Origin of the sequence: Metabacillus bambusae (assembly GCF_017497975.1) — a bacterium.
GTDB lineage: Bacteria > Bacillota > Bacilli > Bacillales > Bacillaceae > Metabacillus > Metabacillus bambusae.
In genome coordinates this window covers 57,672-115,342 of sequence record NZ_JAGDEL010000018.1, presented here as the reverse complement: position 1 = coordinate 115,342, position 57,671 = coordinate 57,672, and the positions used below count along the sequence as shown (strand labels likewise).

The following is a 57,671-nucleotide window of genomic DNA, read 5'->3' as shown; positions in this document are numbered from 1 at the left end:
CTGAGAAGTGACTTTTTGTCACTTCTCTTTTTAGTTTGCGCAGTTCGAGCAAACTTTTGGAAAGTTGCAAAATAATAAGCCAGGTTTGCAAAATCAATATAAAAAGTTGCAAAAAAAAGGACAAATTTGCAAAAATATCGTGAGAAGTTGCAAAAATATCAGCAAAATCCACTATTTATGATGAATAACTTAGTAAAAATCAGTATAAAATACCTACTTCTTTCCAAAATTAATCTTGTCAACATCCAATTCGACAAAATCGTATTTACTTTAAATTGTAGAAAGGCTGTAATCGCTTTATTATTAAGTCAAGAAATAAAAGGGGTGACTTACATGGAAACAAACCAAAATAAAGGTGACTTTCGCGTTAAGATTCAACGTTTTGGAAGTTATTTAAGCGGCATGATTATGCCAAATATAGGAGCATTTATCGCATGGGGAATTATTACTGCATTATTCATTCCTACAGGATGGACGCCAAATGAACAACTCGCAACATTAGTAGGTCCAATGATTACGTATCTGTTGCCACTCTTAATTGGGTACACAGGTGGTAAGATGATCTATGATGTTCGTGGTGGTGTCGTTGGTGCGACTGCAACAATGGGAGTAATCGTTGGCGCGGAAATCCCAATGTTCTTAGGTGCAATGATTATGGGTCCACTTGGTGGATACTTAATCAAAAAGCTTGATGGCTTATTGAAGGATAAAGTTAGATCAGGTTTTGAAATGCTAGTGAATAACTTTTCAGCTGGTATTTTAGGTGCTTTGTTAACATTAGCAGCACTAATGGGAATAGGCCCTGTTGTTGAAGGAATAAATAAAGTACTAGCTGGTGCGGTTCAAGCAATTTTTGATGCAGGATTATTACCACTGGCAAGTATTTTCATAGAACCAGCAAAGGTTCTATTCCTAAACAATGCTATTAACCACGGTATTTTAAGCCCGATTGGTATTGAGCAAGCTTCAAAAGCTGGCAAATCAATTCTTTTCTTACTAGAATCAAACCCTGGTCCTGGTTTAGGGATTTTATTAGCTTACATGTTCTTTGGAAGAGGTTCTGCAAAACAAACAGCTCCTGGAGCAGTTATTATCCACTTCTTGGGTGGAATTCATGAGATCTACTTCCCGTATATTCTTATGAAGCCGTTGTTAATCCTTGCAGCAATCGCTGGTGGAATTAGCGGGGTCTTCACATTCTCAATCTTTAATGCAGGCTTAGTTGCAAGTCCTTCACCAGGAAGTATTATTGCTTTACTTGCTATGACACCAAGAGGTAACTATACTGGTGTAATACTAGGTGTAATTGTGGCTACTGCTGTATCATTTGCAGTTGCTTCATTAATCTTAAAATCAAGCAAGCAAAAAGAAGAAGATTTAACAGATGCTACTGAAAAAATGGAAGCATTAAAAGGTAAAAAGAGCTCCGTAAGTGAAACTTTAACAAAAGCAGAAACTGTAAAAGCTACTGAAGAATTTGACTTTAACAATGTTAATAAAATTATTTTCGCTTGTGATGCCGGTATGGGTTCTAGTGCAATGGGAGCTTCGATCCTACGCAATAAAGTCCAAAAAGCAGACATAAAAGATGTAGAAGTGACAAATACTTCTATTAATAACATCCCGAATGATGCTGATATCGTTATCACACATAAGGACTTAACAGACCGTGCAAAAGCAAAGCTGCCTAATGCACATCATGTTTCAGTTGATAACTTCCTTAACAGTCCTAGATATGAAGAGATCATAAACGAATTAAAATAAACAACTGAAAAAGGGGGATGCTACTACTTTGTGTAGATGCGTCTCCCTTTTTTCGTTTCATTCGACAGAATTCGGGTGGTGACAGGCACCACAATCGGCACCACAATCAATTAAAAAATGTCAACAAACAAACTGAAAAAATCATCTTTTCATTCCTTTGAAACAACCGATCATCCACATTTATAATTAAACCATGTCAATAACTCACTTTGAAACGAGTTGATAGCAATGATTGTTTCGGCGAGAGAACGTCTCATTCTGCAATTTTTAATGGATGAGGCAAACCAGGAAGTGACAATTAAAGAACTCGCTGAGCAAATCGATGTCAGCGAAAGAACGGTCCATCGTGATTTGAAAAATATTGAGTCGATTCTAAAAGAGTTTGATTTAGAACTTATAAAGCGTGCAGGTATTGGAATTAAGATCGTTGGAAATAAAGCAAATTTGCACGAATTAAGGCTAGCGATTCAAAAGCAGGATTATAAGGAATATACCCCAGATGAGAGATTGATGGTTGCACTTTGTACACTGTTAGATCATCAGGAGCCAATTAAGTTGTTAACATTAGCAAATGAATTAGGTGTGACAACAGCAACGATTAGTCATGATCTCGACAAAATGGAACCCTTTGTACAGGAATATGGCTTAACACTCATAAGAAGAAGAGGGTACGGGATTGAACTTATTGGTTCTGAGGAAGCGAAAAGAAGGGCAATAAGAAGTCTCATTTCTGATCAATTTGATGTGCCTGATTTTTTAAAAATGGTAAAAGACAGTATTGAAAAAAAATCGACGAATAAAATTGATTCCATTTCAGAACGATTACTCGGTCTCGTTCAAAAGGAAAAGCTGATTATCATTGAGAACTTAATTAATCAAATTAATTCTCGGTTACCTTATCCTTTGGCTGATAGCTCTTATGTTGGATTAGTTGTCCATCTAGCGTTAGCCATTGAGCGAATTCAGCGTGGTGAAAACATCACAATAAAACATGAATATCTTACACAGCTCAAAAGCTCCAGGGAATTTCATTTTGCACATGAAATAGCCAAAAGGCTTGAAGAAACCTTTCAAATAGCTATTCCTGAAGATGAAGTTGGCTATATCACCATGCATTTAAGGGGAGCAAAACTCCGCTTCGAAGGGAAAATTGATATCCAAGATGAGAATGTTGAGATTGCATATCTTGTGCAACGTTTAATCGAACAGGTTGAAAACATTACTGGAAAAAGCCTAAAGCAAGACTCATCGTTATTTCAAGGGTTATTAGCACATCTACAACCTGCGATTTATCGTATAAAGCAAGGGATGAAAATTACAAACCCACTCCTTGTTGAAATCAAAAGAGATTATCGTGAGCTTTTTGATATTGTCACAAAAGCAGTAGCAAATGCTTTTCCATTTGCTGATGTACCTGATGAAGAGATCGGCTATCTCGTTCTCCACTTTGGGGCTGCGATCAATGAGCGGATAATGAAGACAAAATTAAAGGTATTAATTATTTGCTCAAGTGGTATTGGTACTTCAAAGATGCTAGCAACGCAAATAAAAAATCAAATCCCTGACATTGCAGAACTGAAAAATATTTCTGCATTTGAGCTAAAGGATATGGATGTAAAAAAATATGATATCATCCTTTCTACGATCCCGATTGAGGAAATTTCAGTCGACTATTTGCTTGTTAGTCCGATATTAACACCTGATCAATTAGACATGATAAAAGACTACATTCATCAAAAGGGAGTTACAATCACAAATAATCAAGTGAATGATAACAATGATGATAAAGCAGACATGTATGTAAGCTATGAGGCTTACAAATCTTTTACAAGTCAATCTCAATTACTTCTCGATTTATTAGAGGTAATGGAGGTATTTCAGATTGATCAATCGTTAAACATAGAAGGTATCTTATCCCATGTAAGTGAAATGCTAGTACGTGACGGACTTGTTCATGACAGGAAAGAGCTTGTGAAGGCCTTGCTGCATCGTGAGCGTATAGGCGGATTAGCGATACCTGGTACAAAGCTTGCATTGTTTCATACTAGAAGTGATGCTATTGCTCGACCTAGCTTTCATACAATTGATTTGAAGGTACCAATGACGTTAAAAGCGATGGACAACGAGATGATCAACGTGAACCGAATCCTTTTATTATTAGCTCCAGAACAAGCAGATCCTAACCAATTAGAGATTATGAGCTTTATAAGTGCAAGCATTATAGAATCACAAGAGAGTATTCATAACTTTGAAACAGCTGCTAAAAGTAGCTTAATTCAATATATAAGCCAAAAATATTTTACAAACTTTGTCCAAAATTTAAGGAGTGAATAAAACATGAGTATTTTAAATGAAGCGAACATTGTATTAAATAAAAAACTTGAAAACAAGACAGAAGCGATTAAAGCAACTGGTCAAATCTTAGTTGATAATGGGTATGTAAAGCATGAATATATTGAACAAATGCTAAAGAGAGAAGAGTTATCTTCGACATATATGGGGAACTTCATTGCAATCCCACACGGTACAGAAGAAGCGAAGGAAGCTGTTATTGAATCAGGACTTTCTGTTATCCAAGTTCCAGAAGGTGTTGATTTTGGCGGTGGGAATATTGTTAAAATCTTAATCGGTATTGCTGGTAAGGGTAATGAGCATTTAGATATTCTTTCAAAAATTGCGATTGTCTGCTCAGAGGAAGAAAATGTTGAGAAATTAGTACAAGCAAAGTCGAAAGAGGAAATTCTTCAGCTGCTAAGCGAGGTGAACTAATTTGAAGGCGACTCATTTTGGAGCTGGAAATATCGGAAGAGGCTTTATCGGCCTTTTATTACATCAATCTGGCTATGAAGTGGAATTTGTCGATGTGAATGAAACAGTAATCGATGAAATAAACAAAGAAAAGGCCTATCGTGTCATCCTTGCGAATGAACAAAAACAAGAGTTTCAAGTTGAAGGTGTATCAGGAATAAACAGTGGGCAAGCTCCAGAAGCTGTGATTCAAGCAATTTCAACAGCCGATCTAGTGACAACTGCTGTAGGCCCGCATATTCTAAAATTTGTTGCACCACTTATCGCTGAAGGACTCAAAAAACGCATGCAAGCAAACGGTCAGCCTGTAAATATTATTGCTTGTGAGAACATGGTTGGTGGAAGCAGTGAGCTTAAAAAACATGTTCTCGAAAAATTAACTGCAGATGAAACAGCATGGGTGCAGGAGCATGTAGGCTTCCCGAATTCAGCTGTTGATCGGATTGTGCCAAATCAGCATAATGAAAGACTTCTAGACGTTTTAGTTGAGCCATTCCACGAGTGGGTCATAGATTCTACTGAATTAAAAGGGACAAAGCCAGATATTAAGGAAGCTCTTTTTGTAGAAAATCTGCAAGCGTATATTGAGCGGAAGTTATTTACCGTAAATACAGGCCATGCTGCAACAGCCTATCTTGGAAATTTGGCAGGACATACAACAATTGCCGAAACAATTAGTGATGAAAAGATAAAGAAGGCAGTATTAGGCACCCTTGAAGAAACGGGCAAAGTGCTTATCGCAAAATATGGTTTTCAAGCTGATGAACACCAGAAATATATCGAAAAAATAATCGGTAGATTCTCAAATCCAAATATCATCGATGATGTCCAACGAGTAGGAAGAGCACCACTTCGTAAATTGGGTGCAAAGGATCGCTTAGTTGCACCTGCGCTTGAATACATGAACGAATTTAATCAAGTACCAGAACACTTAGTCAATGTTATTGTTGCTGCGCTTAAATTTGTTTCTGAAGAAAATCAGGAATCCTTAACACTTAAGGAGAAAGTTCAAGAAAAAGGTGTTGGACCTGCGTTTAGTGAGATTGCAGGACTTGCGCTGGATCATCCGTTAGTTGTAAAAGTAACAGAGCAGTATTAAAACGAAAAAGCTCCCCTTTTATAGTATGAAGGGGAGCTTTTTCATCGCTTAGGAAACTATATAATTCTTGTACTGTGGATAAGTGCTTGGCATCCAGCTCCAGCACCCAGCGACTAGTGACTTCCCTCACCTCTGTACGATAAGTCAACATCGACGCTTGCGCTCTTCGTGTTTCCATTATCTCCTACGGCTCAGTCCAGTCCATACGTCGCTAAACGGGCGCTTGCGCTTTTGTTCAGATGGATCTTCATGGTTTATAAAATCGTTCGAAGAAAAGGTTAAACTCGTCCTCAGGCAATGGTTTTGAGAATAAATATCCTTGCACTTCATTGCAATTTAACGTTTTTAACATGTCTAATTGTTCTTTCGTTTCAACACCTTCGGCCACGATTCTAAAACCAATTGCTTTTGCTAATTGGAAAAAGACATTTACAATGTTTTTACTTTGATCGTCAATTGTAATATCTTTTATAAATGATTTATCAATTTTTATATAATCAATTGGGAAATGCTTTAGATAATTAAAAGAACTGTATCCTGTTCCAAAATCATCGATTGAAATCTTAACCCCGAGTTTTTTTAAATCTTTTAATATTTCAGTTGCCATTTCGACGTTCATGGTCATGCTTTCAGTAATTTCGATATCTAATAAAAAAGGATCAATTCCTGTTTCATTGATCGTTTCTTCAATTAATGAAACTAGATTTGGATTGAAAAACTGACGAATCGAAATATTGACAGCGATGGTAAGTTCAGATAAAATGCCTTCTGCTTTCCATAGCTTTAATTGTTCACAAGCCTTTTTTATGACCCATTCTCCGATTGGAATAATTAAGCCCGTCTCCTCTGCTATGGGAATGAATTTATCTGGAGGTACCATCCCTAGTGTTGGATTTTCCCAGCGAATTAACGCCTCTACTCCAATGATTTTTTGAGTTGATAGTTCAATTTTGGGTTGGTAGTGTAAAGAAAATTCATTTTTTTCGAGCGCTTTGTGTAAATGGTTTTCTATATATAATCTTGCGTTGTTTTGTTTCTCCAAAGCTTCATCGTGAAATTTATAATTATTCCCACCATCTTTTTTAGCGTGATACATGGCAGCATCCGCTTTTTTCAAAAGTTCGGTTGAGCTTTTTCCGTGGTCTGGATATACGCTAATCCCCACACTTGGGCTTACAAAGGTTTCAATCCCCTGTATTTTAAAGGAATGTTCTAATGTATGAATGATTCGATCTCCAACCTCTTTTGCCGTCTCAATGGGTGAATGTTCAAGAAGGATTGTAAATTCATCTCCGCCTTGTCTTGCTATAACATCGTTATTCCTTAAACAATTTTTCAAGCGTTTAGAAACCTCTATTAATAAAAGATCGCCGATATCGTGACCATATGTGTCATTGATGTTCTTAAAACGATCCAAATCAATAAATAAAACGCTAGATTTCGTCATTGTTTGTTTGGAACGTTCTAAAACTAGTTCTACCTTTTCGTCGAATAATCGTCTATTCGGTAATCCCGTTAGCGGGTCGTGGAATGCTAAATGATTTATTCTTTCTTTTGTTTTGTAATGCTGGATGGCAATACCTGATAAATAGCTTGCTTCTTGAAGTAATTGTAGATCCCTTTCATCAGGGGAACGACATTCATCATAATAAATAGCAAACGTTCCAAGCACATTGTCGTTATCGTCTAAAAGTGGGACAGACCAACAAGCAAGCAAATTGAATTGTAATGCAGTATCCTTAAATTTATCCCAAAGTATGTTGCTTTGGGTGTCTTCAACTATGACTGTTTGTTTTGAAAAGGCAGCTGTCCCACAAGGACCAGTATTTTCGCCGATTGATAAATTATTTAAGATTTCAGCGTATTTTTCTGGTAGGCTCGGTGCAGAACCACATACTAATTTAGTGCCACTTTCATCCACTAACATGATTGCACATTTTCCGTTTTGATTCGATATTTTTTCAAAAAGCAATGTTATGCCATCTAAGACAGTTTGATACGGTTTATTTTTCGTTATCATTTGTAAAATTTTATTTTGACCATGCCGTAATGTTTCTAGCATGATTTGTTCGGTTATGTCTTTAGTTACACCAATGATCCCTTTAATCTCATGATCAATAAATATAGGAACGATTAATATTGATACTGTTTTTCTTTCCCCATTTTTAGTCCTAAGTACGGATTGGAATCTTGTATTCTTTCCACTCAATGCTTCATTAAATTGGCAACGCGTCATATCTAAAAAGTCAGGATCAATCACTTTTGAATATGATTCCCCAATTACTTCTTCACTTGTGTAACCAGTTAATTCACAAGCTGCTTCGTTAAAAAGAATAAAATTACCATCTGGTAGCATGGCATACGTGGCATCAGGGTTATATTCAAAAAAAGATTTGTAATCCTCAAACGAGGAATTCGGATAATTTAATTTGTTTCGATTGGGTAACATCTTATGTCTCTCCAATGCTTTTTGTAATTTTCATGTGATACGAGCAGTTTAAGGCTATTTAGAGATACCGATAGTGCATTTAAAAAACCGATATTCACATTGCATCGATGAAATAAAAAATAAAATGCATTCATTTTATTTTTAAGTATAAAATTCATAATAAAACATAACGATTCTTATCTCATTATGCTCGAATATAAGTAAAATGAGTATCACATAGTTTTCCCTAATTCACATGTTTCACTAGGAGGGTATTCCTATTTTTATTATAAAATGGTAAGACTAGTCCTATTCTACAAATAATAGTAATAGGTTCTCCTAAGTAAAGTAAGAAGATGTTGTTTCCAATTTAGCAATGATATTTAGTATTGAAGTAAGGCAATATTGCCTGTTCTACGATTAAGTAAGGGGGGAATTTCGGATAGTTTACTAAATACATCCCTAATAGGGTCTAAGTAATAGGGAATAACAGGAGTTTTTTAATCCTTTAGTTGTGAAAATAGCTGAAAGGTTTTGATTTGAATGGTTAGATTCCCTTTTGTTTGTAAAAAGGGAATCTATTTTGATTTTTGGAAGTAAAAGTGAATGTAGTGTATAAAGATATTTATTTTATCTTCGAAAAGCTGAGATTTATCTTCTATTCTTTAGATTTATCTTCGATTTTAAATATTTATCTTCGATTTCTCAGATTTATCGACTATTCGACAAAATTCGTCACGCGCGTACTTGATCTCCTAATAAAGACCAAACAAAAATGCCCACCAATTGAAGTCAATCGGCAGGCATTTCATTTTTAATCAAATTATTGTAAATCTGCTGCACCTTTAGCAATCAGATCAAATAATTCCTCAATGTCTGAATCCTCAACACAAGAGAACGCAATACGAAGATCTGTGGAATTGATTGAAATTGTTCCGACTCCGTATTTATCTAAAAGGTGTAAACGAAGCTCTTCTGCGTCAATGTTGTTAAGTTTAAGGCACATAAAGTATCCAGAATTAAATGGATAGTATGTCCAGTACTTTTGGTATTCTTCTTTTGCAAGTACTTCTTTTGTTTTATCTGCTCTGCGTTTCATTAGCTCAAACTTTTGGTCTTTTTCTACATTAAATTCATTTGACTGTAAGGATTGTAGAATAATCGATTGAGAAGGGTGTGAGCTACTTGAAATAGTTCCCCTAATGATTCCTTTTGTTTTTTGCTCTAAAGCATTTAGAACGGCAACACTTTTGCTAGCATATGTGATAAATCCAACACGGAATCCCCATACGTAGTTTTCCTTTGTTGCTCCATCTACTTTAATCGCAAGGATGCGTTCGTGAGCGTCAGCTAATAAGCTAAAGATTGATTCCTTAATTGAATCCTCGTAAAATAATCCAAAATACGCATCATCAATAAGTGCTACTACATTTATGCCTTCTTCAGCTGCTTCTTTAAGAACAGCAACAATTTCTTTTGCCTCAGATTCAAGAGGTGTGTAGCCAGTTGGATTGTTCGGGAAGTTTAATAAAACGACAACTTTTCCAGCTGATTTTTGCGATTGGATCGCTTCTCTTAAGCCTTCAACATTAAAACCGTCTGCTTCGTTGAATAATGGATACGTTGTAACCGTTGCTCCACGACGTACCTTAAAGGTTAAGTTGTAATTACCCCAATATTTATCTGGAAGGATGATTGGGTTGCCTTCGTCGACAAATAAGTCAGCCACAATGCTTAATCCATGTGTAAGGGCATTTGTTACGACTGGTGAACCGACTAATTCTTCGTTTAAGCTAGGGTTATCATTAAGAATTTTTTTCTTCCAAACATTTCGTAAATCTTCTTTTCCTTGTGGTGGTGCGTAAGGGAAAAGGTCCTTAGGTGCGATTTTATCACCGAAAAGATCTTGAATGTGTTGAAAGTGCATCGGTTGATTGTTTTCAGTAGCGATTCCAATTGTTGCATTGAAACGATGGGCTTTTTTCCCTGCTTCTGCAGATTGGCTTAAAATCCCCTTCGGATAAAACAATTCTTTCCCTAATTGAGACAACATATTATAGACGTGTTCGTTGTCTTCTTTCATTGAATTATTTAAAGCTTGTGCTAATTCATTCATTATCTCGTTTCACCTCTATGGAAGATAAAAATTTTGAAAATTCATTAAGAAATATTTTAACATACTAAAGAGTGTTCTCACAGTGTATTCGACAAATTATTATAAACTTCAATCTAACATTTACTGGTAGTTTATTTCTGAAATAGCGGTTTCCGCGATATACTATGTATATAACTAAAGTAAGTGAGGACCATACATGCATATTGTATCAATTTTACTTGGAATTATTATATTATTAAATATTGTTTTTGCTGTTGTTGTAATCTTTCGTGAACGAAGAGATGCTACTTCGTCATGGGCGTGGTTACTTGTGTTATTTTTTATCCCCTTACTTGGGTTTCTGCTTTACCTGCTTTTTGGGCAAAACTTAAGTCGGTATCATATGTTTCAGTGGGAGGATCGAAAAAAGCTAGGGATTGAAACATTATTAAGCAAGCAATTAGAACAAATACGGAACGATACGTTTGAATTTCGTAGTGAAACTGAGCGCGATAATAAACAGCTTATTTACATGCATTTGATCAATAATGATGCAGTGTTAACAAAAGACAATCATGTTGACCTGTTTATCGATGGGAATAAGAAATTTGATAAGCTGCTAGAGGATATCGAAAATGCGAAGGATCATATTCATTTACAATATTACATTCTAAAAAATGATCAGCTTGGAAATCGACTTATAAAGGCTTTAACCAAAAAGGCCCAGCAAGGAATAAAGGTAAGAGTGTTATACGATGATTTAGGTTCTAGAGGATTACGGAGCTCCTTTTTTGCCGAGTTACGAGCAGCAGAGGGTGAGGTGGAAGAGTTTTTTCCATCAAAGCTAAGATGGATTAATTTGCGTCTTAATTATCGCAACCATCGCAAGCTTGTGATCATTGACGGTCAGATCGGTTATGTGGGAGGATTTAACGTTGGTGACGAGTACTTAGGCCTCGATCCTAAGTTTGGTTATTGGCGCGATACCCATTTAAGGATTCAAGGTCCAGCCGTTTATGCGATTCAAACCCGCTTTATCCTTGACTGGAACCAGGCAACACATAAGAGAAATATTTCGTACCTGCAAGAGCATTTTCCAAAGCCAGTGATAAAAGGGGACAGTAGCCTACAAATTGTCACAAGTGGTCCTGATTCAGAATGGGAGCAGATTAAAAACGGTTATATAAAAATGATTTCAACTGCGAAAAAGACGATTCGTATTCAAACACCTTACTTTATTCCCGATGCAAGTGTACTTGATGCATTGAAAATTGCCTGCTTATCTGGAGTAGATGTGAATATCATGATTCCAAATAAACCAGATCATCCATTTGTTTATTGGGCAACCATGTCATATATCGGTGAAATGTTAAGCTCAGGGGCACGTGTTTACATTTATGAAAATGGCTTTATCCATGCGAAAACGATTATCGTTGATCATGAAATCTCATCTGTAGGTACAGCAAATATAGACGTGAGAAGCTTTAAATTAAATTTTGAGGTAAATGCATTTATTTATGACACTAAGATTGCCCAAAAACTTGATGAGTTCTTTCAAAACGATATCGCATTATCTCGGGAGCTATCATTAGAGGCTTATCATCAGCGCCCAAGGTTGATCCGATTTAAAGAGTCGATCTCCCGATTGCTCTCACCTATTTTGTAATCGAGTTTTATTGATTCAAGCATTGACAATTTGAGAGATTAAACGATATAGTTTATTTGAAGTTATCGATAAAGTAAATAAATTTCAGAGAAGGGGGTTTTCCTTTCTATCTCCCCAAACCCCCTTCCTACTAGACTCTGTAAAAATTGATTGTTGATTTTCGCTGCAATCAACAGTTAGTTTTAACAGGGCATTCTACTGAATTATTTTATGCTATAATGAAAGCGTTTATATGATTGCTGGATACATAGAATAATAGATGAATACAACCCATGATAGTACCGAGAAAAGATTGTTGGAACAGTCCGATGAAGTGTTACTAGTTACAAATAAGATAGATTGTAAGGAGGAGAAATATGTGATCGAGCTACTCAAATTAAAACCGGTTTTTAAAGAACGAATTTGGGGTGGGACAACGTTAAAGGATTCGTTTGGTTATGAAATTCCTAGTGAACAAACTGGGGAGTGCTGGGCGATTAGTGCTCATCCAAACGGAAATAGCACAGTTGAAAATGGACCATTTGAAGGGAAAGAATTAAGCTGGCTTTGGGAACATCATCGTGAACTCTTTGGTAATGTTAGTGGAAATTGTTTCCCACTTCTAACAAAAATATTGGATGCTAAGACAGATTTAAGTGTACAAGTTCATCCAAATGACCAATATGCGAAAGTAAACGAAAACGGTGAATTAGGTAAGACGGAATGCTGGTATATTATCGATTGCAAGCAAGATGCTGAGATGATTTTCGGTCACCATGCTCATTCTAAGGAACAGCTTGTGCAAATGATTCATTCAGGCAGGTGGGAAGATCTTTTAAGAAGAGTGAAGATCAAACCAGGTGATTTCTTTTACGTACCAAGCGGAACAATCCATGCATTATGTGAAGAGACATTAGTTCTTGAAACACAACAAAGCTCTGATACGACCTACCGAGTATATGATTATGACCGTGTCGATCAAAACGGAGAAAAAAGAGAGCTCCATTTACAAAAAGCAATCGATGTGACAACAGTCCCTGATACTGAGAATAAAGCAAATTTACAAACCGAAGTTCAAGATGGAACAAAAATAACGACATTTGTAGAAGGAGAGTACTTCTCTGTTTATAAATGGGAGGTTACTGGTGACTATCAAACTGAACGTAAAGCACCGTTTTTACTATGCAGTGTGATCAAAGGACAAGGTGAGGTAACAACTGGTCAAGAAACTCTTCCAGTTAAAAAGGGTGATCATTTTATCCTAACAGCACACACAACACAGCTAACTGTTTCAGGGACACTTGAGCTAATTGTTTCCCATCCTTGATCACCGCACTTGACATGATATGTGAACTTGTGTCATGAAAGTTTAAGCTCCTTTAGGGGGCTATTTTTTTTAATAAAGGCAAAAATAGAATAATAACGAACCCGTTTTACTAGTAATCAAGTCCTTATAGTAAGTATTTCTTTTTAAGATAATAGAGCATTTAGTAGCAAGTTACATTATAATAAATGTATATACAGGGAGCATTCCGTTCAAATTCAATTTATTTATATTAAATTAGGCTCTTTCCTAAGAGATTGTTGTTTTTCAAACGAAAACTATTTAAGGTTGATTGGAGTGGAAGTGCGAGACTCCTGCGGGTGTAGCGGGACAGGTGAGACTCATGCAGGCGTTTACGCCCAGGAGGCTCACCGCCCGCCCCGCGGAAAGCGAGCATCTGGAACGGAAATCAACCACACAGCACAACTTAGTAAATAGCAACTAAGTTTGCAAAAACAGCTTTAAATTAAATGTTTATTTCAGTGAGTGTCGGAGGTGGATATTTTGGGAAATAATGTGACAATGAGAGACATTGCTGCTCGACTTGGTGTTAGTAGTGTCACCATTTCAAAAGCATTGAATGATAAAGAAGGTGTAAGTGATGAGCTAAAGCAAAAAATCAAAGAGGTAGCTGAAGAGATGGGCTATCGCTTTAATACTTTAGCGAAATCAATGAAGGAAGGCCAAGCATATAATATTGGTGTAATCATTCCTGAGCGCTTCACGGGTGAAATACAATCATTTTATTTAAAATTCTACCAGCATATTGCAAGAGTGTTGGACCAGCATCAGTATAGTGGTATTCTTCACATTCTTAGTTCTGAAGATGAGGACCAGAATGTATTACCTAGAATCTACTATGATAAAAAAGTCGATGGACTTCTTATTTTAGGACAAATTAGTAATGACTATATAAATCTGTTAAATCGAATTGAAATCCCTATCGTTTATATTGATTTTTATAATGAGGATGCCGAGGCAGATACGGTTATTACTGACAATTTCTATGGTGTTTACGAAATGACGAATCACCTAATAAAAAATGGTCACAAAGAGATCGGGTTTGTTGGAAACATCTATTCGACAAGTAGTATTCAAGATCGTTATTTAGGATTTTATAAATCGTTACTAGAGCATAAATTACCATTAAATCAAGCTTATATTATCAATGATCGAGATGATCGTGGCAAGTATATTGACTTGGAGCTGCCCGAAAAGCTTCCTACAGCCTTTGTTTGTAACTGTGATCAAATCGCCTATAATTTAATTAATAAACTGAATTCATTAGGTTATCGTGTACCAGAGGATTGCTCAGTTGTAGGCTTTGATAATGACATTTATGCGCAAATTGCTGAACCGAAGCTTACAACGGTTGAAGTAGATATCGAGGAAATGTCGAGAACCGCTGTAAAATTAATCATTTCTAAGCTGAAAAGTAAGCAAAAGAAATGGGAGCAAGTTTCTGTAAAAGGAAAAATTGTCTACAGAAACTCGGTTATGCAATTAACTGAGTCACAAGGAAAATAAGATTATGTTTTATATAAATAAAGGGAAAGGCGGATTAATTGCCTTTCCCTTTATTATTTTAGATCCCTCATTAATGAAGTCACTCAATCACATGCTTTTTGTAGCTACTTCAATTTGAAAAACTTTTCGATTAGTGTTTTCAGGTCATGTAAAACAGGCTCATCCCTTAAATTCCCTAACATGCCTTGTATGACAGGAGTTCTTGGCGAATCCATCTCGATTTCTGCCTCTAAAACATCTAGAGTGACAATAATATCCTCGTTATCTATCTTGTCCTTAGAAAGTTTTATTTGTCTTACTATATCCTCCTTACTAGACTCTGGATACAATTTAGACAATTTTTCTATACAATCAGCTGTTAAAATAGGTTCTTCATTTGAACTGGTAAATCCAGCTGCAAGATCATCCATTCTATTAAGAATAAAACTCGCTAATTTGTGTAAATCAATGGTAGCTTTATCAAAAATAATTAGCTTTAAATAGGAATGAACAATACCTTGGAGAATCATGTTTAAGTCATAAATAAAACGGTTGATGCTCGTACCGTAAATATTTAGTAGTGATGTATGATAAAAACTTCCGATCTCTGAACTAATTTTTCTAACAAATTCTTCGACCTCTGAATTGATCGGAATCGTTTGTTCACGAGTTTGCATAATGATAAATTCTTTATTTTTTTGAATTTCTTCTAGCTGTGTCACTAGCTGGGCAATAAATGTTTCGCGTGGTGTTAAATCTTTTATTGGCAATGCGTCTAGCTTTGATTGAATGGATTGAAATTGATATTTAAAAGCTGCAAGTAAGAGTGCCTCTTTCGACTTGAAATAGAGATAAAATGCTCCCTTTGAAATACCGCAAGCATCGACGATTTCTTGGATTGAAGTTGAAGAATAACCTTTTCTAGCAAAAAGACTAATCCCTGCTTCAATAATCTTCTTTTCCTTTTCCTTCATCTTTTTCTCCTTAAGAGTTTCTAGCAATAGTAATGGATATGCTAAAAGTATTATGACCTTTTGTTCACATTTACAAAAAATTAATGTCTGATAATTTCCAGAAGCGTTGACTATGACCAGTTGGTCATTTATATTATTAGATATTGTGACCCGTTGGTCAATTGATAATCAATATATTGGGGGATAACATGAATAGCATAATTAATTTTGTCTTAAGAAACAAGTTTGCTGTATGGCTATTAACGATTATTATCACTGTAGCCGGACTGTATTCGGGGTTAAATATGAAGCTGGAAACGATACCTAATATTAACACTCCTATAATATCAGTTACAACAGTGTATCCGGGAGCAACACCTAAAGAGGTTGCGGATAACGTATCAGTACCAATTGAGCAAGTCGTTCAAAATCTTAATGGAGTTAATGTGGTAAGCTCAAACTCCTTGCAAAATGCATCATCCATTCAAGTAGAATATGGATTTGAAAAGAATATGGATGAAGCAGAAGATGAATTAAATGAAGCTTTAGCGGATATTGAATTACCAGAAGGTGCTAATGAGCCTGAAGTTTCACGACTTAGCTTAAATGCCTTTCCTATCCTAGCATTAAGTATTGCAAATGATGAGCAATCACTAGCTGAGCTTACGACGATCGTTGAAGACCGCATCCTTCCTGCATTAAAAGGAGTTGACGGGGTATCTTCTGTTCAAATATCAGGTCAGCAAGTAGAGGAAGTAGAATTTATCTTCAATGATGAAAAAATGCAGGAGTATGGCCTTAATGAGGAAACTGTTCAAAACCTTATTAAAGGAGCTGACGTTAATTTTCCGCTGGGCCTATACACATTAGATGATACAGAGAAATCAGTTGTAGTAGATGGTAATATTACGAGCTTAGAAGATCTGAAAAATCTAGAAATACCTGTTTCACCAGCAACTCAAGGAGCTGGGCAAGCTACAATGGGGGAACAAGTTCCAAGTATGACTGGTCAGTCAAATGTAGGGAATGATGCTGCTGGTCAGGAGCAAGCTTCTCCAGCAGCACAAGCAATTGAGCTACCAACAGTAAAGCTTTCTGAGATTGCTGAAATTAATTTAGTTGGTAAAGCAGAATCCATTTCGAGAACAAATGGGAAAGAAGCAATTGGTATCCAAATTGTAAAAGCAACAGATGCGAATACAGTAGATGTAGCAAAAGAAGTGGGAGCAGAATTATCTGAGTTTGAGGATGAAATAAAAGGCTTAGATATTGTGTATACACTTGATCAAGCTACTCCAATTGAAGAGTCTGTTAGCACAATGTTAAGTAAAGCATTGTTTGGTGCACTCTTCGCCGTAGTGATTATTCTCATCTTTTTAAGAGATATTAAATCAACATTGATTTCAATCATCTCAATTCCGTTATCATTGTTAATAGCGGTTATCCTGTTAAATCAAATGGATATTACACTAAACATGATGACATTAGGAGCAATGACTGTAGCTATTGGCCGTGTCGTTGATGACTCCATTGTTGTAATCGAAAATATCTATCGAAGAATGTCTCTTAAAGGAGAGGTTCTTAAAGGAAAAGCTTTGGTACGTGAAGCAACGAAGGAAATGTTCATGCCGATTATGTCCTCAACAGTCGTGACGATTGCAGTATTCCTGCCATTAGCACTTGTTAAAGGAATGATTGGTGAATTATTCTTACCTTTTGCCTTAACGATCGTATTTTCACTTTTAGCATCATTGTTAGTTGCTATTACAATTGTTCCAATGATGGCACACAGTTTATTTAAGAAAAGCCTTTACGGAGAAAGCAAGAAGATTAAGCATGATGAACATAAACCAGGTAAATTCACTGGAGTGTATCGCAGTATTTTAAATTGGACATTAAACCATAAAGTAATTACGTCATCGATTGCTATTTTAATGTTAGTTGGTAGTCTGTTCCTTGTTCCAATTATTGGGGTGAGTTTCATATCATCTGAAGAAGAAAAAATGATGATGGTTACGTATAAACCTGAACCAGGTGAAACGAGAGAACAGGCCGAAAAACAGACAGAAATTGCCGAAAGCTTCTTTATGGATCGAGAAAATGTAAAAACTGTCCAATATTCATTAGGAAGTGAAAATCCTATGAATCCTGGTGATACAAATAGTGCGATCTTTTTCGTTGAATATGAGGATGATACGGAAAACTTTACTGAAGAGAAAGAAAAGGTAATGGAAGACTTAAAGGCTACTGCAACGGGTGGAGGAGAGTGGGCTTCACAAGATTTCACTTCGACTGGAGCAAGTAATGCCATTACGATGTATGTATATGGAAACAACATGGAAGACATCGAGCCAATTGTAAATGAAGTACAAGAAATCATGGAGAGCAATGATTCATTAAAGAATGTCGAATCAAGTATGTCAGAAACGTATGATGAATATACGTTTGTTGCAAATCATGAAGAGTTAAGCAAGCTTGGATTATCTGCCGCACAAATTGGCATGGAGCTAAGTCCAACTAGAGAACGTCCTGTTTTAACAAAGGTTGAAAAGGATGGAGAAGAATTAAATGTTTATCTTCAAGTAGAAGAGGAAGAATATAGCACAATAGATGACCTAACAGATAAAACGATTCAATCACCACTTGGAAAAGAAGTGAAGATTGGCGATGTTGTTGAGGTGAAAGAAGGCGAAACCTCTAATACGGTCACAAGACGTGATGGGAAAATCTATGTTCAAGTTTCCGGAGAAATTAAGACAGATGATGTAGCTAAAGTATCAGCAGATGTTCAAGCTGAGGTTAAGGATATCGATGTTCCGTCCTCAATTGAAATTAACATGGGTGGAGTAACCGAAGATATTCAAGAATCGTTTACACAGCTAGGTTTAGCAATGTTAGCAGCAATCGCGATCGTGTATTTCATTCTAGTTATTACATTTGGCGGAGGTTTGGCACCTTTTGCGATTCTGTTCTCGTTACCGTTCACGGTCATTGGTGCATTAGTTGGACTGTTAATTGCAGGGGAAACGTTAAGTGTAAATGCGATGATTGGTGCATTAATGCTTATCGGTATCGTTGTAACGAATGCCATTGTACTAATTGACCGAGTAATCCATAAAGAGAAAGAAGGACTTAGTACGCGTGAGGCATTATTAGAAGCCGGAACTACTCGTCTCCGTCCAATTCTAATGACAGCAATTGCTACAATCGGTGCATTAATTCCTTTAGCATTAGGTCTTGAAGGAAGTGGGATTATTTCGAAGGGACTTGGTGTAACTGTTATTGGTGGTCTTACAAGCTCTACACTTTTAACGCTTGTCATGGTGCCAATTGTTTATGAGTTATTGAGTAAGCTTCGTCGTAAAAAATCATTAGTTGAAGAAGAATAAGAATGTAGGGTCTGGTTTTCGTTAGCCAGATCTTTTTTATATTAGAAAAAGTAATCGTTTTCATGTGCAATTATTCATACTTCATGTTATTATATTTCTTCATAACAATGACATGGTGTATTGTAAACTTTTTGTAAATATTTCGACAAAATCTATCAAAACTCGTCAAAATTATATATAATTCGTTAAGAATGTGAATTGAATTTTAGTTACTATACGTAAAACTAAGGTTTTTTCCATTTCTTGCAAGAAGCAACGTTTTTCTAATTTTTTTGGTTTCAATGGGGGAAAAGGATTATGTTTTTTTCAAGGGGTAAGAAGGATAAATTTTCAAGCTTACTATTACAAATGACAGATAACTTACAAAGTGCAACAACGTTTTTTTTGGCACAAGATATTTCAAGTAATCAAGGACTACAGCTCTTATTAAAAACAATAAAAGAGTATGAAGTTAATGGAGATAAATATGTAGAAACAATTACGAAAGAATTAAGCCATACCTATATTACTTCAATTGAGCGAGAAGATCTCTTACAATTAGCGGTATACTTGGACGATGTATTAGATGGGATGGAGCATACTGCTGGTCTATTAGAAATGTATTCTGTTACAAAAACTACAGAGCATATGAAGAAATTTTCTCAAAAAATTCATGACTGCTCAATTGAAATCTCAAGTGCTGTCAATCTTTTATCAAGGAAAAAGCTACTTTCCATCACACCGTATTCTTTAAAAATCAAGGAACTAGAGTCAGATACGAATAATCTTTTGAGAATGTCGATTAAAAATTTATTTGCAACCATGAAAGACCCAATTATGATCATTCAATACAAAGAAATATACGAATCTCTTGAAGATATAGTGAATGATTGCTGTAAATTTGCCAAAACACTTGATACGATCATCATGAAAAATGCATAAGTACAATCCTTTTTAAGGCAGTTAATCACTGCTTTTTTTTATGGGCAATTTTAGAGGATTCTGTTTAGCTAAGAAAAATGAAATTCGAGAAATTCCTTCTATCTTTTGAAGAACCTCTTATTTGCCATAGGCTGATTTTTACGAATTTCTATACTATACTAAACTAAAAAGATAACTAACATGTGTTTGGGGGAGTTTTTTTGCTTATAACTGAGCGTCATCGTTTGATATTAGAGCTATTAAAAGAAAAAGAAAATGTGAAGATTCATGATTTAGTAGAGTTAACAAAGAGCTCAGAATCCACTTTGAGGCGTGACTTGGATCAATTAGAAAAGCAGAACTATTTAAAACGCGTACATGGCGGTGCTTCACTGTTACAAAGAAAACGTGAAGAACCAAGCATGGTTGAAAAATCAACTCAAAATTTAAAAGAAAAAAACATGATAGCAAAATATGCAGCTAAGCTAATTGAAGATGGAGACTGTGTATACCTAGATGCAGGGACAACAACCTACCAAATGATCCAGTATTTAGAAGGAAAGAACATTGTTGTGGTTACAAATGGGATTGACCATTTGGATGCATTATTAGAAAAGGATATAAATACATATATCATCGGAGGAAGTGTAAAAAAAGTAACAAGAGCGATGATTGGCAGCAATGCATACGAAAGTATTCAAAATTATCGTTTTGATAAATGCTTTATTGGAACAAATGCAATCCACTATGAACTAGGCTTTACTACTCCTGATCCTGAAGAAGCACAACTGAAAGCAAAGGCTATCGCCCTCTCTCGTGAACCGTTTATCCTTACAGATCATACGAAATTTGGAGAAGTATCTTTTTCTAAATTTGCTGATCTACATCAAGCTAAAATTATTACAAATGAAGAGGAGTCAATAATCCTGGACAAGTATAAGGAGAAAGTGGAAATATACAATGTAGCTTTTGAAAATACATAAATCGTTTAAATTTGGAGCTGGCTCATCTGTCTTCTGATAGACAGAAGGGGGTTAAAGCTCTTTTTATTTTGCCTTCATTATTCAACTTTTCCGAAAAAAAAATTTCTTTTTACATAGTTAATATCACAAAATTAAATATGTTGAAAAATTGTTTTTTCAGAATTTGAAGAATGAATGCTCAAAAATTCTTAATAAAGCACAGGTTTTGTACTAGTAGTAAAAGCTGAAATTTAATATTCTTAAATAATTTACTTAAATTTCCTAATATGTTGACAATTGTAAATGAGCATAATATAATCAAAATCAATCAAAAGCAGTCAATAGTCAGCGAGAATAACTTTAAATCAGCCAATAATAATCAAGTTAGTTCATTTAGTGGAAAGTATTGTAAGCGTTACTGAAAACTCAAGGCCATTTTAAATTGAATCATAATTGAACAATTTAAGGAGGTGATATAGTTATAGTTTTGTAAGCGTTAACAAAAAAGAATACCAATGTTGTAGTTCGTTAAAAAACGGTATTATAATTTATTAATTTTCTAGGGGGCACACAAATGAAAAAGAATGTAAAAACCTTATTAGTGCTAGTGTCAATAATTGTAATGGCCTTAATGTCAGCATGTAGTAGTGCAAGTGAAACTTCAAACGAAGGCACCGGGGAGGCAAAAAGTGACGATCAGTTAAAAATCGGCTTAACAGTAGGTACTTTAGCAAATCCATTTTTCGTTGCAATGGGAAAAGGTGCAGAGGAAGCAGGGAAGGAATTAGGTGCTGAGGTTCTTGTTGAAAGCGCTGAATATGATCTTGCAAAACAAACCTCGCAAATTGAAGACTTTATTACGAAAGAGGTAGATGTCATTTTATTAAATGCTGTTGATACAAAGGGGATTGCTGCCGCTGTTCAACAAGCAAAGGGAGCGGGAATACCAGTCATCGCAGTTGATACAAATGCTGAAGGTGGCGTTGATGCAACAGTAACTTCAGATAACTACCAAGCTGGTAAACTTGCAGGTGAATATGTTGTTGAACAATTAAATGGAAAAGGCGACATTGTCATTATTGATGGACCTCCAGTTTCTGCCGTTGCCGACCGTATTCAAGGATTTGAGGATGTCATTAAAGATTCTGGAATTAAAGTAGTTGCGAAGCAAAATGGTGAGGGGAACCGTGAAAAAGCATTAACTGTTATGGAAAGTATTTTACAAGCGAATCCTTCTGGATCAATTGACGCTGTTTTTGCAATTAATGACCCTGAAGCAATCGGGGTAGAAATTGCTCAAGAGCAAGCCGGACGTAAAGATGAGTTTTTCGTGGTAGGTGTCGATGGTGCTCCCGAAGCTGCTGATGCAATGGCAAAGGAAGGAAGCTCGATCATGGCGACTTCAGCTCAATCACCTAGCGAAATGGTGAAAAAGGCAGTTGAAATTGGCATGAAAGTGAAAAATGGGGAAGACGTTGAAGAGCTTATTAAAGTACCTGTCGAGCTTGTCACTCAGGATACATTAGAATCTTATCAGGGGTGGTAAGCCTTTAAATCAAAGGGACAGTCCCCTGTGGGGACAGTCCCTAACAAGGGGTGTGATTAATATATGGCTATTAAAGAAAAGGTAATAAAAAAACAACACTCGCTAAAAATGCCGGTACTGAACATGGAGGGGATAAGTAAAACATTCTCAGGAGTAAAGGTATTAAACAATGTGAAAATGGAGCTTTACCCAGGTGAAGTACACGCATTAATGGGTGAGAACGGTGCTGGGAAATCAACGTTTATGAAAATTCTTGCAGGGATCTATACGCCTGATCATGATGGTGGGACCATCTATTTAAAAGGTCAACCTATCTCTTGGAAGGATCCTGTTGATGCAAGGAATAGAGGAATAAGTGTGATCCACCAGGAGTTAAATCTCTCTCCTAATCTAACAATTAGTGAAAATATCTTAATGGGTTCAACTTTTCCGAGAAACCGACTAGGAATGGTCAAATGGGATGAGGTACATGAACGTGCACAAACGGTATTAGATTCGATGGGTTCTAATCTAAATCCTCGTCAACTCGTTTCAACCTTAAGTGTTGCACAACAACAAATGGTCGAGATCGCACGAGCGTTATCCTTTAAGGCAGAGGTTCTAATTATGGATGAACCAACAGCTTCACTAACAGATAAAGAGATTTCGAAGCTGTTTCAAATTATTGCCGATTTAAAAAAACAAGGAGTTGCAATCGTATATATTTCTCATAGGATGGACGAAATTTTTAAGATTTCTAATCGATACACTGTATTACGAGATGGTGAATGGATTTCAAGCGGACCGATTGAAGAGACAAATCCCGAACACCTCGTAAAGCTAATGGTAGGTCGTGATTTAAAAGATTTATTTAATCGAACGAAGGCATCAAGGGCACCACTCTCTTATGGAGCTACCCCAGTTCTTGAGCTGAAAAATGTTTCTGACAATACCATAGTAAAGGATGTCTCGTTCAAAATTTATCCTGGTGAAATTGTTGGTTTAGCAGGACTTGTAGGTGCAGGTAGAACAGAGCTGGTTAGGGCGCTATTTGGTGTATCGGCATTGAAAAATGGAGAAATATATGTTGACGGAAAGCTTGTAAACATAAAATCACCAATTGATGCGATGGCAAATGGGATTGCCCATGTTCCTGAAAGTCGGAAGGAACAAGGTTTATTCTTGTCGATGTCAGTAAAGGAAAATCTTTTAATGGCCGAATTGAAAAAGCATTCCAAGTCAGGAATTGTTAATTGGAAACAGGTTAATGCTAGTGCCGACCAGTTTATCCAAGAACTAAATATTAAAATTGCCTCTCCCGAACAGCAGGTCTCAAACCTAAGCGGTGGTAATCAACAAAAAGTAGTCATCGCTAAATGGTTATCCATTTCACCAAAGGTTTTACTCCTTGATGAACCAACTCGGGGTGTTGATATTGGTGCAAAGACTGAAATCCACAAAATTGTCTCAAAGCTTGCAGATGAAGGTTTAGCCGTATTAATGATTTCTTCTGAGCTACCAGAAGTTCTAGGGGTTAGCGATCGAATCCTTGTCATGTGCGAAGGAAGATTAACAGGAGAACTTTCAAGAGAAGAAGCTACACAGGAAAAAATTATGCACTTAGCTACTAGAGGGGAGTAAAGAAAAATGAGGGTAAATACTCAAACAGCTTCACCGTCTCAAAGCATTCAGATAGGCCAAACCCTTCATGGTTTATGGAATCGTCTAGGCATGATTATGATTCTATTATTATTATGTGTTGTCCTTTCGTTCACAGCACCAAACTTTTTAGATACAGCCAATATGTTAAATGTTCTAAAGCAGGTTTCGATTATTGCGATATTAGCAGCAGGAATGACGATTGTTATTTTAACAGGTGGAATTGATTTATCAGTTGGTTCCACAGTTGCCTTATCTGGTGTTATCTCTGTTATGGTTTCTGCTGCAGGAGTCAACCCAATTATTGCGATGTTATCGGGTGCAGGGGTAGGTTATGCAGTAGGACTTATTAATGGCTTTTTTACAGCAAAAACGAAGCTACCTTCATTTATCGTTACATTAGGGAGCTTTACATATGTTCGTGGCCTTGCTTATGTCATAAGTGGAGGTTATCCAATTGTATTGCAAGATGAAACCTTTAAATTTATTGGTGGCGGAGCTATTTTAGGAGTACCTACTCCGATCTATATCATGCTTCTTGTCTATGGTGTGATGTTTTTTGTTCTGAAATATACAATGTTTGGTCGTCATATTTATGCAATTGGTGGAAACGAAGAAGCTGCGCGCTTAACAGGAATCAAGGTTGAAAAATCATTAATAAATGTTTATTCCATTAGTGGCTTATTAGCTGGTTTAGGTGGGGTTGTATTAGCAGGAAGGTTGTATTCTGGGCAGCCAACTGCAGGACAAATGTATGAATTAGATGCCATTGCTGCGGTTATTTTAGGTGGAACAAGCTTAACTGGAGGAAAAGGTAGAATTCAAGGAACAATTATAGGGGTTTTAATCATGGGTGTGATTAGTAATGGGTTAACACTTATGGATGTTAATTATTATTGGCAATTAGTTGTAAAAGGCGGAGTGATTGTAGCAGCAGTGTTATTAGATCGTTTAAGAGGTAGTAGTGCTGCGTAAATTTCACTTCATTATCAAGAAATAAATATGCCCCGATCAAAAACTTTTATGCATGTTTTTAGCGCGAAAACATATATATGGGTACAAGGATGATTGGGGGAAAAGATATGAATGAAATCTTATTTTTAATTGTCGCGCTTTTACTTTTAAGCCTTATTACAGGATTGAGAATGCTTATCCATGTATGGGGGAGAAAATATCGCTACAAAAGTTCATGGGATATGCTCTACTCTGATAGAGATCCTATCAGTGATCATAAAAGAAAAAAAGGGTATGAAAGATGAAAAACAGGGGCGAGCTCCTGTTTTTTTCTATGTAAAAGGCTCGATTATCCATTTACATAGAAATTGTTCTTTCCTTATCTTTGTAGTATATTTGAAACACGAATTTATTTAAAAGAGGTATTGCTAATGAGCTTACAACAGGAAATAAATAAACGACGTACGTTTGCTATCATCTCTCACCCTGATGCTGGTAAAACCACGTTAACAGAAAAGTTATTATTTTTTGGTCAGATTATTCGTTCTACTGGGACAGTAAAAGGAAAGAAAACTGGTAAATATGCTGCATCTGACTGGATGGAAATTGAGAAAAAACGTGGAATTTCTGTTACATCAAGTGTAATGAGCTTTCCATATCATGAGTTTCATGTAAATATTTTGGATACACCTGGACATGAAGATTTCAGTGAGGACACGTATCGTACATTAACAGCGGTTGATAGTGTTGTCATGATTATTGATTCAACAAAGGGTGTTGAGCCGCAAACGATTAAGCTTTTTAAGGTTTGTCGTATGAGAGGCATTCCGATCTTTACGTTTATCAATAAGTTAGATCGTGAAGGAAGAGAGCCATTAGAGCTTCTTTCAGAAATAGAAGAAGTACTTGGGATCGAGTCATACCCAATGAATTGGCCGGTTGGTAGCGGAAAACGATTTTTAGGAATTTACGACCGTTTTAATGATCAATTTGTCCGTTTTAAAGGTGATGAGGAAGAGGAAGTTTTCCCTATAAGTGAAATTGCCAACCATGGATTAGAGGATGAACCTGTTTATCAAGACACATTAGGTGAAATCGAACTTCTTGAAGAGGCTGGAAATGAGTTTACACCTGAGCGTGTTCAAAAAGGTGAGCTTACACCTGTCTTTTTTGGTAGTGCTTTAGCTAACTTTGGTGTGCAAACCTTTTTTGATACATTCCTACAATTTGCTGCACAGCCACAGCCACGTAAAACAGACCAGGGCTTGGTAGAACCAGAAAAGGATCAATTTTCAGGCTATATCTTCAAGATTCAAGCGAATATGAACCCAGCTCACCGTGATCGTATTGCTTTTTTCCGTGTGTGTTCAGGAAAGTTTGAGCGTGGAATGAGTGTAAACCTGAGTCGAACAAATAAAACGATTAAGCTGAACCAAACTCAAGCTTTCATGGCAAAAGACCGTGATACGGTAGATGAAGCCTACCCTGGAGATATCATTGGAATTTATGATCCAAATATTTATCAAATCGGGGATACATTAATAGAAGGAAAAGGGCAGTATCATTATGAAGAGCTCCCACAATTTCCACCAGAACTATTTAAACGAGTTCAAGCGAAAAACGTCATGAAATCGAAGCAATTCAGAAAAGGAATCGAACAGCTTGTTCAAGAAGGTGCCATTCAGTTATTTAGACAGGAACTGAATGATTCAATGATACTTGGTGCAGTTGGTCAGCTTCAATTTGAAGTGTTTGAATACAGGATGAAGGCTGAATACAATGTCGATATCGAGTTCACATCACTTGGAGAACGAATTCCTCGTTGGATTAAAAGCGAAAAGTTTGAAAAACGTTTCTTTGATTCAAGAAGCATGCTAGTCCGCGACCGTTTTGGTGCGTATGCCGTTCTTTTTGAAAATGAATTTACACTAAGATACTTCTTAGAAAATCAAAAGGAAATTGAGTTAGTCGATCTTTTAGAAGAAAATGACTACCAAGGTGTCACATCACAAAAATAATGTTTATGGCTAATTCCTCGGAGTTAGCCTTTTTAATTTAGGTTTTTTTTCGTAGACATTGTTGCTATTTATCAAGAGCGATGTGGTTGATTGCAGCGAGAGTTGCTCGCTTTCCGCGGGGCGGGCGGTGAGCCCCCTCGGCGTAAACACCTGCATAGTCTCACCTGTCCCGCTGCACCCGCAGGAGTCTCACAATCAGTTCCAATCAACCTAAACAGTTTTCGTTTTAAATGTAACAATCAAATTAGAAAAGAGCCTTTATTTAATAGGCTTTTTAAAATAGAACATGGTATGATTATTTGTGAAATCATACATCGTTTTAATCAGAATCGAGGGATGCTAGTTGGATATTTTTCGAGCTGCTTTGAAAGAGGTAGATCATGTGTCAACCTTATTTAATGAGTACAGAATCTTTTATGGCAAGCAAGCTGATATTGAAGGAGCAAAGACCTTTATTGAAGAACGTATTAAATTTAATGAATCCGTTATTTTTCTAGCAATGGATGGAGAAAGACCAATGGGGTTTGTTCAACTGTATCCAATTTTCACATCAGTAGGTATGAAACGTAAATGGCTTCTTAATGATTTATTCGTAGTCGAAACATATCGTCGCCAAGGTGTTGGTAAAGCATTAATGATTCAGGCAAAAGAGTTTGCTTTAGAAACAAAAGCTGCCGGAATTCTTTTAGAAACAACAAAGGATAATACAAAGGCTCAAGCTCTTTATGAACAGTTAGGCTATGTGAAAGAGGATGCTGTATTTTTCTATAACCTTGCTCTGTAGCATCTAAACTATTTTTTGAATAGGAGATCAATAATGGTTTTAAAAGTAATATTAGCGTTATTTCTTCCGTTTTTACTTGTTATCCTCTTTACACGAGTGTGCTATAACCACTATGTTGGTACATCCTTAACAGCGGCTCTACTTATAGCTTCATATGTAAGAGGATTTACAGACGATCCGCTTATCATTGCATTGGACATTATCTCACTTGTCGCAGGATATCTCTATGCGCGAAAAATGAAAGCAGAGTTATTAAGGAAGAAATAGGTTTGAGTATTGTCAAAAGTAGATATACTAATTTGAAAAGGGAGCTACCTGGTGGTGCTCTTTTTTCTTTGGGTGAAGGTAAAGGATTAGTTGCAAAATTATTGAGCTAAGTTGCAAAATTATTGAGCTAAGTTGCAAAAAAAGAGCTGAAGTTGCAAATATAATATGAAAAGTTGCAAAAATATCATAAAAGTTACAAAAATAACATGAAAAGTTGCAAGATCAAATTAACGATCAATACCGATTTTAAGAATATATTTCATACTAAATAAAAAATACGAACTATAGTTCGTATTTTTAGTGATTTTCCATATAAATGTGGTAAACTATTACTATTGAATCTTTCTGAATGGAGGCTTTTGCGTGAGCGAGCAATTTGAATTAGTCTCGAAATACAAGCCACAGGGTGATCAGCCTAAGGCGATCCAGTCATTAGTCGATGGAATTCAGCAAGGAAAAAAACATCAAACATTGCTAGGTGCAACTGGAACAGGTAAAACCTTTACTGTTTCAAATCTTATAAAAGAAGTAAATAAACCCACATTGGTTATTGCCCATAACAAAACATTAGCGGGGCAGCTATATAGTGAGTTTAAAGATTTTTTCCCAAACAATGCTGTTGAGTATTTTGTTAGTTACTACGATTATTATCAGCCTGAGGCATATGTTCCACAAACCGATACATTTATTGAAAAAGATGCAAGTATTAATGATGAAATCGATAAGCTTCGTCACTCAGCTACATCGTCTTTATTTGAGCGTAATGATGTTATCATCATTGCCAGTGTTTCGTGTATCTATGGTCTCGGTTCTCCAGAGGAATATAAGGAGCTTGTTGTTTCTTTAAGAACAGGCATGGAAGTTGAAAGAAATCAGTTATTAAGAAAATTAGTTGATGTTCAATATGAACGCAATGATATAGATTTCCGTAGAGGTACCTTTCGGGTTCGCGGAGATGTTGTTGAGATCTTCCCGGTTTCTCGAGATGAGCAATGTATTCGCGTTGAGTTCTTTGGTGATGAAATAGACCGGATTCGTGAGGTCGATGCATTAACAGGTGAGATTTTAGGAGAGCGTGAGCATGTTGCGATTTTCCCTGCATCCCACTTCGTAACAAGAGAAGAAAAGATGGAGAAGGCAATCGTCAATATTGAGGCAGAGCTTGAGACACGTTTAGCAGAAATGCGCGAAAACGGCAAGCTTCTTGAGGCACAGCGTCTTGAGCAGCGAACAAGATATGATCTAGAGATGATGAGAGAAATGGGCTTTTGCTCAGGGATTGAGAACTATTCACGTCATTTAACACTTCGTCCAGCAGGCTCAACACCTTATACCTTGCTTGACTTCTTTCCCGATGATTTCTTAATTGTCATCGATGAATCACATGTTACATTACCGCAAATCAGGGGTATGTTTAATGGTGACCAGGCTCGTAAGCAAGTATTGGTTGACCACGGCTTTCGCTTGCCGTCAGCTATGGATAACCGTCCACTTCGCTTTGAGGAATTTGAAAAGCATATTGAAAACATTGTATTTGTTTCAGCAACACCTGGTCCTTATGAAATGGAACATACTCCAGAAATGATCGAGCAAATTATTCGACCAACAGGTCTTTTAGATCCAACCATTGATGTCCGTCCGATTGAAGGACAAATAGATGATCTAATTGATGAAATCCATGCTAGAGTAGCAAAAAATGAACGTGTACTTATCACAACTTTAACGAAAAAAATGTCTGAAGACCTAACGAACTATTTAAAGGAAATTGGGATAAAGATAAATTATCTGCATTCAGAAATTAAAACTTTAGAGCGGATTGAAATAATAAGAGAGCTTAGACTTGGTAAATATGATGTTCTTGTTGGAATTAACTTGTTAAGAGAAGGGCTAGATATTCCAGAGGTATCATTAGTCGCAATCTTAGACGCTGATAAAGAAGGATTTTTACGATCAGAGCGTTCCCTTATCCAAACAATTGGTCGTGCGGCACGAAATGCAGCAGGTCATGTTATTATGTACGCAGATAAGATAACGAATTCAATGGAATTGGCATTAAATGAAACGAAACGACGCCGTGAAATTCAACAGGCATACAACGAAAAACATGGAATAACACCACAAACGATTCAAAAAGATATTCGTGAAGTAATTCGTGCAACAGTTGCTGCAGAAGAGCAGGAAGAGTATGAAACATCGATCACGAAGAAACTGACAAAAATGACGAAAAAAGAACGAGACAAGGTCATTTCAGAAATGGAAAACGAAATGAAGGAAGCGGCAAAGGCGTTAAACTTTGAACGTGCTGCTGAATTGCGTGATTTAATTTTAGAGCTTAAAGCGGAAGGATGAAACAATTATGGCAATGGAACATATCGTTGTGAAGGGAGCACGTGCTCACAACTTAAAAAATGTAGATGTCACCATTCCGCGTGATAAGCTTGTTGTATTAACTGGTTTATCAGGTTCAGGTAAATCTTCTTTGGCCTTTGACACCATTTATGCAGAGGGACAAAGACGTTATGTTGAATCCTTATCAGCATATGCGCGCCAATTCCTGGGACAAATGGATAAACCTGATGTAGATGCGATCGAAGGACTGTCACCTGCGATTTCCATCGATCAAAAGACAACGAGTCGAAATCCACGTTCTACAGTTGGAACGGTAACGGAAATCTATGATTATTTACGTCTATTATTTGCAAGAGTTGGTCGACCAACATGTCCAATCCATGGAATTGAAATCTCTTCGCAAACGATTGAACAGATGGTTGATCGGATACTAGATTATCCTGAACGAACAAAGCTTCAAGTACTTGCACCGATTGTTTCTGGTAGAAAAGGGACACATGCTAAGGTATTTGAAGACATTAAAAGACAAGGCTATGTCCGTGTTCGTGTTGATGGTGAAATGCAGGAGCTATCTGATGAAATTGAATTAGAGAAAAATAAAAAACATTCGATTGAAGTTGTGATCGACCGTATTGTCGTCAAAGAAGGTGTTGCATCCCGTTTAGCAGACTCCCTTGAATCAGCATTACGACTGGGTGAAGGGAAAGTTATTATTGATGTGATGGGTGAAGAAGAGCTACTTTTCAGTGAGCACCATGCTTGTCCACAATGTGGCTTCTCGATTGGAGAACTAGAACCAAGAATGTTTTCATTTAACAGTCCATTTGGTGCTTGTCCTGAATGTGACGGACTTGGAACAAAGCTTGAAGTTGACTTGGATCTAATTATTCCGAATAAAGATCTTTCACTTCATCAGCATGCAATTGCACCATGGGAGCCGACTAGCTCACAATATTACCCACAATTGCTTGAGGCAGTATGTAATCATTATGGAATTGATTTGGATAGTCCAGTTAAAGACATTCCAAAGCACTTGCTGGATAAAATTCTGTTTGGCAGTGACGGAGAAGAAATATATTTCCGTTATGAAAATGATTTTGGGCAAATTAGAGAGAACTATATTCAATTTGAAGGTGTTGTTCGAAATGTTGAACGACGTTTTAAAGAAACGAGCTCAGACTATATCCGTGAGCAAATGGAAAAGTATATGGGCCAGCAAAATTGCCCTTCTTGTAAAGGATATCGTTTAAAGAAAGAAACGCTCGCTGTTTTAATAGATGGAAATCACATCGGTGAGATTACGAAGCTATCTGTACAGGATTCCCTTACCTTTTTCGAACACGTTTCGTTATCTGAAAAGGAAAGAACCATTGCGAACCTCATCTTAAAAGAAATTAGTGAGCGCTTAGGGTTTTTAAATAATGTTGGACTCGATTATTTAACCTTGAATCGCGCAGCCGGTACTTTATCTGGTGGAGAGGCTCAGCGGATTCGGCTTGCCACGCAAATTGGCTCACGCTTAACAGGTGTTTTGTACATACTTGATGAGCCATCAATTGGCTTGCATCAACGTGATAATGATCGCCTCATCGGAACCATGCAAAATATGCGTGATATTGGTAACACGCTAATTGTTGTTGAACATGATGAAGATACGATGCTTGCTGCCGATTATTTAATTGATATTGGTCCAGGAGCAGGAATTCATGGGGGACAAATTATTTCAGCAGGTACACCAGAAGAGGTTATGAATGATGCTAACTCGTTAACTGGTCAATACTTATTAGGCAAAAAGTTTATCCCATTACCGTATGAACGCAGGAAGCATGATGGACGATATATAGAAATCAAAGGTGCCAAGGAAAACAATCTTAAAAACGTAAGTGTAAAGTTCCCTCTTGGTACATTTATTGCTGTAACAGGTGTATCAGGATCTGGAAAAAGTACATTAGTCAATGAAATCCTTCATAAATCACTTGCACAAAAGCTTCATCATGCAAAAGCAAAGCCTGGTGAGCATAAAGAGGTAAAAGGAATTGAACACTTAGAAAAGGTGATTGATATTGATCAGTCTCCAATTGGTCGTACACCAAGATCAAATCCTGCGACATATACTGGTGTGTTTGATGATATCCGCGATGTGTTTGCAACAACAAACGAAGCAAAGGTACGTGGATATAAAAAAGGCCGCTTTAGCTTTAATGTGAAGGGTGGACGATGTGAGGCTTGCCGCGGAGATGGAATCATTAAAATTGAAATGCACTTTCTTCCAGATGTGTATGTTCCTTGTGAGGTATGTCATGGCAAACGCTACAATCGTGAAACCCTTGAAGTTACCTATAAAGGGAAAAACATTTCAGACATTCTTGAAATGACAGTAGAAAATGCTGTGGAATTCTTTGAAAACATCCCGAAGATTAAACGTAAGCTTCAAACCATCTTTGATGTAGGCTTAGGCTATATCACACTAGGACAACCAGCAACAACACTATCCGGTGGTGAAGCACAACGGGTAAAGCTAGCTTCAGAATTACACAGACGCTCAACAGGCCGTTCCTTATATATTCTTGACGAACCAACAACAGGACTACATGTAGATGACATTGCTCGTCTTTTGAAGGTCTTACAAAGACTAGTAGAAAACGGTGATACTGTATTAGTCATTGAACATAATCTAGACGTCATTAAAGCAGCAGACTATCTCGCTGATTTAGGTCCAGAAGGTGGAGACAAAGGCGGACAAATCGTTGGTGTTGGAACACCAGAAGATATTATGAACAATGAGAAGTCGTACACTGGAAAATATTTAAAACCAGTAATTGAACGTGATCGCGAACGAATGAAAAAGTTAATTAAAGAGAAAGAGGAAATTGCACAGTAAAAAGTAGATTTCCTTAGGCATCCGGTTAGAGAGAGCATCGAAGTGAACAATCGATGCTCTTTTTTTTGCTTAGGAAATTATCAAATTCTTGTACTGTGGATAAGCGCTTGGCATCTAGTTCCAGCGCCTAGCCCCTCTTGGGTCTACAGCCACTTAAGAATTGAAGGTAAAGAACACCTTCTATTCTTTAGCGTTTATTTGCCCAAGGCTGTTCAAGGCGCTTGCGCTTTTGTTCTGTTTTTTACAACAAACCAAAAAAATAAAATAGTGAAACCTCTCCAACTTTCATACGTATTAAAGATAAGGAGAGTGAAAAGAAATTGGATAAAACGAATAAAGTGCTAGCATCATTGAACTATTTTAGTGTGTTTTTTGCACCGTTTCTTTTGCCGATTGCGATCTATTTTATTGTCGACCACAGTGAAGTAAAGCAGCATTCTAAGAAGGCGCTTATTTCTCATATTGTTCCCTTTTTATCGGTGCTGGGCGTGATAGGGATGATTGTGTTTAGTGGTTTTTCTAATCTTTCTGAAACAGCCTTTTTAACTGTATTCTTCGGAGGTTTTCTTGTTGTTGGGTTAATTAATCTGATTGTTTTTATTTGGAACATTGTTAAAGGAATTAAACTTTTATCAGGAATATAAACTTTTTTAGAATGCCTGACTCGCAATCCGTTCCAATCAACCTGAAATAGTTTTTTGTATTAAAAGCAACAATCTCTTAGAAAAAAGCCTTTAGAAAACGTTAAATTTGGGGAGGAAATACGATGAAAGAACAAAGAATACGTATTTTAAAACTTGTTGAAGATGGAAAGCTATCTGCGGACGAAGCATTGTCTTTAATTGAAGCTCTAGATCGTGATGAACAATTAAAAGAAGAAAAGATAACGGCATTATCAACAGAAGTCATTGATTATAAGCATGAAGACAATGCTAAACAACCCCATGAAAAACAATCATCATTAGGTACGAAATTAATGGATTGGGTTGATACAGCGGTGAAAAGGGTAAAAGAGCTCGATCTTGATTTGAATTTTGGGAAATCTATTGATATCCATCATATCTTTCAATTTCAAGGTTCATCGTTTCATGACATCGATATTAATTTTCCAAATGGTAGTGTAAATATCCAACCATGGAATGAGCAGGATATTCGAGTCGAATGTGATGCGAAAGTATACCGTGCGGAGAATACGGAGCAAGCGCGAGAAAGTTTCTTATCTGAAGTTGAATGTACATTAGAGGGGAATCGTCTTATTCTTCATTCAGATAAAAAGACAATGAAAATCAATATCGTATTGTATGTTCCAGAACAAGCATATGATCAAATAAAGATAAAGCTGTTTAATGGTCCAATAAGAGGGGAAGATTTAAATGTAGACACTATCAAGGCGAAGACTGCTAATGGTGTACTATCATTCTCTTCTATTAATGGTAAGCATGGTGAGTTTGAAACGGCAAATGGGCAAATTAAGCTTTCAAATTCTATGTATGAGAAGGTAGAAGTAGAATCGATCACTGGAATCATTCAGTTCAATGGATCAGCTGGGAAAATTGATGCACAAAGCTTTAATGGCAACCTTCAATTAACACTAGCAGATATGGCATGTGAAGCACTCTATGCAAAAACGACAACTGGGAATATTGAAATAAATGTCCCAGAGGAAAGTAAAGTCATAGGTGAGTTTAAATCCAACCTTGGGGCACTATCAGCACAATTAAAGGATATAGACATATCACTTGAGAAGAATGAAACGATTCAAAAGGAATTAAGGTTCAGAACAGCACAGGAGACAAAGCTTTCTATGTTTGCTGATTCGAAAACTGGATCAATTTTGACTAAAAATACGTAAGGGTGAAGAGTATGAATAAATTACATCGATCTCGCTCAGATCGAAAGCTTTCTGGTGTACTTGGAGGCTTGTCAGATTATTTGGGTATTGATGCTTCAATATTAAGGATATTATTTGTCATATTGCTAATACCTACTGGGTTTTTCCCATTAGGTATTATCTATATTGCGTGGATATTCCTTGTACCAGAAGAATCGGACATTATGTAATATGATGAGATGGCTAGTTAGCATTCTTGTGAATGCAGTCATATTAATTGTCGTTTCTGGCTACTTTGATTCTTTTTACTTAAGTGGGATCGGAGCGGCTTTGGGGGCAAGCTTCATCTTATCGGTTTTAAATATACTTGTTAAGCCGTTTCTCATTCTGCTTACACTGCCTGTAACAGTTGTTACTTTAGGATTATTTCTTTTTGTCATTAATGCTGTCACTTTGATGATTACGGAAGGATTAATGGGGGACGCCTTTAATATCGATGGATTCGGCACAGCCATACTTGCAGCCGTTGTTATTTCACTGCTCCATCTGATGATTCAGAAGGCGATCATTGAGCCGCTGCAAAAAAATAAATAAACGTTTGTTTAAATTTGAGTAGAGAGTCTGTCTCGCTCTTTTTTTAAGGCTCTTTTCCAAGAGATTGCTGCTTTAAAACGAAAACTATTTCAGGTTGATTGGAGCGGAATCAACCACCGCATTACTTGGTAAATAGCAACAAGGTTTATGAAAACAGCCTTTTTTAAAGATAATACTTTGCTTTCTAATGGTAAAAAAGCTAAATTCTGCACATACTACCATTGGGTGAAAAGCATGTACAAATTTAACAGTGTTTTTTTTATCATATGTATCATGATTCTTACTTTTATACCTACACATCTTGTAAAGAGCAACACGATAAATTCGGCTAGTGTCGAGATAAACGGAAAAAATTTTTATCATGCTCATCAATATACTTCCGCAAAAAAGAATCACATGCTAGTAAGTGAAAATGCGACAAATACAGAACCACCGAAATCTTTTGCCCCAAAAGGTGAAAAAGAATTTTCAACGAAAAAATACCTTGCGCTTAAGGAAAACGACAGTGAGTCAAATAAAACTCATTCTGTAACAAAATTTCCTTATCACCGTTTTGACGTTAAAGTAAATAATGATATACAACCATCAGATAATATTACTGTCCAATGGGAAGGTAAGTCTTTACCAGGAAGACAGGTAACGATGTATGGTTGGAATGTTGCGAAACAAAGGTGGCTGGAGATTGATCGGAAATTAGCCGGCAAAAATCAATTTGATCTAAATGGAACAATCCCAGCTGGAGAATATGTGAAAGATAAAAAAATAAGTGTCATTGTACAGGATCAAGTAGGATCATCACAGTCAAAAAGCTATGACTACTCTTTTGTCTGGATGTCTGATACTCAATATTATTCACAAGATCATCCAGCCGTGTTTAAAACATTAACAGAATGGATTTCACAAAATAAAGATGTGATGAATATTAAATATGTCTTTCATACTGGTGATATCGTCAATAAGGGTGGCGATGAGAGGCAATGGAAACGTGCTGATTCTTACATGAATACATTAGACGTCGCGAAAATCCCATATGGAGTTCTCCCAGGGAATCATGATAAAGGTGACAACTTTAAGCAGTACCAGCGATATTTCGGAGAGAATCGATTTCATCAAAAATATTATTATGGTGATTCATATCAAAGCAATCATGGCCATTATGATCTGATCTCTGTAAATGGTAAGGATTATGTTTTTCTTTATATGGGCTGGGATGTTGAAGCAAAGGAAATTGAGTGGATGAACAAGGTATTAACTCGCTATTCAGATCGTACTGCGATCTTAGCGTTTCACGAATACTTAGAAAAAGACGGTAAGCGAAGTCATCAAGGAAATGAAATTTTTGAAAAGGTTGTTGTACCAAACAAAAATGTCGTTGCTGTTCTTTGTGGACATTATCATAATAGTGAACTGTTAGTGGATGAACTCGATGATAATTTTGATGGGATTATCGATCGAAAGGTTTATCAACTGCTTTCAGATTACCAAAAGGGACCTAAAGGTGGTAATGGGTTTATCCGGCTTCTTCATATTGATGAGGAAACAAACTCAATTGATGTTCAAACATACTCACCCCACCTGGATCAATATTTTTATTATGATCCTGATAAATACCCTGGCAAGGATGCATTTACAATGGATATAGATGTAAAAAGAACGGAAAAAATGATTGCGTCAAGTTACTTTGAAGTAAATGTGTACAAGAAAATAAGAGGTGAAAAGGTTGTTTTGTTACCTTGAAAACCTAAATAAAAAAGCTGTTTTCGCAAACTTTGTTGCTATATACCAAGTGGTGCGGTGTGGTTGATTGCAGCGAGAGATGCTCGCTTTCCGCGGGGCGGGCGGTGAGCCTCCTCGGCGTAAACGCCTGCATGAGTCTCATCTGTCCCGCTACTCCCGCAGGAGTCTCGCAATCCGTTCCAATCAACCTTAAACAGTTTTCGCTTTAAAAGCTACAATCACTTAGAAATGAGCCCAAAAAAGGTTGACTAAAAGAACAAAGGTTCAGACCCTTTAAAGTCAACTTCTTTTTCAGTCGGTTAGCTTAGCTAGTCACAATAATGGCCTCGTAACCCTTGCTTTTTAATTCTTCAGCAAGCTTTTTTGCATTTTCCTGCTTTGTAAAAGCCCCGACTTGCACTTTGAAAAAGTCGGTTTCATGAGTTGGTTTTTCTATTTTACTCTCTCTTTTAAGGTTGAAATATGAAACAATGCCCTTAACAATCGCCTCTGCACATCTATTCCGATAATCAATTGTACGTAGTAGACCTGCTTCAGCTTTGTTAGTCATAAATCCACACTCACATAGGATTGCTGTCATTCTTGTTGCTTTTAACACATGAAAATTAGCAGTTTTGACACCACGATCTTTCCTAGAAGTTTCTTTTACAAGGTTGGCTTGGACAATTTTTGCTAATTCATAAGCAGCCTTAGGCTTCGAAAAATAAACATATGTCTCGATACCAACGGCTGACGTCCATTCTCTCCCGTTTCCATGTGCATTCGCATGAATCGAAACAAATAGATCAGCCTCCGCTTGATTTGCCTTTGCGGTTCTTTCACTTAATGGAACATCTTGTTTGTCTGAATGTGAAAATTGAACGGTTACATGTTCATAGGTTGAAAAAAGGTTTTTCATTTCATTTGCAACAGCACGATTAAATTCGTATTCCTTCATGCCATCTACCGTTCTTTTTCCAGGTGTTTCATACCCGTGTCCTGCATCAATCATGATTTTCATCAATTCAACCTCCTATAAGTTTCTTCGTAGTATATATAGGGAGTTTGATGTAGGAGAGTAGCGTTAAAGTAAAATAATATTTTGGAATGTTATGTTCTAATGCTAAAATATAAAAAGAGTCTTTCTTAACATTTGAAAAGGAATACAAGGGTATATCCATGCTTGTTACAAACTATAGTTAAAGCCCTTGTCATAAAGGAGGATAAATCGTGCCTAAAGTTCGCACAAAGGATCTTATTGATAAATTTAATTTTGAGGTAATCAGTGGAGAAGAGGGAATTAATCGACCGATCATTACAAGTGATTTGTCTCGTCCTGGTATTGAAATGGCTGGGTTCTTTACATATTATCCAAAGGAACGAGTTCAGTTGCTCGGTAAAACTGAGCTTTCATTTTTTCATCAATTAACAGAACGAGAGAAAAAGCATCGAATGGACGAGCTTTGTACAGATGTTACACCTGCTATCATTCTTACAAGAGAAAATGAACCACCTGCTGAATTGATTGAAGCATCAAATCGTGATGGTGTTCCTGTTCTACGATCACCAATGAAGACAACACGATTATCAAGTCATTTAACAAACTTTCTAGAAGGAAAGCTAGCTCCAACTACTGCAGTACATGGTGTATTGGTAGATATTTATGGGGTCGGTGTATTAATTATTGGTAAAAGTGGTGTTGGTAAAAGTGAAACAGCTCTTGAGCTAGTAAAACGTGGTCATCGTCTTGTAGCAGATGATTGTGTTGAAATTCGTCAGGAAGATCAAGATACATTAGTTGGTAGCGCTCCTGAGTTAATTGAGCATCTTTTAGAAATCCGTGGGTTAGGCATTATCAATGTCATGACATTATTTGGAGCAGGTGCTGTTCGTAGCTTTAAGCGGATTACACTTGTAATCAACCTTGAGCTATGGGATCAAAATAAACAATACGATCGCCTTGGTCTTGAAGAAGACAAAATGCGAATCATTGATACAGATGTTACGAAGCTAACTGTTCCAGTTCGACCAGGACGAAATTTATCTGTCATAATCGAGGTTGCAGCAATGAATTACCGATTAAAGCGTATGGGTGTAAATGCTGCAGAGCAATTTACAAATAAGCTTGCTGGTGTCATTGAAGATGCTGATCGCGAGGAAGAATAGGATTTGCACTTTTCTAAGTGATTGTCGCTTTTAAAATGAAAACTGTATAAGGTTGATTGGAACGGATTGCGAGACTCCTGCGGGAGCAGCGGGACAGGTGAGACTCATGCAGGCGTTTACGCCGAGGAGGCTCACCGCCCGCCCCGCGGAAAGCGAGCAACTGGAGCGGAAATCAACCACACCGAACTACTTGGTAAATAGCAACAAAGTTTTCGAAAACAGCCTAAAGTAATGATTGAAATCAATCACTACAGTTTCGTTCATTTTGAAACATAAACTGTATACTTTGATATATGTTTAGAAGTGGGCTAAGTTACCCTTGGAATGAAGTACCTATAGATATTTCGATAACTATTTTAGTAGGGAGTTGAGGGAATGGAAGAGAGTTTAAAGCCTCTTGATCCAATATTTCTTGAATTAGGGCCGATACAAATTCATTGGTACGGAGTCATTATTGGTGTTGGAGCATTACTCGGGCTTTTACTTGCAGTAAGAGAAAGCGAGAGAAGAGGATTACATAAAGACACGTTTGTAGATGTGGTGTTATTTGCAATCCCAATGGCGATTTTAGGGGCAAGAGCATACTATGTCATTTTTCAATGGGACTATTATTCTCAGAATCCCGGTGACATTATAAAAATATGGAATGGTGGTCTCGCTATTCATGGTGGGCTTATTGCTGCAATTATTACAGGTGCAATATATGCGAGAGTAAAGAAAATTTCCTTTTGGCAGCTTGCTGATATCGCTGCACCTAGTATTCTCCTCGGTCAGGCAATTGGTCGTTGGGGTAACTTTATGAACCAAGAGGCGCATGGCGGTCCAGTTACTAGGGAGTTTTTAGAGGGATTAATGCTACCTGATTTTATCGTTAATCAAATGTATATAAATGGTGCTTATTATCATCCTACCTTCCTATATGAATCCTTGTGGAGTTTTGTAGGAGTTATCGGTTTGCTGTTGTTAAGAAAAGCTAATTTTAGACGTGGTGAGCTGTTTTTAACTTATGTCATTTGGTATTCGGTTGGTCGCTTCTTTATAGAAGGTCTCCGAACAGATAGCTTGATGCTAACAGAGACTTTACGAATTGCTCAAGTCATTTCAATTGTTTTAGTTGCAGTTGCTGTAGGAATCATGATTTTCCGCCGAGTAAAAGGACATTCTAATGTAAGATACTTAGATTCAAGTCAATAAAGGTATTACACATCAAGGAGAGGTTGGTTATGGGGAATAGTTTAAAAAATGGCTTTCAAGCTGGGATCCAGACAACCTGGACATTAGGAAAGGTGATCTTTCCAATCACGTTAATTGTTAGTTTGCTGCAGCATACGCCTGTACTAGATTGGTTGGCAACGCTGATTACCCCGATCATGGGAATCTTCGGTTTATCTGGGGAAGCGGCTATCCCGTTAGTCATTGGGAATTTTCTTAATCTATATGCAGGGATTGCGGCGATTTTATCGCTTGATTTAACGGTAAAAGAGGTTTTTATCTTAGCTGTTATGCTTTCCTTTTCACACAATTTACTTATTGAGTCATCTGTTGCAGCAAAGGTTGGTCTTAAGCTGTGGGTAATCCTATTTGTAAGGATTGGTCTTGCGTTCGTATCAGCTATTGTTGTGAACCTTGTCTGGCACGGTGGCGGAGAAATGGCCCAATATGGTTTTGTAAGCAAGACAGAAGTTGTCCCAAACGGTTGGTTAGAAATCATTGGTTTAGCCATACAAAAGGCAGGATTAGGTGTTGTCCAGCTTGCACTAATTGTTATTCCATTAATGATTGTGATTCAATTTTTAAAAGACTTAGGCCTGTTAACTGTTTTCACAAAATGGATGGCACCTGTGACGAGGATGTTAGGGATGAAAGAAAATACGTCGATGACATTGGTTGCAGGACTTACAATTGGATTAGCATATGGCGCAGGTGTGATGATCCAGGCTGTAAAAGAGGATAATGTTAGTCGTAAAGATTTAACATTGGCGTTTATTTTCCTCGTCGCATGTCATGCCGTTGTTGAGGATACACTTATTTTTATTCCATTAGGAATTCCAGTTTTACCATTGCTTACGATTCGCCTAGTTGTGGCAATCCTATTAACAATAACAATTGCAACGATTTGGCGAAAGGTAGAAGCCGCACCAAGTAGAAAGGAAGCGTCTTATGAAAATTAATACACTTTTATTTGATTTAGATGGAACATTAATCAATACAAATGAACTCATTATTGCATCGTTTCTTCACACGTTAAATTCATATTACCCGAGCAAATATAAACGAGAGGATGTTCTACCGTTTATCGGTCCAACTCTTTATGACACGTTTGGAAGTGTGGATCAAGATCGAATGGAAGAAATGGTTAAAGTTTATCGAAAATTTAATCATGAACAACATGATACCCTTGTAACCGAATATGAGACTGTTTTTGAAACAATTAAAACACTCAAGGAGCAAGGCTTTAAACTAGGGATTGTTACTACGAAAATTCGTGACACCGTGAATATGGGATTAAAACTAACTAAGCTTGATCAATTTTTTGATGTTGTCGTTACCCTTGATGATGTTGAAAATGCGAAGCCACATCCTGAACCAGTTTTGAAGGCGTTGAAGCAGCTTGATTCATCACCTGAGGAAGCAATCATGGTTGGAGATAATCATCATGATGTTGAGGCAGGGAAAAATGCTGGAACGAAAACAGCAGGAGTAGCTTGGAGTATTAAAGGTAGAGAGTATATTAGTAGCTATAACCCAGATTATTTACTAGAAAAAATGAGTGATTTACTACCAATCGTCGGAGTGGAATGATGTGAGAAGAACGACTAGATACCCAGTTTCTGGGGCGAATTCATTATGGCATGTTTATAAGACAGTACCATTTTGGAAGGTTGTCCGAAACTTTATTGTCATTCAGCTCGCAAGGTATACACCATTTTTAGCTATAAAGAACTGGCTTTATCGGACGTTTTTAAAAGTGAAGGTAGGGGAACAAGCCTCATTTGCATTAATGGTGATGCTTGATGTGATGTTTCCTGAAAAAATATCAGTAGGTAGAAATTCCGTGATCGGCTATAATACAACGATTCTAGCTCATGAGTATTTAATAAACGAATATCGCCTCGGAGATGTAGAGATTGGCAACGAGGTGCTAATTGGTGCCAATTCTACCATCCTCCCCGGTGTGATCATCGGTGATGGTGCTATTGTGTCAGCAGGAACACTTGTCCATAAGGATGTTCCTGCAGGAGCATTTGTTGGTGGAAACCCAATGCAAATTATTTATACAAAAGAAGAGCTGGCAAAAAGGGAACTGGAGGCTGCTAGTAAAAACTAGTGGCCTTTTCCTATTTTAAATGTCGCTATTTGTCGAGCGGTCGATATCAATGTTATTTCGGTTGATATATAACTAATTCCGGACAATAAGTGAGGTAGAATGGACAATAAAATAGCCGAACCCGACAATATAACCTGAAGACCGGACAATAAGCCCAGATTAATTGGACAACCTATGAAAATAGACTTAATTAAACGTTTGTTTAACTGCATTTTAAAAAGACTGAATAAATAAACAATTAATAAATAACGAAGGTTAGGCCAAAATGTTAATTAATTTCTTGAAAAAATCCCTTCACTTTGGTAGTATATTAGCATATTAGCGAAGTAAAGCATTCTGAAAATTACAAATGAGTATTCATTGACGGGGGTACAGAAACATGTTTATGTTTGAGAAACCGCTTGGAATGGTTGATACATTACCAAATCTATATGAAGTTAAGAAAAAAACGCGTCATTCAATGACAAATGTCATCGAGCAATGGGGCTTTCAATTTATTGAAACACCAACACTTGAATACTATGAGACAGTTGGGGTTCAATCCGCGATACTTGATCAACAGCTTTTTAAACTATTAGATCAGCAAGGTCATACATTGGTGCTCAGACCAGATATGACAGCACCTATTGCTCGAGTTGCTGCATCTAAATTATATAATCACCTTTATCCTTTACGACTTGCGTATTCTGCAAATGTTTTTCGCGCACAGCAGCGAGAAGGTGGTCGTCCAGCTGAGTTTGAACAGGTTGGGGTGGAATTAATCGGTGATGGAACAACAAGTGCAGATGCTGAAGTGATTGCATTGATGATTGCTTCACTGAAGGAAGCCGGACTTGAGAATTTTAAAATTGCCATCGGCCATATTGGCTATGCCGATGCCCTGTTTAAAGAGGTATTAGGAAATCAAGAACGTGCTGATGTTTTAAGGCGCTTCTTATATGAAAAAAATTATGTAGGCTATAGAGAACATGTAAAAGAGTTGCCGTTATCTAGTATTGATAAAGAGCGCTTATTTAGTTTATTAACTTTACGTGGGGGCATTGATAAAGTAGTAGAAGCTAAGGACTTAGTCTCCTCAGGGGCTGCACGTGACTCATTAGAAGAAATTACTCAGTTATGGTCTACATTAGAAGCATTTCAAGTCACAGATTATTTAAAGCTAGATTTAAATATTGTCAGTCATATGAGCTATTACACTGGAATTTTATTTGAAGTGTATGCAGACAATGTTGGCTTTCCAATCGGTAGTGGTGGGAGATATGATCATCTTTTTGAAAAATTTAATCGAGCAGCACCAGCAACTGGGTTTGGTTTACACATTGATCGCATTATAGAGTCTCTGAAAATGACAGATGAACAACAGCTACAATGTGTGATCTATAGTCTGGAACGCCGTACAGAGGCGATTGCACATACAAATGAGCTTCGCTTGAACAATAAACGAGTTGTCATGCAAGATATTAATGGAATTAAAGATGTTGACGCGTTTACAAAGCATTTTGAAGAGGTTGTCTATTTTATCGGTTCAAGAAAGGAGGAGCTGTGAGGTGAAAGATGTGTTAACGATCGCGATGCCAAAAGGAAGAATTTTTGAGGAAGCTGCAGATATGCTTCGTAAAGCCGACTATCAGCTCCCACCTGAATTTGATGAATCAAGAAAGTTAATTTTAGATGTACCAAATGAAAATATTCGCTTTATTTTAGCAAAGCCTATGGATGTCGTAACATATGTAGAGCACGGTGTTGCCGATGTTGGAATTGCAGGTAAGGATGTCATGTTAGAGGAAGATCGTGACGTTTATGAGGTTCTTGATTTAAAAATTAGTGAATGCTATTTGGCGGTTGCTGGACTGCCGAATGCTAAATTAACGGATGTTGCGCCTAAAGTGGCAACAAAATATCCGAATGTGGCATCAAGCTACTTCCGTGAACAGGGAGAACAAGTTGAAATCATTAAATTAAATGGTTCAATTGAGCTAGCACCATTGATTGGTTTAGCAGATCGCATTGTTGATATTGTCTCAACTGGAAGAACGTTAAAAGAGAACGGTTTAGTTGAGCTTGAGCATATTTGCCACATTACATCTCGTTTGATCGTTAACCCTGTTAGCTATCGCATGAAGGATGGGCCAATTGATGAACTAGTTGAACGTTTATCGAAAGTCATTGGAGGTTAATGCAATGAAAATTACCCGTATTACTGATAAAAAAGTTTCGTTAAGACGAACAATTGATACAGGGACAGAGGAACAAAGGAAGATCGTTCAATCGATTATTTCAACCGTTCGATCTGAGGGAGACAAGGCGCTTTTTTCCTATACAGAAACATTCGATAAAGTATCATTATCAAGCTTAAAGGTGACAGAAGAAGAATTTACAGCAGCTTATGAAGAGTTAGATAACGAATTAGTTGAGATTATCCGTGAAGCAGCAGCTAATATTCGCTCTTTTCATGAAAAACAAAAGCGTGAATCTTGGTTTAGCTATAATGATGAGGGAACAATGCTCGGGCAAAAAATCACAGCATTAGATGCAGTGGGGGTTTATGTACCAGGTGGAACAGCTGCATATCCATCTTCTGTATTAATGAATGTGATTCCGGCACAGGTTGCTGGGGTAAAGCGGATTGTTATTACATCACCTCCAAATCAACAAGGTACACTGCCAGCAGGTGTTTTAGTTGCAGCAAAAGAACTTGGCATTACTGAAATTTATAAGGTTGGTGGGGCACAGGCAATTGCAGCTTTAGCATATGGAACTGAAACGATTGCTGCAGTTGATAAGATCATGGGTCCAGGAAACATTTTTGTTGCGTTAGCAAAACGAGAAGTATTCGGTATTGTTGATATCGATATGATCGCTGGTCCAAGTGAAATTGTGGTTTTAAGTGATGAAACAGCAAGAGCAAATGAAATTGCCGCAGATTTATTATCACAAGCAGAGCATGATAAAAACTCATCTAGTATTCTCGTGACAACATCGATGAATCAGGCTGAGGAAGTAAAGCTTGAAGTAGAAAAACAAGTTGCTACTTTACCTCGAAAAGAGATTGCTAAAGCATCTATTGATATGTATGGTCATATTTACGTGACTGATGATCTTGAAACAGCAATTGCTGTTGTGAATGAGCTTGCTCCAGAGCATCTTGAAGTGTTAACAGAAAATCCATTAGCGATTTTAAATGATTTAAAGCATGCCGGAGCGATTTTTCTTGGACGTTATAGCTCAGAACCGGTAGGCGACTATTTTGCAGGTCCTAATCATGTGTTACCAACAAATGGTACAGCACGTTTTTCTAGCCCGCTAAACGTAGATGATTTTATGAAAAAATCGAGTATTATCTCATACAGTGAAAAAGCTTTTACTAACAACTATGAAAAAATCGCAAAATTAGCTAGGCTCGAGGGACTAGAAGCCCATGCTCGTGCTCTGGAAGAAAGACGAAAATAAGGAGGAAATACTTATGACAAGAACGGCATCAGTTGAGCGTAATACAAAAGAAACACAAATTTCCTTATCATTTAACGTAGATGGAACAGGTCAGTCTTCACTTAAGACAGATGTTCCGTTTATGGACCACATGCTCGATCTTTTTACAAAGCATGGGCAATTTGATTTAACAGTAGAGGCAAATGGTGATATTGAAATCGATGACCACCATACAACAGAGGATATTGGCATCTGTTTAGGGCAAGCCCTGCGCGAAGCATTAGGTGATAAAAGAGGAATTAAACGCTATGGAAGTGCATTTGTACCAATGGATGAGGCCCTTGCACAGGTTGTAGTTGATTTAAGTAATCGTCCACACTTTGAGTTCAAAGGAGAGTTTCCAAGTCAAAAGGTTGGTACGTTTGATACTGAGAATGTTCATGAATTTCTATGGAAGCTTGCCCTTGAAGCACGCATGAACCTTCATGTGATCGTTCATTATGGACATAACACACACCATATGATTGAGGGAATTTTTAAAGCATTAGCAAGAGCATTGGATGAAGCCACAATGGTTGATCCACGCATTGAGGGTGTTCTTCCTTCTACGAAAGGAATGTTATAAGATGATCGCCATTATCGATTATGGAATGGGGAATTTATATAGTGTTAGTAAAGCGCTAGAGCGAATGAACGTCGACTATATTGTTTCCCACGAGGAAGCTGTGCTAGAAAAAGCGGATGGCTATATCCTACCAGGTGTTGGGGCGTTTAAGGATGCTATGGCGATTTTAACGGAAGCTGGATTAACAAGCTTTATTCAAAAAATCGTTGCAGAAGATAAGCCGCTCTTAGGAATTTGCTTAGGTATGCAGCTTTTGTTTGACGAGAGTGAGGAAAACGGATTAACAAAAGGTTTATCTCTTTTACCAGGTAAAGTTGTAAAAATTCCTGACACGATAGAGGGAAACAGCCTTAAGGTTCCACATATGGGGTGGAATGATTTGAACATACGAAATCAAAGTCCTTTACTTCAAGGCATTGATAGTGGTTATGCGTATTTTGTTCACTCTTACTACATTGATACTGAGCAAGGTGACACGCTTTTAGCAACAGCTGATTATGGTGTTGACGTTCCTGCTGTTGTTGGAAAAGGAAATGTGTATGGTACACAATTTCACCCAGAAAAAAGTAGTGAGCTAGGGTTAGCCATTTTAAAAAATTACATTAAGATCGTGGAAGGAGAATGAAGATGAGCCAATTTATTATTTATCCTGCAATTGATATGCGGGGTGGCAAGTGCGTAAGATTGCTTCAAGGTGATTATGACAAAGAAACAATATATGGCGATTCTCCATTTGACATGGCCAAGCAATTTGATGATCAAGGTGCTAGCTGGATCCATATGGTTGATCTAGATGGTGCTAAAGAAGGAAAGCTTGTGAATCATCAACATGTGATTGACGCAGCTACAAAGCTATCAGCAAAAATTCAAATCGGTGGCGGCATTCGTACGGAAGAAGATGTGGAATTCTATTTATCAAATGGAGTCGATCGTGTCATCTTAGGTAGTGCGGCGATCTCTAATCCTGATTTCGTAAAAAAAATGCTTGCTACATATGGTGAAAAGATTGCAATTGGCATTGATGCAAAAGATGGCTATGTTTCAACAGAGGGTTGGTTAAATACGTCAAATGTAAAAGCAACAGATCTTGGTAAAGAACTTGCTAATGCTGGTGCAGAAGTATTTATCTTCACTGATATTGCAACAGATGGCATGCTTTCAGGACCAAATGTTGAGGCAATTGTAGAAATGGCTAAGGCAACAAATAAGCAAGTCATTGCCTCTGGTGGTGTGAGCTCGTTAAAGGATTTAGAAACACTTTCTGAATATGAAAGTGCAGGAGTATCTGGTGCGATTGTTGGAAAGGCACTCTATACGAATCAATTTAGTTTAACAGAGGCATTGAAGGTAGGAAATCCATCATGATCACAAAGCGTATTATTCCTTGCTTAGATGTAAAAGAAGGCCGAGTTGTAAAGGGAATACAATTTTTAGGATTAAGAGATGCTGGAGATCCAGTAGAGCTAGCAAAGTTTTATGATCAAGAGGGTGCAGATGAGCTAGTCTTCCTTGATATTTCTGCGTCACATGAAGGACGGAAAACAATGGTTGATGTTGTTGAACAGGTAGCTGCACAGCTTGCGATCCCATTTACTGTTGGTGGCGGAATAAATTCACTTGAGGATATGAAAAGAATTCTGCGAGCAGGTGCGGATAAAGTATCATTAAATACAGCTGCTTTACTAAATCCAGAACTAATAACAGAGGGAGCTGGATTCTTCGGTTCTCAATGTATTGTTGTCGCAATTGATGCGAAATATGATGAAGAATTAGGCAGCTGGCGTGTTTATACACATGGTGGAAGAAATGCAACAGAATGGGAAGTTGTACAATGGGCACAGGAAGCTGTTAAACGTGGGGCCGGTGAAATCCTGTTAACAAGCATGGACAGTGATGGTGAGAAAAACGGCTTTAATCTTGCATTAAATAAAGCGGTAAGTGAAGCGGTAACTGTCCCTGTGATTGCATCAGGTGGGGCAGGGAATGCAGAACATTTTTTAGCTGCCTTTGAAGAAGGAAAAGCAGATGCAGCACTAGCAGCGTCAATTTTCCACTATAAGGAAACATCCGTAAAAGAAGTGAAAGTTTACTTAAATCAACAGGGGGTGAATATACGATGATTGAATCGATTAAATTTGACCAAAATGGGCTAGTTCCGGCAATCGTACAGGATGCGGCAAGTAAAGAAGTGTTAACCTTAGCTTACATGAACGAGGAATCGTTAAAAAAGACGATAGAAACGAAAGAAACATGGTTCTATAGTCGTTCTAGACAAGAACTTTGGCACAAGGGTGGCACGTCAGGAAATATCCAAAAGGTTGTTGAAATGAGATATGATTGTGACCAGGATGCGATCTTAGTTCTCGTACAACCAGCTGGACCTGCATGTCATACAGGTGCATACACATGCTTTAGTGAAACAATTGATAAACAGGAAGTATCAGTCGTTCAGGATCGCTTTCAAATTTTTAACACATTAGAAAAATTAATTGCAGAGCGTGAAAATGAACTTCCTGAAGGCTCTTATACAACTTATCTTTTTAATGAAGGTGTCGATAAGATCCTGAAAAAAGTTGGCGAAGAAGCATCAGAGGTTATTATCGCGTCAAAAAATAGAGATGCTGAGGAACTAAAATGGGAAGTAGCTGATTTGCTGTTTCACTTAATGGTCCTGTTGAGAGAACAAAAGCTTCCTTTGGATGAAGTATTAAAGGTGTTAGAGAAGAGACATGTTTTGAAAGATTAATGGTGGTGAGAAAAGGCTCAATATTTGAGTCTTTTTTTTGATTTTTAGGGATAAATACTTGGAGGAGATGGGGTATTTATTCACTAAGCCTGGTTTCTATCTAAGTAGGTGATATTTTATGATTAATACATCTATTCTTCTTCAACAAACGGGCCATATTGTTGGGTAACTCATTTTCAAAATAAATGGATATTTGAGAAGAGATTGTGAAGAAATGTACTTAAAATAAATGGCAGGTTTGTTTAAGTACAGTCCTTCACATAGTTTGATTTATTAATAAGCTAGATCACAATAACGAGAAAAAGAGATGAAATGAATACAGCTCTTTTTTATTTTCCTATTGTTTCTTGACTTTCCCCATATAACTCATCTAAGTGCTGTAAATGTGTTAATCCCCATTCATGCATTGATAATAATAATGGCTTTAAGCCTCCTCCGTATTCAGTTATTGAATATTCAACTTTTGGTGGGATTACTGCATAAACCTTACGCTTAACTATATCGTGGTATTCCAATTCTCTCAATTGTGTTGTTAGCATCTTCTTAGTTACATCAGGAATTAATCTTTGCAGTTCGCTAAAACGTAACGTTCCTTTTTCCAAAAGATGAAAAAGAATAACAGGCTTCCATTTTCCAACAAGGATTTCAAGAGCAGTTTCAACAGTCCTTTTACTGTTACATTCATTAACCATGTTACTTCCTCCTTAGGTATCTTTTTGTATACTATGCCACATTAATGTGCCTACTTCCATTAATTATTCTTAGGTTTTATTATAACCTTAGTAGTTAATTTAGAACAGAGTGTTTATTTCGTTGCAAAAAACAAGGGTTAGACAATAACTCTAGAATTGAGGCGATTAATGATGCTATTCAATAAATTTCTCAAGAAAATAGGAGGTAAAAGAATGAACTCTTTTCATAGCAAACCTAATACATTTGTAAATCACGTTCATTTAAAGGTTGAAAATTTGATTCGTTCTCTCGAGTTTTACCAAAACTTAATGGGATTTCAGGTATTAAATCAATCAGGAAAAAAAGCAGTATTGACAGCAAACGGGATAACGCCTTTGCTTACAATTGAACAACCTGAAGACAACATTCCCAAGCAAATGAGCACAACAGGTTTGTATCATTATGCTTTACTTCTACCAACCCGTAAAGATTTAGGGAAACTAATTACTCGTCTTTTGAATGAACAGTATCCATTACAAGGAGCTTCTTATCACGGGACCCATGATGCTCTATATTTTCAAGATCCTGATGGTAATGGTATCGAAGTAGCCGTAGATACTGAACCATCGACATGGAGAGACAAAACAGGAGAAATGGATTTTTCGAAAAATGGTCCAATGGATGTAGAAAGCGTCATTGCTGCAGCAAACGGAGAAAGATGGAATGGCATCCCTGAAGGAACAATTATCGGTCATATTCATTTGCATGTATCTGATTTAGAAAAAACAAAGGAGTTTTATCATGATGGTCTAGGGTTGGATATTGTCATGGATATACCGAATCAAGCAGTGTTTTTCTCAAGTGGTGGTTATCACCATCATATTGGAACAAATATTTGGAATGGCAAAAATGCCCCGAAACCTGCACCAAATAGTGTAGGAATGCTCTTTTATACTCTTGTTACACCAAACGAGGAAACAAGAAAATCAATGGTAAAGAAATTAGAAGCTTTGGATTATCGAGTAACAGAAAAAAAAGGGGAACTCTTTACGGAAGATCCATCTGGGAATCGAATTCTTTTGTACTGTTAATATCTTGCATAACTAAGACTACGGTACAATCATGCACCATTTCTAGAATTATTCTTAGGAGTTAATTAAACTAATTTAAAAAGGGAGGAATTGTTACAATGAAGTGGACAGTTCGAATTTTACAAGGATTATTAGCGATTGGATTTTTATTATTTGGGTTTATGAAAGTTAGTGCAAACCCAATGCAGGTAGATGCATTTACCAATGTTTATGGATATGGAACAACCTTTATGTATGTTGTAGGTATAGTGGAAATCATATCAGCCATTGGATTAGTTATTGGCTTTTGGAAGAAAAAACTAGTTCCTGTTTTTAGTGGAATATTGGCGGTTGTTATGGCTGGTGCAGTATTCACACACTTAATTGCAGGTCAAGGTTTTGGAGTTGCAATGATGCCTCTTATTCTTCTTATTTTAGCCATCATCGTGTTTTTTGGTCAGAGAAAAGTACTGAATAAAGAAAAATAGTATAAGAGAAAGGACCGTCAAATGACGATCCTTTCTTTTTTTAGGTCACATATATTTAAATTATGTATCTTTAAGCATGTTAATTTGTGAAGGTGTTCACTTAAGCTAGCGGGTGTTTTAATTTAATAAGAAACATAAAAGGATCTTCAATTGAAGATCCTTTTGCACTTGCCGATAACATCGCTTATGTTGACTAGAAATGAATATGGTATACATCGTCATAAATCTCAAAAAATAACAAACAAAATCAAATTTATTAGAACTAATGTTACTGCAAATCCGATTAAAGTTTTTTTGAAAGTAAAAGTTATAGTACCTTTTTTCACTCCTTTAAAAATTAATAAGAAAGTGATTAGTGCAACTAACAGGATAGTAATATTCATTTTATATCACCTCTATTGATGTTCAGTCCAATATGCAACCACAAATGTCATATGTACGATTATACTTCGATTATAACTAAAATTTCCATAAGTTACATTAATAAGCAGCATAAAAGGATCTCCAAATTTGAAAGATCTTTTATGCTGTTGATAAACCTTCATTATGTAAACTAGTTTTGTATAGGTATACATCTAATTCTGTGGGATCTTGTTGAACTACCATGAAAATAAGTTTCTTCAAGATTAGAAAAATGACAATACTTAAAAAGACCCTGCTCAATCGTTAAAAAAAGAGGAGAGCGTTCATTAATAAGTCTATGGATTAGGATTGACTGGATTAAGGTCAGTATCAGTATGGACACTTCCTAACCATTTTCATTCTCTGTGGTGCATCACTGATTTTGTGCTGCATGGATGGCTAACGGGCAGGTTTGTTGAAAAAGGATATTTTCTGTTTTAAGCGAATTAGAATTACAAACAAACCTTAAACGAATACAGGTATTGAAATAACAGGAACGTAGGAGGTATGAGATATGAAGATCAATAGAATAGATCATGTGAGTATAAACGTAAATGATCTTTCAGAGGCTAAAGCGTTTTTTCTTGATTTAGGACTTGAAGTGCAAGCGGAATGGGAATTGGATGGAGAACAGTTGGACAGAATAGTTGGGCTTAATGATGTTAAAACGGCATGTGTAGGATTGGGGATGCCAGATGGTCAGGCATGGATAGAGCTAGTCAAATTTTATACGCCGTCAGATGAAAAAGATATTCAGCAACCTTTTGCAAATACGCTGGGTATCCGACATATTTGCTTTGCTGTTGAAGATATTGAAGCTATTGTTGCAAAATTGAAAAAGAAGGGCACAGAAGTCTTTAGTGAGATACAGCAATATGAAGAAAGTTATAAGTTATGCTACGTTCGTGGTCCAGAGGGCATTATTTTAGAGTTGGCGGAGAAAATCAGATAATTATTGAATGGGAATTTAAATGATTTAGATATCCAACTTTAAAGATTTCTTCTTAAACTATCGGGTAGCAAGAGTTAAAGAAGGGATCACTGCGGCGATCTCTTTTCTTGTTGTGCTAACGTGCTTTAATCCTTCTTGGATTAAAGCATTTTTTGTTGAATTATTGTTCTAATGTAAGCAAGTTTTTTGAAGAACTTTAATTTGATCCTCCACAAACGAGCGCATTTCATTGAAAAGGAATGTGCTTTTTTGGTATAAACTGTATAATGTATAAAAAGGACTGTAAGGTTTGAAGTGATATACAAGCAACAAAGTTCTAAGGTTATTATCCATAGTTATCCATGAGATTTATAGAATTAATTTCCACATAAAGCGGATTTGTGAGTCTTTTTTCAAACAAGGATTTGACGTCATTTGTCCCAATTTGTTAGATCAAGAGGTATCTTGGCTTAACGAGCAGGATATTAGTTAGAAATGATAAAATACAATACAGACATATATGTTTTACGGAGGAACAAGATGGCATCTTTATTTGTTTGGCTTTTACTATTGATTGTCGGTGGAATTGGCGGAATAGTTATTTGTAGTGTTTTTGAGGGTAATGAAGTATTTTCAGGTTATGCTGTAATGTTAGGAATGATAGTAGCTTTATTAAGTGGAATTTTCTTTCAGTTGAACTTTATGCACCGAGATAAAGAATAGTTGTTAAGGGGTAATTAATAAATAAGCTACTGTAGCGATCTTCAACAAACGGGAGCATATCCGTAATAAGGTATGCTCTTTTTTGTGGGGGAAATTGAGTAATATGCCTTGTTTTGAAATGATTGGTATTAAGCTATAGAAACATTTTAATTAATGATTTAATAGTCTGAGGTGGATAACATGGCAATTATAATCAATATTGATGTGATGCTTGCTAAAAGGAAAATTGAACGTAACAGGACTTTCGGAGAGGGTTGGAATAACAATGGCTAACCTTTCTGTATTGAAAAATGGAAAGGCAAAAGCAATTAGGCTTTCAACTTTAGAGGCAATTTGCAAAGCATTAGAATGCCAACCTGGAGACATTTTAGAATACAAAAGTGGCGAAGACAATCAAGAATAATAGACAACAAATTCTTCAACTAAACCAGCTAATAGAAGCTCGGGTGTTATTTCGAAAGGGCGCTTTAATGGAGTAATTAAAATAAGTCCAATTTCTTAAGATTAATGCTAAGAAATTGGGGCTTATTAATATTGGAATTTCCTTAACATTGTAAATATGCGGTTCTGACGCTACCACTAAATGATCGTATATTTAGATATCACTTTTTGGATTCATTTGTTTTATAAAATAGGGTTTTTCTTCCTTTATATTTGCAACAATTATGATCCATCATAGCGATGGTCGTGTAAATACATTGATAAAAATGAAAAACTGTAACAACAGATAGGTAGAGCAACTGATCCCTCTACTTTCAAAAAGATACAATATTTATACAATTACTGGTACAATAAAAAAGAATGTTCACTATGATGAACAACAAAATACATGGCTTCATATATAAAGGAAAAGCATTACATATAGAGACTTACCAGTTGCTGCTTTAGACTGTATTTAAACATTGTTTGATTTAAGATTAGAAACGTTGGAAAGGTAGATCTTTATGAGATTGTTACGGAATAAGGGACCATTTTATATTCAAGTGAAAAATGAATTAAAAGAACGAATCATAAAAGGATTATATCCAAAAAATTCGTTAATCCCACCTGAACCTGTATTAGAAAAAGAATTTGGTGTCAGTAAAATCACGATCCGCAAAGCTGTTGAACAATTAGCAATTGAAGGCTATGTGGAAAAACATAGCGGTATTGGTACGAAAGTATTGGATAATCGAGCAATCTCTAAATTATCAAAGGGTCAGGGATTTTCTGAATATTTATTATCGACAGGATATACGTTAAGAAAGGGCAACGTAACGATCTCTAAAGTTGATGTCTCAAACCATCCAATTTTATCTACAAACTTTGAAAGAGAGTGCTATTGCATTGAGAGGATCTATACGTTAAATGAACAACCATATATTCATTTTACTCACTATATTCCCGATCGATTTACACTTTCGTTAGACCCTGAAACATTTAAAGATTCCTTATATGAATTGTTGTATAAAAAGGGAGTATACTTTAATCGTTTTCAAGATGAATTTGGTGTAGAAATACCAAATGAAAAAATAGCGAACTTGCTAAATATCGAATCAAAACCACTATTTCAAAGAACTCGTTTTTCTTATGATATCAATGAACAATTAATAGAATATTCAATCGGATACTATAATACAGATATTCATAAATATGTTGTGAATTTAAATGTATAGTAGAAAGAGCTAAGTTCTCCAATAAGTTCTTAGCTTTTTTCTATTACATAGATTTTCTTGGTTTCGGGATTGGAATATTTTACAACTAATTTTTTACTAACAAACATTATAACGTTATGTTTACTTTGTTGATTTTCTGTGTTATCTTATCGTTATATCAATCTTAACCTTTTTGAAGTAACAAACATCATAACGTTATGACTGCTATATTTTTTTCTCTCGCACAACCTATGTGTATGAGAGGTAGGTCTACAATATAAATTGTAAGCGTGTTTAAATAGAGGTGAATGAATTGAAGGACTTTGTATTGAGTCAAGTAAGAACGGTAAATGGAGATGAGATTGATCTTGTCATAGAGGGTGGTAAAATTGCTCAGGTGACGAAGGCTGGATATGGACGCGGAAAGCATGTTTTAGATTACTCAGGTGTGTATGTATCGAGTGGTTGGATTGATTTACATGTCCATGCATTTCCTGAATTTGATCCGTATGGCGATGAAATCGATGAAATAGGAGTCAAGCAAGGTGTCACGACAATCGTGGATGCGGGAAGCTGTGGAGCTGATCGAATTACAGATTTGGTTTCAAGTAGTGAAAGAGCTAAAACCAACTTATATGCATTTTTGAATATTTCACGTATTGGTTTAAAAAGAGTAGATGAATTATCAAATTTAGAATGGATAGATAAAGAAAAGGTCGTACAAGCAGTAAATGATTATAAAGAGGTAATCGTTGGATTAAAGGCTCGGATTAGCAAAAGCGTTGTTTGTGAAAGTGGTATTGAACCTTTACGGATCGCGCGCTCACTTTCTATTGAAACATCATTGCCGTTAATGGTCCACATCGGTTCTGGTCCACCATATATCGATGAAATTATTCCACTCTTAGAAAAAAGAGATGTCATTACCCATTATCTCAATGGAAAACAAAATAATCTTTTCGATGCAAAAGAAAATCCCCTCCAAGTGTTCAAGGATGCAATTCAACGAGGTGTACATTTGGATGTTGGTCATGGTACTGCAAGCTTCTCTTTTAGAGTTGCTGAAGCAGCAAAACGCCATCACATCGGTTTAAATACGATCAGTACAGATATCTATCGTGGGAACCGAATGAACGGTCCTGTATATAGCATGGCGAATGTTCTTACAAAATTTCTTTCCTTAGGATATTCCCTAGAAGAGGTGATCGCAGCAGTTACTACAAATGCAGCTAACTGGCTTGAAAAACCAGAACTTGGCCGCATAGAGGTTGGGGACGTTGCGAATTTAACATTATTTACAGTTAAAAATGAACCGATTACACTTATCGATTCCGAAGGGGACAAACGTGTAGCAGGTAGAAGAATAGAAACAAAAGGAGTAGTTGCAAATGGCGAATTTATTGAATGCTAAATATGGGCTTAAACGTGTTATTAATGCAAGTGGACGAATGAGTATCCTAGGTGTATCAGCACCCACTGATACCGTAATGGATGCGATGAAACAAGGTGGACAAAATTATGTTGAGATTGCAGATTTAGTCGATAAAGCAGGTGATTACGTAGCACGCATTCTAGGTTCCGACGCAGCGGTTATAGTTAACTCGGCATCAAGCGGTATTGCCCTTTCTGTTGCAGCTATTGTGACACAGGGTAATCGCCGTAAAAGTGAGCGTCTGCATCAAGAAGATATTCTGAAAAGTGAAATCATCATGCTAAAAGGTCACAACGTACAATACGGAGCACCTGTTGAAACGATGATTTATTTAGGTGGTGGAAAGCTTGTTGAAGTTGGCTACGCCAATGAAGGAAGAGCGGAACATATAGAGGATGCGATTTCTGAAAACACAGCAGCCATTCTTTATGTCAAATCACACCATGCAGTCCAAAAAAATATGATTTCTGTTGAGGAAGCATGGGAGATTGCAAAGAGAAACGGAGTTCCACTCATCGTGGATGCTGCTGCTGAAGAAGACATTCAGAAGTATGTGAGATACTCAGACCTTGCG

The 57,671-nt window shown here is 36.8% G+C and carries 50 protein-coding genes and 1 pseudogene (1 of these 51 only partly in view); 46 read left to right on the top strand and 5 right to left on the bottom strand.

Going from position 1 to position 57,671, the window contains the following annotated elements; genetic code table 11:
- Positions 1–333: 333 nt before the first annotated feature.
- From I7822_RS20495 to I7822_RS20480, 4 genes are all read left to right on the top strand, one after another.
- On the top strand, positions 334–1,764 hold the full coding sequence (locus I7822_RS20495; protein WP_207980930.1) for a PTS mannitol transporter subunit IIBC: 1,431 nt from the start codon (positions 334–336) through the stop codon (positions 1,762–1,764).
- A 228-nt stretch (positions 1,765–1,992) separates the two neighbouring features.
- Positions 1,993–4,098 (top strand): BglG family transcription antiterminator, encoded by a 2,106-nt coding sequence (locus I7822_RS20490; protein ID WP_207980929.1) that lies wholly within the window; start codon positions 1,993–1,995, stop codon positions 4,096–4,098.
- 3 nt (positions 4,099–4,101) lie between these two features.
- A complete protein-coding gene (locus I7822_RS20485; protein WP_207980928.1) occupies positions 4,102–4,533 on the top strand; it encodes a PTS mannitol transporter subunit IIA in 432 nt (143 codons plus the stop codon).
- A gap of 1 nt (position 4,534) precedes the next feature.
- Positions 4,535–5,671, top strand: a complete 1,137-nt coding sequence (locus I7822_RS20480; RefSeq protein ID WP_207980927.1) for a mannitol-1-phosphate 5-dehydrogenase — start codon at positions 4,535–4,537, stop codon at positions 5,669–5,671.
- 247 nt (positions 5,672–5,918) lie between these two features.
- On the opposite strand, the gene I7822_RS20475 is transcribed toward I7822_RS20480, so the two are convergent.
- Together I7822_RS20475 and I7822_RS20470 are read right to left on the bottom strand one after the other, a co-directional pair.
- Positions 5,919–8,120: an EAL domain-containing protein gene (locus I7822_RS20475; RefSeq protein WP_207980926.1), complete on the bottom strand. Its 2,202-nt coding sequence runs from the start codon at positions 8,118–8,120 to the stop codon at positions 5,919–5,921.
- Between the two features lie 802 nt (positions 8,121–8,922).
- Positions 8,923–10,215 carry an aminotransferase class I/II-fold pyridoxal phosphate-dependent enzyme gene (locus tag I7822_RS20470; protein ID WP_207980925.1) on the bottom strand — a complete coding sequence of 431 codons (1,293 nt, stop codon included), beginning with the start codon at positions 10,213–10,215 and terminating at the stop codon, positions 8,923–8,925.
- Between the two features lie 196 nt (positions 10,216–10,411).
- On the opposite strand from I7822_RS20470, the gene cls reads away from it, so the two are divergent.
- From cls to I7822_RS20455, 3 genes are all read left to right on the top strand, one after another.
- Positions 10,412–11,860, top strand: a complete 1,449-nt coding sequence (gene cls / locus I7822_RS20465; protein ID WP_207980924.1) for a cardiolipin synthase — start codon at positions 10,412–10,414, stop codon at positions 11,858–11,860.
- Between the two features lie 358 nt (positions 11,861–12,218).
- A complete protein-coding gene (gene manA, locus I7822_RS20460; RefSeq protein WP_307847826.1) occupies positions 12,219–13,166 on the top strand; it encodes a mannose-6-phosphate isomerase, class I in 948 nt (315 codons plus the stop codon).
- Between the two features lie 501 nt (positions 13,167–13,667).
- Positions 13,668–14,690 carry a substrate-binding domain-containing protein gene (locus I7822_RS20455; protein ID WP_243459580.1) on the top strand — a complete coding sequence of 341 codons (1,023 nt, stop codon included), beginning with the start codon at positions 13,668–13,670 and terminating at the stop codon, positions 14,688–14,690.
- 104 nt (positions 14,691–14,794) lie between these two features.
- Here I7822_RS20455 and I7822_RS20450 read toward each other — a convergent pair whose 3' ends face one another.
- Positions 14,795–15,643: a TetR/AcrR family transcriptional regulator gene (locus I7822_RS20450; protein WP_207980922.1), complete on the bottom strand. Its 849-nt coding sequence runs from the start codon at positions 15,641–15,643 to the stop codon at positions 14,795–14,797.
- 188 nt (positions 15,644–15,831) lie between these two features.
- On the opposite strand from I7822_RS20450, the gene I7822_RS20445 reads away from it, so the two are divergent.
- The 17 genes from I7822_RS20445 (at position 15,832) to I7822_RS20365 (ending at position 37,472) form a co-directional block, all read left to right on the top strand.
- A complete protein-coding gene (locus tag I7822_RS20445; protein ID WP_207980921.1) occupies positions 15,832–19,011 on the top strand; it encodes an efflux RND transporter permease subunit in 3,180 nt (1,059 codons plus the stop codon).
- 297 nt (positions 19,012–19,308) lie between these two features.
- Positions 19,309–19,932 (top strand): DUF47 domain-containing protein, encoded by a 624-nt coding sequence (locus I7822_RS20440; RefSeq protein WP_207980920.1) that lies wholly within the window; start codon positions 19,309–19,311, stop codon positions 19,930–19,932.
- Positions 19,933–20,132: 200 nt separating this feature from the next.
- Positions 20,133–20,894 carry a DeoR/GlpR family DNA-binding transcription regulator gene (locus I7822_RS20435; RefSeq protein ID WP_207980919.1) on the top strand — a complete coding sequence of 254 codons (762 nt, stop codon included), beginning with the start codon at positions 20,133–20,135 and terminating at the stop codon, positions 20,892–20,894.
- A 553-nt stretch (positions 20,895–21,447) separates the two neighbouring features.
- Complete coding sequence (locus I7822_RS20430) at positions 21,448–22,419, top strand: ABC transporter substrate-binding protein (protein WP_207980918.1); 972 nt, start codon at positions 21,448–21,450, stop codon at positions 22,417–22,419.
- Positions 22,420–22,482: 63 nt separating this feature from the next.
- Positions 22,483–24,039: a sugar ABC transporter ATP-binding protein gene (locus tag I7822_RS20425; RefSeq protein WP_243459579.1), complete on the top strand. Its 1,557-nt coding sequence runs from the start codon at positions 22,483–22,485 to the stop codon at positions 24,037–24,039.
- A gap of 6 nt (positions 24,040–24,045) precedes the next feature.
- Positions 24,046–25,032: an ABC transporter permease gene (locus tag I7822_RS20420; protein WP_207980917.1), complete on the top strand. Its 987-nt coding sequence runs from the start codon at positions 24,046–24,048 to the stop codon at positions 25,030–25,032.
- 107 nt (positions 25,033–25,139) lie between these two features.
- The gene (locus I7822_RS20415) at positions 25,140–25,316 is read left to right on the top strand and encodes a hypothetical protein (RefSeq protein WP_207980916.1); all 177 of its coding nucleotides are present in this window, start codon (positions 25,140–25,142) and stop codon (positions 25,314–25,316) included.
- Positions 25,317–25,442: 126 nt separating this feature from the next.
- On the top strand, positions 25,443–27,029 hold the full coding sequence (locus I7822_RS20410; protein ID WP_207980915.1) for a peptide chain release factor 3: 1,587 nt from the start codon (positions 25,443–25,445) through the stop codon (positions 27,027–27,029).
- Positions 27,030–27,372: 343 nt separating this feature from the next.
- The gene (locus I7822_RS20405) at positions 27,373–27,813 is read left to right on the top strand and encodes a GNAT family N-acetyltransferase (RefSeq protein WP_207980914.1); all 441 of its coding nucleotides are present in this window, start codon (positions 27,373–27,375) and stop codon (positions 27,811–27,813) included.
- Positions 27,814–27,846: 33 nt separating this feature from the next.
- Positions 27,847–28,080 carry a CsbA family protein gene (locus tag I7822_RS20400; protein WP_207980913.1) on the top strand — a complete coding sequence of 78 codons (234 nt, stop codon included), beginning with the start codon at positions 27,847–27,849 and terminating at the stop codon, positions 28,078–28,080.
- A gap of 363 nt (positions 28,081–28,443) precedes the next feature.
- The gene (uvrB, locus tag I7822_RS20395; RefSeq protein ID WP_207980912.1) at positions 28,444–30,429 is read left to right on the top strand and encodes an excinuclease ABC subunit UvrB; all 1,986 of its coding nucleotides are present in this window, start codon (positions 28,444–28,446) and stop codon (positions 30,427–30,429) included.
- 7 nt (positions 30,430–30,436) lie between these two features.
- Positions 30,437–33,310, top strand: a complete 2,874-nt coding sequence (gene uvrA / locus I7822_RS20390; protein ID WP_207980911.1) for an excinuclease ABC subunit UvrA — start codon at positions 30,437–30,439, stop codon at positions 33,308–33,310.
- A gap of 320 nt (positions 33,311–33,630) precedes the next feature.
- A complete protein-coding gene (locus tag I7822_RS20385; RefSeq protein ID WP_207980910.1) occupies positions 33,631–33,954 on the top strand; it encodes a magnetosome magnetite crystal formation protein family in 324 nt (107 codons plus the stop codon).
- A gap of 122 nt (positions 33,955–34,076) precedes the next feature.
- Positions 34,077–35,162 carry a DUF4097 family beta strand repeat-containing protein gene (locus I7822_RS20380; protein WP_207980909.1) on the top strand — a complete coding sequence of 362 codons (1,086 nt, stop codon included), beginning with the start codon at positions 34,077–34,079 and terminating at the stop codon, positions 35,160–35,162.
- Positions 35,163–35,173: 11 nt separating this feature from the next.
- Positions 35,174–35,371 carry a PspC domain-containing protein gene (locus tag I7822_RS20375; protein WP_207980908.1) on the top strand — a complete coding sequence of 66 codons (198 nt, stop codon included), beginning with the start codon at positions 35,174–35,176 and terminating at the stop codon, positions 35,369–35,371.
- Position 35,372: 1 nt separating this feature from the next.
- Positions 35,373–35,735: a phage holin family protein gene (locus I7822_RS20370; protein ID WP_207980907.1), complete on the top strand. Its 363-nt coding sequence runs from the start codon at positions 35,373–35,375 to the stop codon at positions 35,733–35,735.
- 234 nt (positions 35,736–35,969) lie between these two features.
- Positions 35,970–37,472, top strand: coding sequence for a metallophosphoesterase (locus I7822_RS20365; protein ID WP_207980906.1), 1,503 nt, complete (start codon positions 35,970–35,972; stop codon positions 37,470–37,472).
- A gap of 304 nt (positions 37,473–37,776) precedes the next feature.
- Here I7822_RS20365 and I7822_RS20360 read toward each other — a convergent pair whose 3' ends face one another.
- A complete protein-coding gene (locus tag I7822_RS20360; RefSeq protein ID WP_207980905.1) occupies positions 37,777–38,472 on the bottom strand; it encodes an N-acetylmuramoyl-L-alanine amidase in 696 nt (231 codons plus the stop codon).
- Between the two features lie 209 nt (positions 38,473–38,681).
- Between I7822_RS20360 and hprK the strand changes: the two genes are divergently transcribed.
- The 13 genes from hprK to hisIE all read left to right on the top strand — a co-directional run bounded on the left by hprK (position 38,682) and on the right by hisIE (position 49,745).
- Positions 38,682–39,617, top strand: coding sequence for an HPr(Ser) kinase/phosphatase (gene hprK, locus I7822_RS20355; protein WP_207980904.1), 936 nt, complete (start codon positions 38,682–38,684; stop codon positions 39,615–39,617).
- 375 nt (positions 39,618–39,992) lie between these two features.
- Positions 39,993–40,811 (top strand): prolipoprotein diacylglyceryl transferase, encoded by an 819-nt coding sequence (gene lgt / locus I7822_RS20350; RefSeq protein WP_207980903.1) that lies wholly within the window; start codon positions 39,993–39,995, stop codon positions 40,809–40,811.
- A gap of 29 nt (positions 40,812–40,840) precedes the next feature.
- Positions 40,841–41,788, top strand: coding sequence for a nucleoside recognition domain-containing protein (locus I7822_RS20345; protein WP_207980902.1), 948 nt, complete (start codon positions 40,841–40,843; stop codon positions 41,786–41,788).
- The gene (ppaX, locus tag I7822_RS20340; protein ID WP_207980901.1) at positions 41,778–42,419 is read left to right on the top strand and encodes a pyrophosphatase PpaX; all 642 of its coding nucleotides are present in this window, start codon (positions 41,778–41,780) and stop codon (positions 42,417–42,419) included. Before I7822_RS20345 ends, ppaX begins: the two co-directional genes overlap by 11 nt.
- 1 nt (position 42,420) lies before the next feature.
- Positions 42,421–42,945 carry an acyltransferase gene (locus I7822_RS20335; protein WP_207980900.1) on the top strand — a complete coding sequence of 175 codons (525 nt, stop codon included), beginning with the start codon at positions 42,421–42,423 and terminating at the stop codon, positions 42,943–42,945.
- Between the two features lie 379 nt (positions 42,946–43,324).
- Entirely contained in the window at positions 43,325–44,491 is a 1,167-nt protein-coding gene (locus I7822_RS20330) for an ATP phosphoribosyltransferase regulatory subunit (protein WP_207980899.1), read from the top strand.
- 25 nt (positions 44,492–44,516) lie between these two features.
- A complete protein-coding gene (gene hisG, locus I7822_RS20325) occupies positions 44,517–45,122 on the top strand; it encodes an ATP phosphoribosyltransferase (RefSeq protein ID WP_243459586.1) in 606 nt (201 codons plus the stop codon).
- 4 nt (positions 45,123–45,126) lie between these two features.
- The gene (gene hisD / locus I7822_RS20320) at positions 45,127–46,395 is read left to right on the top strand and encodes a histidinol dehydrogenase (protein ID WP_207980897.1); all 1,269 of its coding nucleotides are present in this window, start codon (positions 45,127–45,129) and stop codon (positions 46,393–46,395) included.
- 13 nt (positions 46,396–46,408) lie between these two features.
- The gene (gene hisB, locus I7822_RS20315) at positions 46,409–46,999 is read left to right on the top strand and encodes an imidazoleglycerol-phosphate dehydratase HisB (protein WP_207980896.1); all 591 of its coding nucleotides are present in this window, start codon (positions 46,409–46,411) and stop codon (positions 46,997–46,999) included.
- 1 nt (position 47,000) lies between these two features.
- Entirely contained in the window at positions 47,001–47,624 is a 624-nt protein-coding gene (hisH, locus tag I7822_RS20310; RefSeq protein ID WP_207980895.1) for an imidazole glycerol phosphate synthase subunit HisH, read from the top strand.
- 2 nt (positions 47,625–47,626) lie between these two features.
- Positions 47,627–48,364, top strand: coding sequence for a 1-(5-phosphoribosyl)-5-[(5-phosphoribosylamino)methylideneamino]imidazole-4-carboxamide isomerase (hisA, locus tag I7822_RS20305; protein WP_207980894.1), 738 nt, complete (start codon positions 47,627–47,629; stop codon positions 48,362–48,364).
- A complete protein-coding gene (hisF, locus tag I7822_RS20300; protein ID WP_207980893.1) occupies positions 48,361–49,119 on the top strand; it encodes an imidazole glycerol phosphate synthase subunit HisF in 759 nt (252 codons plus the stop codon). The genes hisA and hisF overlap by 4 nt, the downstream gene beginning before the upstream one ends.
- Complete coding sequence (gene hisIE, locus I7822_RS20295; RefSeq protein WP_207980892.1) at positions 49,116–49,745, top strand: bifunctional phosphoribosyl-AMP cyclohydrolase/phosphoribosyl-ATP diphosphatase HisIE; 630 nt, start codon at positions 49,116–49,118, stop codon at positions 49,743–49,745. The genes hisF and hisIE overlap by 4 nt, the downstream gene beginning before the upstream one ends.
- A gap of 329 nt (positions 49,746–50,074) precedes the next feature.
- Here the strand turns inward: hisIE and I7822_RS20290 are convergent, their stop codons facing one another.
- Complete coding sequence (locus I7822_RS20290) at positions 50,075–50,437, bottom strand: winged helix-turn-helix transcriptional regulator (RefSeq protein ID WP_207980891.1); 363 nt, start codon at positions 50,435–50,437, stop codon at positions 50,075–50,077.
- A gap of 213 nt (positions 50,438–50,650) precedes the next feature.
- On the opposite strand from I7822_RS20290, the gene I7822_RS20285 reads away from it, so the two are divergent.
- From I7822_RS20285 to I7822_RS20245, 9 genes and pseudogenes are all read left to right on the top strand, one after another.
- Positions 50,651–51,508 carry a VOC family protein gene (locus I7822_RS20285; protein WP_207980890.1) on the top strand — a complete coding sequence of 286 codons (858 nt, stop codon included), beginning with the start codon at positions 50,651–50,653 and terminating at the stop codon, positions 51,506–51,508.
- 98 nt (positions 51,509–51,606) lie between these two features.
- Positions 51,607–51,975 carry a DoxX family protein gene (locus tag I7822_RS20280; RefSeq protein WP_207980889.1) on the top strand — a complete coding sequence of 123 codons (369 nt, stop codon included), beginning with the start codon at positions 51,607–51,609 and terminating at the stop codon, positions 51,973–51,975.
- Between the two features lie 916 nt (positions 51,976–52,891).
- The gene (locus I7822_RS20275; protein WP_071358291.1) at positions 52,892–53,329 is read left to right on the top strand and encodes a VOC family protein; all 438 of its coding nucleotides are present in this window, start codon (positions 52,892–52,894) and stop codon (positions 53,327–53,329) included.
- A gap of 331 nt (positions 53,330–53,660) precedes the next feature.
- Positions 53,661–53,801 (top strand): dienelactone hydrolase family protein, encoded by a 141-nt coding sequence (locus tag I7822_RS30295; RefSeq protein WP_207980941.1) that lies wholly within the window; start codon positions 53,661–53,663, stop codon positions 53,799–53,801.
- 47 nt (positions 53,802–53,848) lie between these two features.
- Entirely contained in the window at positions 53,849–54,031 is a 183-nt protein-coding gene (locus I7822_RS20265; RefSeq protein WP_207980888.1) for a hypothetical protein, read from the top strand.
- Positions 54,032–54,211: 180 nt separating this feature from the next.
- Positions 54,212–54,434, top strand: a pseudogene (locus tag I7822_RS20260) (helix-turn-helix domain-containing protein).
- Between the two features lie 541 nt (positions 54,435–54,975).
- Complete coding sequence (locus I7822_RS20255; protein WP_207980887.1) at positions 54,976–55,686, top strand: GntR family transcriptional regulator; 711 nt, start codon at positions 54,976–54,978, stop codon at positions 55,684–55,686.
- Positions 55,687–55,978: 292 nt separating this feature from the next.
- The gene (locus I7822_RS20250; protein WP_207980886.1) at positions 55,979–57,076 is read left to right on the top strand and encodes an amidohydrolase/deacetylase family metallohydrolase; all 1,098 of its coding nucleotides are present in this window, start codon (positions 55,979–55,981) and stop codon (positions 57,074–57,076) included.
- Positions 57,054–57,671: the 5' portion of a DgaE family pyridoxal phosphate-dependent ammonia lyase gene (locus I7822_RS20245; RefSeq protein WP_207980885.1), read on the top strand. 489 nt of this gene lie beyond the right edge of the window; 618 of the gene's 1,107 nt are visible here — the first part of the coding sequence; its start codon is at positions 57,054–57,056; its stop codon lies beyond the right edge, outside the window. Before I7822_RS20250 ends, I7822_RS20245 begins: the two co-directional genes overlap by 23 nt.

Coding starts and splice junctions, on each gene's coding strand:
- I7822_RS20495 (WP_207980930.1), top strand. CDS start 334: ATGGAAACAAACCAAAATAAAGGTGACTTTCGCGTTAAGATTCAACGT.
- I7822_RS20490 (WP_207980929.1), top strand. CDS start 1,993: ATGATTGTTTCGGCGAGAGAACGTCTCATTCTGCAATTTTTAATGGAT.
- I7822_RS20485 (WP_207980928.1), top strand. CDS start 4,102: ATGAGTATTTTAAATGAAGCGAACATTGTATTAAATAAAAAACTTGAA.
- I7822_RS20475 (WP_207980926.1), bottom strand. CDS start 8,120: ATGTTACCCAATCGAAACAAATTAAATTATCCGAATTCCTCGTTTGAG.
- I7822_RS20470 (WP_207980925.1), bottom strand. CDS start 10,215: ATGAATGAATTAGCACAAGCTTTAAATAATTCAATGAAAGAAGACAAC.
- cls (WP_207980924.1), top strand. CDS start 10,412: ATGCATATTGTATCAATTTTACTTGGAATTATTATATTATTAAATATT.
- I7822_RS20450 (WP_207980922.1), bottom strand. CDS start 15,643: ATGAAGGAAAAGGAAAAGAAGATTATTGAAGCAGGGATTAGTCTTTTT.
- I7822_RS20445 (WP_207980921.1), top strand. CDS start 15,832: ATGAATAGCATAATTAATTTTGTCTTAAGAAACAAGTTTGCTGTATGG.
- I7822_RS20440 (WP_207980920.1), top strand. CDS start 19,309: ATGTTTTTTTCAAGGGGTAAGAAGGATAAATTTTCAAGCTTACTATTA.
- I7822_RS20430 (WP_207980918.1), top strand. CDS start 21,448: ATGAAAAAGAATGTAAAAACCTTATTAGTGCTAGTGTCAATAATTGTA.
- I7822_RS20425 (WP_243459579.1), top strand. CDS start 22,483: ATGGCTATTAAAGAAAAGGTAATAAAAAAACAACACTCGCTAAAAATG.
- I7822_RS20420 (WP_207980917.1), top strand. CDS start 24,046: ATGAGGGTAAATACTCAAACAGCTTCACCGTCTCAAAGCATTCAGATA.
- I7822_RS20415 (WP_207980916.1), top strand. CDS start 25,140: ATGAATGAAATCTTATTTTTAATTGTCGCGCTTTTACTTTTAAGCCTT.
- I7822_RS20410 (WP_207980915.1), top strand. CDS start 25,443: ATGAGCTTACAACAGGAAATAAATAAACGACGTACGTTTGCTATCATC.
- I7822_RS20400 (WP_207980913.1), top strand. CDS start 27,847: ATGGTTTTAAAAGTAATATTAGCGTTATTTCTTCCGTTTTTACTTGTT.
- uvrA (WP_207980911.1), top strand. CDS start 30,437: ATGGCAATGGAACATATCGTTGTGAAGGGAGCACGTGCTCACAACTTA.
- I7822_RS20380 (WP_207980909.1), top strand. CDS start 34,077: ATGAAAGAACAAAGAATACGTATTTTAAAACTTGTTGAAGATGGAAAG.
- I7822_RS20375 (WP_207980908.1), top strand. CDS start 35,174: ATGAATAAATTACATCGATCTCGCTCAGATCGAAAGCTTTCTGGTGTA.
- I7822_RS20370 (WP_207980907.1), top strand. CDS start 35,373: ATGATGAGATGGCTAGTTAGCATTCTTGTGAATGCAGTCATATTAATT.
- I7822_RS20365 (WP_207980906.1), top strand. CDS start 35,970: ATGTACAAATTTAACAGTGTTTTTTTTATCATATGTATCATGATTCTT.
- I7822_RS20360 (WP_207980905.1), bottom strand. CDS start 38,472: ATGAAAATCATGATTGATGCAGGACACGGGTATGAAACACCTGGAAAA.
- lgt (WP_207980903.1), top strand. CDS start 39,993: ATGGAAGAGAGTTTAAAGCCTCTTGATCCAATATTTCTTGAATTAGGG.
- I7822_RS20345 (WP_207980902.1), top strand. CDS start 40,841: ATGGGGAATAGTTTAAAAAATGGCTTTCAAGCTGGGATCCAGACAACC.
- ppaX (WP_207980901.1), top strand. CDS start 41,778: ATGAAAATTAATACACTTTTATTTGATTTAGATGGAACATTAATCAAT.
- I7822_RS20330 (WP_207980899.1), top strand. CDS start 43,325: ATGTTTATGTTTGAGAAACCGCTTGGAATGGTTGATACATTACCAAAT.
- hisG (WP_243459586.1), top strand. CDS start 44,517: ATGCCAAAAGGAAGAATTTTTGAGGAAGCTGCAGATATGCTTCGTAAA.
- hisD (WP_207980897.1), top strand. CDS start 45,127: ATGAAAATTACCCGTATTACTGATAAAAAAGTTTCGTTAAGACGAACA.
- hisB (WP_207980896.1), top strand. CDS start 46,409: ATGACAAGAACGGCATCAGTTGAGCGTAATACAAAAGAAACACAAATT.
- hisH (WP_207980895.1), top strand. CDS start 47,001: ATGATCGCCATTATCGATTATGGAATGGGGAATTTATATAGTGTTAGT.
- hisA (WP_207980894.1), top strand. CDS start 47,627: ATGAGCCAATTTATTATTTATCCTGCAATTGATATGCGGGGTGGCAAG.
- hisF (WP_207980893.1), top strand. CDS start 48,361: ATGATCACAAAGCGTATTATTCCTTGCTTAGATGTAAAAGAAGGCCGA.
- hisIE (WP_207980892.1), top strand. CDS start 49,116: ATGATTGAATCGATTAAATTTGACCAAAATGGGCTAGTTCCGGCAATC.
- I7822_RS20290 (WP_207980891.1), bottom strand. CDS start 50,437: ATGGTTAATGAATGTAACAGTAAAAGGACTGTTGAAACTGCTCTTGAA.
- I7822_RS20285 (WP_207980890.1), top strand. CDS start 50,651: ATGAACTCTTTTCATAGCAAACCTAATACATTTGTAAATCACGTTCAT.
- I7822_RS20280 (WP_207980889.1), top strand. CDS start 51,607: ATGAAGTGGACAGTTCGAATTTTACAAGGATTATTAGCGATTGGATTT.
- I7822_RS20275 (WP_071358291.1), top strand. CDS start 52,892: ATGAAGATCAATAGAATAGATCATGTGAGTATAAACGTAAATGATCTT.
- I7822_RS20265 (WP_207980888.1), top strand. CDS start 53,849: ATGGCATCTTTATTTGTTTGGCTTTTACTATTGATTGTCGGTGGAATT.
- I7822_RS20255 (WP_207980887.1), top strand. CDS start 54,976: ATGAGATTGTTACGGAATAAGGGACCATTTTATATTCAAGTGAAAAAT.